Source organism: Flavobacterium sp. UBA5153 (assembly GCA_002413745.1).
Classification (GTDB): Bacteria; Bacteroidota; Bacteroidia; order Flavobacteriales; family Flavobacteriaceae; genus Flavobacterium.
In genome coordinates this window covers 8240-65910 of the sequence record DHXP01000060.1, presented here as the reverse complement: position 1 = coordinate 65910, position 57671 = coordinate 8240, and the positions used below count along the sequence as shown (strand labels likewise).

54 protein-coding genes and 4 pseudogenes (1 of these 58 cut by a window edge) are annotated in these 57671 nt (G+C 35.0%); 14 read left to right on the top strand and 44 right to left on the bottom strand.

The genetic code is table 11. The annotated features are described in order from the left end of the window. The 30 genes and pseudogenes from B2145_RS12020 to ald all read right to left on the bottom strand — a co-directional run. Positions 1 to 1049 carry the 5' portion of an MBOAT family O-acyltransferase gene (locus B2145_RS12020; RefSeq protein WP_291102554.1) on the bottom strand. Its footprint begins 388 nt before the window's first position, so the window shows 1049 of its 1437 coding nt (coding positions 1-1049); its start codon is at positions 1047 to 1049; the stop codon falls past the left edge of the window. Continuing rightward, positions 1049 to 2170, bottom strand: coding sequence for a UDP-N-acetylglucosamine 2-epimerase (gene neuC, locus B2145_RS12015; RefSeq protein ID WP_291102551.1), 1122 nt, complete (start codon positions 2168 to 2170; stop codon positions 1049 to 1051). Before neuC ends, B2145_RS12020 begins: the two co-directional genes overlap by 1 nt. A gap of 303 nt (positions 2171 to 2473) precedes the next feature. Next, the gene (locus tag B2145_RS12010) at positions 2474 to 2803 is read right to left on the bottom strand and encodes a GIY-YIG nuclease family protein (protein WP_291102549.1); all 330 of its coding nucleotides are present in this window, start codon (positions 2801 to 2803) and stop codon (positions 2474 to 2476) included. A 616-nt stretch (positions 2804 to 3419) separates the two neighbouring features. Further along, entirely contained in the window at positions 3420 to 4466 is a 1047-nt protein-coding gene (locus tag B2145_RS12005; RefSeq protein ID WP_291102547.1) for an N-acetylneuraminate synthase family protein, read from the bottom strand. A gap of 308 nt (positions 4467 to 4774) precedes the next feature. Continuing rightward, the gene (locus B2145_RS12000; RefSeq protein WP_291102545.1) at positions 4775 to 5182 is read right to left on the bottom strand and encodes an endonuclease domain-containing protein; all 408 of its coding nucleotides are present in this window, start codon (positions 5180 to 5182) and stop codon (positions 4775 to 4777) included. 162 nt (positions 5183 to 5344) lie between these two features. Further along, positions 5345 to 6067, bottom strand: coding sequence for a cytidylyltransferase domain-containing protein (locus B2145_RS11995; RefSeq protein ID WP_291102542.1), 723 nt, complete (start codon positions 6065 to 6067; stop codon positions 5345 to 5347). Positions 6068 to 6222: 155 nt separating this feature from the next. Further along, the gene (locus tag B2145_RS11990) at positions 6223 to 6948 is read right to left on the bottom strand and encodes an FkbM family methyltransferase (protein WP_291102539.1); all 726 of its coding nucleotides are present in this window, start codon (positions 6946 to 6948) and stop codon (positions 6223 to 6225) included. A 71-nt stretch (positions 6949 to 7019) separates the two neighbouring features. Continuing rightward, complete coding sequence (locus B2145_RS11985; protein WP_291102538.1) at positions 7020 to 7931, bottom strand: glycosyltransferase; 912 nt, start codon at positions 7929 to 7931, stop codon at positions 7020 to 7022. 6 nt (positions 7932 to 7937) lie between these two features. Beyond that, complete coding sequence (locus tag B2145_RS11980; protein ID WP_291102535.1) at positions 7938 to 8936, bottom strand: glycosyltransferase family A protein; 999 nt, start codon at positions 8934 to 8936, stop codon at positions 7938 to 7940. Positions 8937 to 8946: 10 nt separating this feature from the next. Beyond that, the gene (locus B2145_RS11975; protein ID WP_291102533.1) at positions 8947 to 9648 is read right to left on the bottom strand and encodes an FkbM family methyltransferase; all 702 of its coding nucleotides are present in this window, start codon (positions 9646 to 9648) and stop codon (positions 8947 to 8949) included. Position 9649: 1 nt separating this feature from the next. Further along, entirely contained in the window at positions 9650 to 10894 is a 1245-nt protein-coding gene (locus tag B2145_RS11970) for a hypothetical protein (protein ID WP_291102530.1), read from the bottom strand. Positions 10895 to 10954: 60 nt separating this feature from the next. Then, on the bottom strand, positions 10955 to 11890 hold the full coding sequence (locus tag B2145_RS11965; protein WP_291102528.1) for a glycosyltransferase family 2 protein: 936 nt from the start codon (positions 11888 to 11890) through the stop codon (positions 10955 to 10957). 82 nt (positions 11891 to 11972) lie between these two features. Beyond that, positions 11973 to 12857: a glycosyltransferase family 2 protein gene (locus tag B2145_RS11960; RefSeq protein WP_291102526.1), complete on the bottom strand. Its 885-nt coding sequence runs from the start codon at positions 12855 to 12857 to the stop codon at positions 11973 to 11975. 18 nt (positions 12858 to 12875) lie between these two features. Continuing rightward, the gene (locus tag B2145_RS11955; protein ID WP_291102523.1) at positions 12876 to 13805 is read right to left on the bottom strand and encodes a glycosyltransferase family 2 protein; all 930 of its coding nucleotides are present in this window, start codon (positions 13803 to 13805) and stop codon (positions 12876 to 12878) included. Beyond that, entirely contained in the window at positions 13802 to 14593 is a 792-nt protein-coding gene (locus tag B2145_RS11950; protein WP_291102520.1) for a glycosyltransferase, read from the bottom strand. The genes B2145_RS11955 and B2145_RS11950 overlap by 4 nt, the downstream gene beginning before the upstream one ends. Next, positions 14593 to 15324 (bottom strand): FkbM family methyltransferase, encoded by a 732-nt coding sequence (locus tag B2145_RS11945; protein ID WP_291102518.1) that lies wholly within the window; start codon positions 15322 to 15324, stop codon positions 14593 to 14595. Before B2145_RS11945 ends, B2145_RS11950 begins: the two co-directional genes overlap by 1 nt. Next, positions 15321 to 16610, bottom strand: coding sequence for an ABC transporter ATP-binding protein (locus tag B2145_RS11940; RefSeq protein WP_291102516.1), 1290 nt, complete (start codon positions 16608 to 16610; stop codon positions 15321 to 15323). The genes B2145_RS11945 and B2145_RS11940 overlap by 4 nt, the downstream gene beginning before the upstream one ends. 198 nt (positions 16611 to 16808) lie before the next feature. Next, positions 16809 to 17660 (bottom strand): glycosyltransferase family 2 protein, encoded by an 852-nt coding sequence (locus tag B2145_RS11935; RefSeq protein WP_291102514.1) that lies wholly within the window; start codon positions 17658 to 17660, stop codon positions 16809 to 16811. Between the two features lie 20 nt (positions 17661 to 17680). Further along, on the bottom strand, positions 17681 to 18565 hold the full coding sequence (locus tag B2145_RS11930; RefSeq protein WP_291102512.1) for an FkbM family methyltransferase: 885 nt from the start codon (positions 18563 to 18565) through the stop codon (positions 17681 to 17683). Between the two features lie 52 nt (positions 18566 to 18617). Next, positions 18618 to 18882 (bottom strand): annotated as a pseudogene (locus B2145_RS11925) (ABC transporter ATP-binding protein); the annotation flags it as partial. 178 nt (positions 18883 to 19060) lie between these two features. After that, positions 19061 to 19342 carry a DUF2442 domain-containing protein gene (locus tag B2145_RS11920; protein ID WP_291102510.1) on the bottom strand — a complete coding sequence of 94 codons (282 nt, stop codon included), beginning with the start codon at positions 19340 to 19342 and terminating at the stop codon, positions 19061 to 19063. 118 nt (positions 19343 to 19460) lie between these two features. Then, positions 19461 to 19649 carry a DUF4160 domain-containing protein gene (locus B2145_RS11915; protein ID WP_291102508.1) on the bottom strand — a complete coding sequence of 63 codons (189 nt, stop codon included), beginning with the start codon at positions 19647 to 19649 and terminating at the stop codon, positions 19461 to 19463. Between the two features lie 293 nt (positions 19650 to 19942). Beyond that, positions 19943 to 20095: pseudogene (locus tag B2145_RS11910) on the bottom strand (ABC transporter ATP-binding protein); the annotation flags it as partial. 533 nt (positions 20096 to 20628) lie between these two features. After that, positions 20629 to 20775 carry a hypothetical protein gene (locus B2145_RS11905; protein WP_291102506.1) on the bottom strand — a complete coding sequence of 49 codons (147 nt, stop codon included), beginning with the start codon at positions 20773 to 20775 and terminating at the stop codon, positions 20629 to 20631. Positions 20776 to 20840: 65 nt separating this feature from the next. Further along, positions 20841 to 21143, bottom strand: coding sequence for a helix-turn-helix domain-containing protein (locus B2145_RS11900; protein WP_291102503.1), 303 nt, complete (start codon positions 21141 to 21143; stop codon positions 20841 to 20843). 2 nt (positions 21144 to 21145) lie between these two features. Beyond that, on the bottom strand, positions 21146 to 21487 hold the full coding sequence (locus B2145_RS11895; RefSeq protein WP_291102501.1) for a type II toxin-antitoxin system RelE/ParE family toxin: 342 nt from the start codon (positions 21485 to 21487) through the stop codon (positions 21146 to 21148). Between the two features lie 564 nt (positions 21488 to 22051). Next, positions 22052 to 22228 carry a hypothetical protein gene (locus tag B2145_RS11890; protein ID WP_291102499.1) on the bottom strand — a complete coding sequence of 59 codons (177 nt, stop codon included), beginning with the start codon at positions 22226 to 22228 and terminating at the stop codon, positions 22052 to 22054. A gap of 47 nt (positions 22229 to 22275) precedes the next feature. Continuing rightward, complete coding sequence (locus tag B2145_RS11885) at positions 22276 to 22806, bottom strand: hypothetical protein (RefSeq protein ID WP_291102497.1); 531 nt, start codon at positions 22804 to 22806, stop codon at positions 22276 to 22278. Positions 22807 to 22861: 55 nt separating this feature from the next. Beyond that, a pseudogene (locus tag B2145_RS11880) lies at positions 22862 to 23014 on the bottom strand (ATP-binding cassette domain-containing protein); the annotation flags it as partial. A gap of 208 nt (positions 23015 to 23222) precedes the next feature. Further along, positions 23223 to 24350, bottom strand: coding sequence for an alanine dehydrogenase (ald, locus tag B2145_RS11875; RefSeq protein ID WP_291102495.1), 1128 nt, complete (start codon positions 24348 to 24350; stop codon positions 23223 to 23225). 211 nt (positions 24351 to 24561) lie between these two features. Between ald and B2145_RS11870 the strand changes: the two genes are divergently transcribed. Beyond that, positions 24562 to 25020: an Lrp/AsnC family transcriptional regulator gene (locus B2145_RS11870; RefSeq protein WP_291102493.1), complete on the top strand. Its 459-nt coding sequence runs from the start codon at positions 24562 to 24564 to the stop codon at positions 25018 to 25020. Between the two features lie 87 nt (positions 25021 to 25107). On the opposite strand, the gene B2145_RS11865 is transcribed toward B2145_RS11870, so the two are convergent. After that, complete coding sequence (locus B2145_RS11865) at positions 25108 to 26508, bottom strand: trypsin-like peptidase domain-containing protein (protein WP_291102491.1); 1401 nt, start codon at positions 26506 to 26508, stop codon at positions 25108 to 25110. Positions 26509 to 26531: 23 nt separating this feature from the next. Here B2145_RS11865 and B2145_RS11860 point away from each other — a divergent pair, with 23 nt between their 5' ends. The 8 genes from B2145_RS11860 to B2145_RS11825 all read left to right on the top strand — a co-directional run bounded on the left by B2145_RS11860 (position 26532) and on the right by B2145_RS11825 (position 33216). Continuing rightward, entirely contained in the window at positions 26532 to 26777 is a 246-nt protein-coding gene (locus B2145_RS11860) for a hypothetical protein (protein ID WP_291102489.1), read from the top strand. 206 nt (positions 26778 to 26983) lie between these two features. Further along, positions 26984 to 27802 carry a diaminopimelate epimerase gene (gene dapF / locus B2145_RS11855; RefSeq protein ID WP_291102486.1) on the top strand — a complete coding sequence of 273 codons (819 nt, stop codon included), beginning with the start codon at positions 26984 to 26986 and terminating at the stop codon, positions 27800 to 27802. A gap of 9 nt (positions 27803 to 27811) precedes the next feature. After that, positions 27812 to 28174 carry a hypothetical protein gene (locus B2145_RS11850; RefSeq protein WP_291102483.1) on the top strand — a complete coding sequence of 121 codons (363 nt, stop codon included), beginning with the start codon at positions 27812 to 27814 and terminating at the stop codon, positions 28172 to 28174. Positions 28175 to 28378: 204 nt separating this feature from the next. Then, positions 28379 to 29824 carry an ATP-binding protein gene (locus B2145_RS11845; RefSeq protein ID WP_291102481.1) on the top strand — a complete coding sequence of 482 codons (1446 nt, stop codon included), beginning with the start codon at positions 28379 to 28381 and terminating at the stop codon, positions 29822 to 29824. A gap of 129 nt (positions 29825 to 29953) precedes the next feature. Further along, positions 29954 to 30505 carry a GNAT family N-acetyltransferase gene (locus B2145_RS11840; protein ID WP_291102479.1) on the top strand — a complete coding sequence of 184 codons (552 nt, stop codon included), beginning with the start codon at positions 29954 to 29956 and terminating at the stop codon, positions 30503 to 30505. A gap of 20 nt (positions 30506 to 30525) precedes the next feature. Next, positions 30526 to 31566, top strand: a complete 1041-nt coding sequence (gene mltG, locus B2145_RS11835; protein ID WP_291102477.1) for an endolytic transglycosylase MltG — start codon at positions 30526 to 30528, stop codon at positions 31564 to 31566. Positions 31567 to 31568: 2 nt separating this feature from the next. After that, positions 31569 to 32483: a DUF2279 domain-containing protein gene (locus B2145_RS11830; protein ID WP_291102476.1), complete on the top strand. Its 915-nt coding sequence runs from the start codon at positions 31569 to 31571 to the stop codon at positions 32481 to 32483. Positions 32484 to 32580: 97 nt separating this feature from the next. Continuing rightward, complete coding sequence (locus B2145_RS11825; RefSeq protein WP_291102474.1) at positions 32581 to 33216, top strand: peptidoglycan-binding protein LysM; 636 nt, start codon at positions 32581 to 32583, stop codon at positions 33214 to 33216. Between the two features lie 126 nt (positions 33217 to 33342). Here B2145_RS11825 and B2145_RS11820 read toward each other — a convergent pair whose 3' ends face one another. The 4 genes from B2145_RS11820 to dnaA form a co-directional block, all read right to left on the bottom strand. Then, positions 33343 to 33879, bottom strand: coding sequence for a hypothetical protein (locus tag B2145_RS11820; RefSeq protein ID WP_291102473.1), 537 nt, complete (start codon positions 33877 to 33879; stop codon positions 33343 to 33345). A 440-nt stretch (positions 33880 to 34319) separates the two neighbouring features. Further along, positions 34320 to 35045, bottom strand: a complete 726-nt coding sequence (locus tag B2145_RS11815) for an SAM-dependent methyltransferase (RefSeq protein WP_291102472.1) — start codon at positions 35043 to 35045, stop codon at positions 34320 to 34322. An 80-nt stretch (positions 35046 to 35125) separates the two neighbouring features. After that, complete coding sequence (locus B2145_RS11810) at positions 35126 to 35593, bottom strand: low molecular weight protein-tyrosine-phosphatase (protein ID WP_291102470.1); 468 nt, start codon at positions 35591 to 35593, stop codon at positions 35126 to 35128. 7 nt (positions 35594 to 35600) lie between these two features. Further along, the gene (gene dnaA, locus B2145_RS11805; RefSeq protein ID WP_291102469.1) at positions 35601 to 37028 is read right to left on the bottom strand and encodes a chromosomal replication initiator protein DnaA; all 1428 of its coding nucleotides are present in this window, start codon (positions 37026 to 37028) and stop codon (positions 35601 to 35603) included. A gap of 185 nt (positions 37029 to 37213) precedes the next feature. On the opposite strand from dnaA, the gene B2145_RS11800 reads away from it, so the two are divergent. Beyond that, positions 37214 to 37618 carry an acyl-CoA thioesterase gene (locus B2145_RS11800; RefSeq protein ID WP_291102467.1) on the top strand — a complete coding sequence of 135 codons (405 nt, stop codon included), beginning with the start codon at positions 37214 to 37216 and terminating at the stop codon, positions 37616 to 37618. Positions 37619 to 37667: 49 nt separating this feature from the next. On the opposite strand, the gene B2145_RS11795 is transcribed toward B2145_RS11800, so the two are convergent. Genes B2145_RS11795 through ribD form a run of 3 tightly spaced genes read right to left on the bottom strand, consistent with a single transcriptional unit; the run spans position 37668 to position 39982 of the window. Continuing rightward, positions 37668 to 38279 carry an IMPACT family protein gene (locus B2145_RS11795; RefSeq protein WP_291102608.1) on the bottom strand — a complete coding sequence of 204 codons (612 nt, stop codon included), beginning with the start codon at positions 38277 to 38279 and terminating at the stop codon, positions 37668 to 37670. Between the two features lie 40 nt (positions 38280 to 38319). After that, complete coding sequence (locus B2145_RS11790; RefSeq protein WP_291102465.1) at positions 38320 to 38928, bottom strand: HAD family hydrolase; 609 nt, start codon at positions 38926 to 38928, stop codon at positions 38320 to 38322. Beyond that, positions 38921 to 39982 carry a bifunctional diaminohydroxyphosphoribosylaminopyrimidine deaminase/5-amino-6-(5-phosphoribosylamino)uracil reductase RibD gene (ribD, locus tag B2145_RS11785; protein ID WP_291102463.1) on the bottom strand — a complete coding sequence of 354 codons (1062 nt, stop codon included), beginning with the start codon at positions 39980 to 39982 and terminating at the stop codon, positions 38921 to 38923. Before ribD ends, B2145_RS11790 begins: the two co-directional genes overlap by 8 nt. 105 nt (positions 39983 to 40087) lie before the next feature. On the opposite strand from ribD, the gene B2145_RS11780 reads away from it, so the two are divergent. Then, complete coding sequence (locus tag B2145_RS11780) at positions 40088 to 40603, top strand: GNAT family N-acetyltransferase (protein WP_291102461.1); 516 nt, start codon at positions 40088 to 40090, stop codon at positions 40601 to 40603. Between the two features lie 245 nt (positions 40604 to 40848). Next, complete coding sequence (prmC, locus tag B2145_RS11775; protein WP_291102606.1) at positions 40849 to 41739, top strand: peptide chain release factor N(5)-glutamine methyltransferase; 891 nt, start codon at positions 40849 to 40851, stop codon at positions 41737 to 41739. 107 nt (positions 41740 to 41846) lie between these two features. On the opposite strand, the gene B2145_RS11770 is transcribed toward prmC, so the two are convergent. Continuing rightward, positions 41847 to 42206, bottom strand: coding sequence for a four helix bundle protein (locus B2145_RS11770; protein WP_291102458.1), 360 nt, complete (start codon positions 42204 to 42206; stop codon positions 41847 to 41849). Between the two features lie 88 nt (positions 42207 to 42294). Next, a complete protein-coding gene (locus B2145_RS11765) occupies positions 42295 to 43536 on the bottom strand; it encodes an ABC transporter permease (RefSeq protein ID WP_291102455.1) in 1242 nt (413 codons plus the stop codon). 230 nt (positions 43537 to 43766) lie between these two features. On the opposite strand from B2145_RS11765, the gene hisS reads away from it, so the two are divergent. Further along, positions 43767 to 45137 (top strand): histidine--tRNA ligase, encoded by a 1371-nt coding sequence (hisS, locus tag B2145_RS11760; RefSeq protein WP_291102452.1) that lies wholly within the window; start codon positions 43767 to 43769, stop codon positions 45135 to 45137. Positions 45138 to 45218: 81 nt separating this feature from the next. Here the strand turns inward: hisS and B2145_RS11755 are convergent, their stop codons facing one another. The 4 genes from B2145_RS11755 to B2145_RS11740 all read right to left on the bottom strand — a co-directional run bounded on the left by B2145_RS11755 (position 45219) and on the right by B2145_RS11740 (position 57201). Continuing rightward, a complete protein-coding gene (locus tag B2145_RS11755; protein ID WP_291102449.1) occupies positions 45219 to 48845 on the bottom strand; it encodes a LamG-like jellyroll fold domain-containing protein in 3627 nt (1208 codons plus the stop codon). A gap of 39 nt (positions 48846 to 48884) precedes the next feature. Then, on the bottom strand, positions 48885 to 50300 hold the full coding sequence (locus tag B2145_RS11750) for a choice-of-anchor D domain-containing protein (protein ID WP_291102446.1): 1416 nt from the start codon (positions 50298 to 50300) through the stop codon (positions 48885 to 48887). Between the two features lie 521 nt (positions 50301 to 50821). After that, on the bottom strand, positions 50822 to 55771 hold the full coding sequence (locus tag B2145_RS11745) for a LamG-like jellyroll fold domain-containing protein (RefSeq protein WP_291102441.1): 4950 nt from the start codon (positions 55769 to 55771) through the stop codon (positions 50822 to 50824). A gap of 1157 nt (positions 55772 to 56928) precedes the next feature. Next, on the bottom strand, positions 56929 to 57201 hold the full coding sequence (locus B2145_RS11740) for a hypothetical protein (protein WP_291102438.1): 273 nt from the start codon (positions 57199 to 57201) through the stop codon (positions 56929 to 56931). A gap of 279 nt (positions 57202 to 57480) precedes the next feature. Between B2145_RS11740 and B2145_RS17770 the strand changes: the two are divergent. Continuing rightward, positions 57481 to 57627: pseudogene (locus B2145_RS17770) on the top strand (IS982 family transposase); the annotation flags it as partial. Between the last annotated feature and the right edge of the window lie 44 nt (positions 57628 to 57671).

Sequence of the window (57671 nt, the reverse complement as noted above, 5' to 3'; positions counted from 1 at the left end):
TGGGTTATCAAAAGCGGTAGAAAATACGCCGCATGCAATGCGCCCCAGACAATAAAGGTCCAGTTGGCTCCATGCCAAAACCCGCTTACCAAGAAAATAATAAAGGTATTTCGAATTTTCATCCACATTCCACCTTTACTTCCTCCCAACGGAATGTATAAATAATCCCGAAACCATGATGACAACGAAATGTGCCAACGTCTCCAAAACTCGGCTATATCCCTCGAAAAACAAGGATAGTTAAAATTCCGCAACAAATCAATTCCAAATAATTTTGAAGTTCCTACGGCGATATCCGAGTAACCACTAAAATCTCCGTAAATCTGGAAGGAAAAATAGATAGCTCCCAAAAACAGGGACAATGAATTCATGGACTGATAATTATCAAATATGTCATTGACATATAAGGCACAATTATCGGCAATGACCACTTTTTTAAACAACCCCCAAATAATTTGATGCACACCATCAATTGCCGTATTATAATCAAAAAACCGTCTCTTCCTTATTTGCGGCAATAAATGGGTGGCTCTTTCGATAGGTCCTGCTACCAATAATGGAAAATAGGCCACAAAAAGGGAGTAGGTAATTATATTTTTTTCGGGTTGTATTCTCCCTTTATAAATATCAATGACATAGGATAATCCATGAAACGTGTAAAAAGAAATTCCTACTGGCAATATCACTTTCAATGTCCAAAAATTGGTCTGAATTCCTAGTCCAGACAGTGCTTCCGCAAAAGAATCGGCAAAGAAATTATAATATTTAAGCACCCCCAGAAAACCCAAATTCACTATAATACTCAACCAAAACCAAAAAATTTTATTGCCCTTATTTTTAGCTTCCACCATTTTTATTGCCGTAAAATAATCCAAGGCTGTAGAAAACAACAAGAGGAAGAGAAAACGCCAATCCCAACACCCATAAAAGAAATAACTCGCCACAAGCAACAAAAGGTTTTGGAGCTGCAAACTTTTTTTGTTCACCCACCAATAAACCATAAAAACAATCGGTAAAAACAAAAGGAATTGAAGGGCGTTAAATAACATTATCTGTCTCTAAATTGTTTCTGGTGATTGATGGTCCAAATATCTTGATTTCCTATCGATTCCAAAAACAATTGGGCACTGTTTCCCTGACCAAAATCAGGATTCGTTTTTTTGACTTGATGACTATCTATATTTTTTAAAGCCACATTGATACTTTCAATAGTATAATCCACATTGATACAATCTGCATCAATTGCCCTGTTTTGTTGCCGCGTCCCAATATTAATAATTGGAATTCCATAATAAGGCGCCTCCCGAATTCCGGCACTACTATTCCCAATAATAAACTGGCTATTTTTCAACAAAGTCAGGAAATATTCGAAGCGCAGTGACGGAAAAACCCTGAATCGAGGATTGTCTTTTAATTTTTTATAACCATCAATGATACATTGACTCCCCAAATCATTGTTGGGATAAATAACAACATAATTATGCGAGTCATTCAATAAAGCCTCCATAAAATTATCGGCATACTGCTGCATCTCTTTTGCCTCGGTGGTTACCGGATGAAACATGACAATGGCATAGCTATCGAAAGGAATCTGGTAATAGTCCTTGACTTTCTCCAAACCGGGCAATTCCTCCGAGAACATAATGTCGATATCGGGAGAACCAATGGTAAAAATGGAGGATTTTATTTCTCCCATTTGTTTCAATCGCTTGGCCGCCTGATCATTGGAAACAAAATGAATGTGGCTTAATTTACTCACACTGTGCCGAATCAATTCATCGACAGTACCCGAAATTTCTCCTCCTTCGATGTGAGCTACTAAAATATTATTCAACGACCCCACGATGGCACCCGCCAATGTTTCCACTCTGTCCCCATGAACGACTATCATGTCTGGACTTATCGTCTTTACGTAAGCTGAAAGTCCTTCGATGGTTTTGGCCAAAGTCAAATCCATGGTGGTTTCGTGGGTGTGATTTTCAAAAGTGTGCACGTTTTTAAAATTACATCTTTCGATTTCAATAAGGGTGTAACCGTATTCTTCCTGCAAGTGCATACCCGTCACGAACACAAAAACTTCAAATCCTGTTTGCTTTTCAAGAATTTGAATCAATGATTTTATTTTGCCGAAATCGGCGCGTGTTCCGGTTAGGAATAGTATTTTTTTCATTTAAGTATAAAACTAATTTTTTCTTATTGTCATGTCGAGCGCAGTCGAGACACTTTTTATATATTAATCCCTCTCGACTTTAGCCTGTCTTGAGCGAAGTCGAAAGGCTCAAGATGAAAAACTTGAGGCGACAACTGAATATTACGTCATGTCGAGTTCTTCGTCTGGTTAAACTCAAAATGTTTTGTTTTTTTAGTGACATCTCGACTATAGCCTGTCCTGAGCCTGACGAAGGGCTCGATGTGACAGTACGATCCTCTTTGTCAAGTCGAGCGCAGTCGAGACTCTTCTTCAAGAAACTCTCTATAAATCAATCTCATTATCTGGATTGTATTTATGATGTGTCGCATTTCTACATTCGGATAAGTCTTGCAATTTATCGAAATTTTCGTCTATTAAGCACTGTTTTTTCTCCCTGCTCCATTTTTTTATTTTCTTTTCAAACTCAATTGCCTGATTAGGCTCCGTAAAATCTTGATAAAAAGCTAATGTCACAGGTCTTCGAGAATGGGTATAAGCTTCTGGATATTTGCCTGCATTGTGTTCTATCAAACGTCTATCAATATCCGATGTAATTCCGACATATAGCGAATTATCATTGCATTTGAGAATATAAACATAATAGAATTTCATAAAACATTTATTTGAATCTTGACTTTACTTTCTCTCGACTGTACTTCGACTTCGCTCAGTATAAACTGTTCGAGGTGACAATGCGTGCATCTCATCACGTTTAGTGCAGTCGAGATATGTTATATTAGTCATCATAAATCTCAAATTTTAGCCTGTCCTGAGCCTGACGAAGAGCTCGATGTGTCAACTGTGTTTTTTGTCACGTCGAGCGCAGTCGAGACGCTTTAATATTGAAATTTGAATACAAAAATCAACTTTTAGCTTGTCCTAGGCTTGACGAAGGGCTCGAGGTGACAACTGTGATTTTTGTCACGTCAAGCAAGGTCTAAACAATTATTTCTTTTATAATGAATCTCGACTGTACTTCGACTTCGCTCAGTATAAACTTCTCAATTTGACAACCTTGCTACTTATCTAATACTATTTGTCAGGTCGAGCGCAGTCGAGACCATTTCTTTTACATCATCAAAAATCTCGACTGTACTTCGACTTCGCTCAGTATAAACTTCTCGATTTGACAAATTATTTATCTTAAGACATCTATAGGTTTGTCACGTCGAGCCTTTCGACTTCACTCAAGACAGGCTAAAGTCGAGACGCTTCTATCAGAGATACTTTATTTTTCAATATCCTCCCACCTTAATTGCTCATCATTTTCAACATTTCGACTAGCTTTCTTCCCTATCAATTCACTAAAATGCTCCGCCAGAATTTCCCCTGTTCCGGGGCGTTTCACCCAGATATTGTCTTTTGTAAATGTTTCCCCTTGTTTGATAGCGGCAATAGTACAGACCGTGGCAAAAGCAAAATCGATGGTAACTTGCTCTTCTTTGGCAGGTTCTTTTGTTCCGCCACGCATTTGCCAAATCTCATTGGAGTTTATAATTAATTCTTTTGCGGCATGCTCATCCATACTGCACACAATATCGGGTCCTGTTCGCAGCATAGTGTCCGTGAAATGTCTTTCCAGAATACTGGCACCCAAAGCCACCGCACCCAAACAGGCATTGTTATTCATGGTATGATCCGACAAACCAAAAACTTTATCTGGGAAGTCATCGTGCATTTCCATCATTGCGCCAAAACGCACTAGAGGAATGGGGGTTGGATATAAATTAGTGGTATGCAACAGTGCCACAGGAACGTTATGTTTATCAAAAATGGCCACGGCTTTGCGAATGCTTTCAATGGTGTTCATTCCCGTACTCAAAATAACGGGTTTACCAAAGGAAGCAATGTGTTCCAGCAAGGGATAATTATTGCATTCGCCAGAACCAATCTTGTAAGCCGGAACATCAAATTTTTGCAATCGTTCTGCGGCAGCACGAGAAAAAGGGGTAGAAATGAAAATCATCCCTTTGCTCTCCACATATTTTTTGAGTTCCAGTTCATCGGTTTCATTAAGTGCACAACGTTCCATTATTTCATAGATGGAAACATCGGAGTTGCCGGGAATTACTTTTTTGGCGGCACCACTCATTTCGTCTTCCACGATATGGGTTTGGTGTTTCACGACCTCAACTCCTGCCCGATGGGCAGCGTCTACCATTTCTTTGGCTACAGCCAAAGAGCCTTCGTGATTAATGCCGATTTCGGCAATGACCAAGGGAGGGAAATCGGGGCCAACAAAACGATTTCCTATTTTTATAAAAGGGTTATTCATGTTATTTTTTCTTAATTCGATTTAAAAGGACACACCCCTAGCCCCTATAACTCCATCCTATATTTAATTTTGGAGTCGTTGAACCCAAAAGGGTTTCAAGAGGGGAATATGACCCTGCTACTATTATCCTTTTAGGATTAACTTGTATAATCCAGCTATAGACGTATAATTATTTGCATTTCTAACTCCCCTCTTGATTGCTTCATTCTTCGCAATGACAGGGGAATCTACCCTGCAAATCATTTATATTTTGTTTCGAAAACGGGTTAAAAAACTAAAAAAATCTTAAATCTACGAAATTCCACTTCTCAACTCCCTTCTTGAGAGGGGTTAGGGGTGTGTTTTTCATATTCATAAACATAAAATTCAATAGCTCGCAACACATTCTCCATATCTTTCAAAACTTGTTCATCACTAAATCGTAAAACGGTAATCCCTAATTCATTCATTCGCTTTTCTTTCACTCCATCTTTATTATACACTTCTAAAAACTGATGCGAATAACCATCCACTTCTATCCCTAACATCAATTCATAACAGAAGAAATCTAAAATATAGTTATCAATAGGTTTTTGACGGTGAAAATCATAACCATACATTTGTTTGCCTTTTAACTTTAACCAAAGGAAAATCTCGGTTCTTGTAGAATCATTGCGAAGTTGTCTCGCAAATTCTTTAAGCTTGGGATTGTAGGGAATGATTTTTCTTCTAGCCATGATTTAAATTGTCTATTTTAAACTTAAATAACATACCCCTAGCCCCTAATAACTCCATCCTATATTTAATTTTGGAGTCGTTGAACCCAAAAGGGTTTCAAGAGAGGAATTAGACCCTACTATCCGATTAATTTTGGTTTTTACAGCCCATTGCGTCACCTTTCATAATGACGGAAAAGAACTGTGCTTACCGATTAAATACTCCGCATAATCTAAATCTTCTTGGGTATCGATGTCTACATTGGTAAAAACAGAATCTACTTCATAAGGATAGGCATTTTCCGAAATAATTTTACTGTCACCTCGAGCCCTTCGGCTTCGCTCAGGACAGGCTAAGTCGAGAGGCAGAATCAATTTTGCTTTGCTAATATACAATAATCCATTCTCAAAATACAACGGGTGTAAATCTTGGCTGCGTTGCCCAATTTCGTAATTAAAAGGGATAAATTTATTATGTTCTATTTTCCCCAATTTTTGATGATTTTTTGAAACGGTAAACAAGCTATCGTAATTTCCTTTTTGATAAATTTCAAATGCTTCTTTCAATAAATTTTGGGGTCGAAGCGGATTGGTGGGTTGCAATAAAATTACATTTACAACCTCAAAATCCAATGATTCCACAACATGTTGGAGTGCCGAAACAGTGGGTTCAAAATCACCGGACAAACTTTCGGGTCTGTCAACCACTTTGGCTCCATATTGCAGGGCAATATTTTTGATAGCTTCATCATCGGTCGAAACATAGATTTCATCAATAATGGCACTGTTTTTCTTCGCATATAAAATACTATGGGCAATCAAGGGAATCCCCCCCAACAAAAGAATGTTCTTGTTGGGCAACCGTTTTGAACCTCCGCGAGCGGGAATGATGGCTATTGTTTTCATCCTTATAATTATACAAAAGGTAAAAATACTTATTTTTCTATATTCCAACGTACTTTTATAAAATTAAGAATACAAGGCATACTCTAATTAACTAATTGGGCATAAATAATAATAAATTTACAATTATTCAATTTGAACATAAAAACAACTTGCAATTACTTATACTCATAACTATCAAAACTGCGATTAATGAATAATGCATCCGTTTTTGAAGCCAAACCTTCATCCGTATAAAGAACATCATAAAACCGAACTAATTCAAATCTGTTTTCCAACAGGAAATTATAGATATCCCCAAAGGAGGATTGCCCAACATAATTTTCATTAAAAAATATTTCAACATATACAAACTGTATTCTATTTTGTTCCATCATCGAAGAAGCTCCTTTCAAGACGTTAAGTTCATAGCCCTCAGTATCCGTTTTCAATAAATTGATATATGAAATAGCGTTATTTTTACAAAATACATCAATTGTTAAAACTTCAACTAAATAGGTTTCCAGAATTTTTGCACTACCATAAACTCTCTTCAAAAAAGAATTTAACGCACTCCAAGAATATTCATTAAATTCAAAATCCCCACAATTTGAACCCATAGCCAAATTATGAAGACTGACATTAGTAGTTTCAAAATTCGTTCTTAAAGATTCAAAACATTTTTTGCTTGGCTCAAAAGCATAAATTTTTGCATCAGAATAATTATTACACATCTTTTTAATAGTTTGACCCAAATTTGCGCCTACGTCAAAAAAAACAATATCATTCTCCACTAATTTATTTTTGATTGCAAGAAATGGATCTTCATCAAGCAACAAAATTTTACTTTTTTTCGCAATTTTATACCCAATAGATTCAAACATTTTTTTTAAAAAATTTTTCATTTGTTTATTGCTTTGACATAATTATTAATGTTTAAGGGCAGAAGAATTTCTATAATTTTTCGTTTCATGTTTTAACTATTTTTTGGCTGCCAATAGATCCTTGTGGCTTCTAATTTTTGATAGACATCGTATTCCTTGCGTGACAATCGATTACTGTTTTTTATTGTTTTGGAAAAAGCAAAAACTAAATCTAACAGCGCTAATACAGTTGCGTACAACGCCTTGAAATCTCCCTTAAAAACCTTTAATTTGAATTGTATCCAAATAGAATAGGCCATTTTTCTTGGAATGGTACGAATGGGATAAAACAAGAAAAACAAATACCAACCCGCACGCAAGGATCTGCGCAATCGAATGACATAATCGGCATTATTTTTTCTCGATTTAACATCTACCCTATGATGAACCAAGACTTCGGGTAAGTAATGAACTTCCCAGTTCTTTTTGAACAATTGACAGGAAGCAAAATCTTCCTCACCATAAAAAACAAACCATTCTGGATAATTGGGGATGTCTTGCCAGGCCCTCATTCTCCATGCGTGAGCACAACCCACAAATCCTTGTACCCGATGCGATTTTTCGATAGAAACTATTGAACTTGGTTCTTGTAATCCCCAAAAAATGCGCAAGGCAATCAAACCGCAATTGGTGTTTTCCTCGAAATATTTTCTTATGGATTCCAATGGATTCTCGGTAACAAAATGAGCATCGTCATCTAGGGAAATAGCATAAGTTGCTTTGGTTTCATTAAGCATTTTGTTCCTGCAAAATAGATAACCTTTTGAAAATGAGTTTCTTTGAAGTTTTATATTTGGGAAGTTTTGCTTTACATACTCAAAAGTACCATCTGTAGAACCGTCATCAAAAACCACGCATTCTACATTATTATCTTTTAAGAGATAATTGATTTTATTCAAGGTAAAAGCCAAATCATTTTTACGATTTTTGGTGGTGATGAGGATGGAAAAAGAGGCTTCAGTCATGGCTAATTAATTCTTGACCATAAAAAAAGAAAACATTTTCTTTAAGATCATTTTCTTTAAACCATACCATTTATCCTTTATTTTTGAATTAAATAAATCCGGAGATGGGTACACTATTTCACCAAAATTCTCCTTGTTGTCCATAGTTTTAATATTAATTTCTTGTGCCTCCACCATCCAACTTTCCAGTTTATTCCCCATATGAAAAGCATAATTATTGTAAGTGGACAATCTCAGTTTCCCTGCTTTATCAATAGGTACATCAACATAATTATGCTCTGAAAGATTTCCAACCAATGTAAATGAAGGGTTTGAAGGTGTCGTTTTAAACAAAATGTCCCTATCAATAGTCAGTACTTGGTGTCCACTGCCAATCACCGCCCTAATCCCGTTTTTTTCAACAACAGACCATTCATTATTATCCTTGTCTTCAAAACCCCAATTGATACTTTCTAAATATCTATTGTACCCCACGAAGTTTTCTGGGATGGGAATAAACATGCACTTGATTTTACCAAGTAATATATGCTTCAATACAGAGCTTGTTCCTGCATACAACCCTCTGCGAACCGGGATGGGTGATACGGAACCCACGTTAGGAAAAACAGCAAAAACTTCTTCTACTTTTTCCTGCCAACCCTTGACAAAAAGAATATCCGAGTCCGCAAGCGTGATGTATTTTTCTCTTGCCCCCCTTGCTGCACCAATTAAGGCATCAATTTTCCCAATGTTAGTATTATGCGAAACTAAGGTGTCTATTTTCTTTTCTTCTAGATATAAATTTAAAAAATCAGACACCTTTTTATAGGAACCATTATTAACAATAGTCAAAGCCGCTTTAGAATTTAGTGTTGACACCAATGAGTCGATACACATTTTAAAAACATCGATAGAGTCTTTGTAAAATCCTTCCTCATTAGGTATATAAACTACAACCACTACTCGGTGATGTGTAGTAATTGTTATTTTTTTTTCCTGCTTTTCTGGGTTGGAACCTAGTCTCATTTGCGATTAATTATTTTTGATTATCAATTAAGAATAGATTACCCAGATCACCATTTATTATGGATTTAGCAATTAATCTATAATCAACTGATTTTAAATATTGCACAATTTCAGAATTTATATCATTTTGAATCGATAAGTCAGTTTCAATTAGTATAACTTTCGGCCTGTATTTGTTCCATTCATTTGACTTTAAGACTTCTAAATCAAAACCTTCAACATCAATATCAAAAAAATCTAACCTTTCTCCTTCTAAAATAGTCTTATCTAAAATATCTTTTAAATTATATATGGGAACATTTATAGTACTCTTAATTTGATTTTCTAAATTATGTTTTTTTATAAAATCATAATTCAAGGTATTCATGGTGCTATAATTATCATTCAATTGATAATACGTTAAATTTTTATTTTCTGGACCAATCGCACAATTGATAAAATTATCTTTTGGCCTATATTTATCATATAATGATTTTAATTCTGGGTTGGGGTCGATACAAATTCCTTTCCATCCTCTTAAATAAAAATAATAAGTATTGGAAGCCTTAACAGGATGCCAACATCCAATATCTACGTAAACCCCTTGGTTTTCAGCTTTAATAAGTTTATTGAGTTGAATATCATCCCCACCTCCTTGAGAGAAACTAATATTGTACCTTTTATAAATAAATTCTCTAATTCTATTTTTCGCTTTATCTATTGTATATTTCATCCTATATGACGATTGTAGTTTCATCTAATATATTATTATCTGATTCAAACAAAACTTTATCCAACATAGCTTTAAATTTTTCATCACCAAAATAATCCCCAAATGGATAGACCACTTCGTCGGAATTCATCCTGTTGACAATCAGGTTTTCCAGTTTTTGTTTGATTTCCTCTTTGTCTAAGCAGCTGGCAATGTATTGAGGATCTGTTATTATCTTTCGCATTTCACTTCGTTCAGGTGAAATGGAAAGTATCGGTTTTCGTATTGCTGCTAGAAATGGTGCTTTACCCACCAGAATATTACAATAAAGCGGTCCATTTTCCAAGATGATATTAATGTCGGCTTCATTCATTTGTTCGTTACAGGAATTGGAAAAGCTTGAAGTATTCAAGATTATAATATTTGGAGTTTTTGAATATCTCTCTGCCAAATTCTTTAAATTGATTCCTTTTAATCGTAAAACAAACTCTGTATTTTCTTTATATACTATATTATTTTCTACCAATTCTTGATACCCATCTAAAACTATTTCTACATTTCTGCCAAACATAATCGCACCATGATAGGAAATCATTATTTTTTTATTCTTTTTTAAAACAGTACTAACGTCCGTCAAATCAAAAACACTTTCGACATATTGATGAGGCAAGTTATAGAATTTTTTCCGGCAACCGTATAAGGATTGCATATCTTCTGACATTAAGCTAGCAGAGCTCATACAAGTTTTAGCCTGAGACACTACTTGGTACATTTCCTTTAATTTAAAAAGCTCTAAATTAGTCAATGCTGTTGTTGAACCCGCATACCAAAATAAAGGATAGGGATCATGAAAATTAACGATGGCTTTTTTGAGAATGGGTAAATCCTTGGTTCCCAGTATCGTTTCGTGATCGATTCCCGCGCTTCGAATAAAAACATGATCATATTTGTTGTAGTCAACCTTTGCTATATAAGTCCCATATACTTTATGAATATGGCGTTTAGTCAATGAAATATGGAACAATCTCCAATACAATTTATTGATATATTTGGTAAAAAAAGGAATTTTTAAATCGAGGATGTATTCTTTTATGGAATCAACAGGGAGTAAATCCAATCTATCTTCACTGGCGGTTTGCTTAAAATACACTACATCAATAATGGAATGGGGATAGGCTATTCTTAATTTCGCTAAAAAAGAGCGTGAAATAATCCCTTGACTGGTTCCTGACATTCTTAGATCTTGTTCTATGACTAAAAACTTCATTAATTTTTATTCTATTATATTAGTAAAATTGCAACTTTTCAATGATTATTCTAAAATTCACTATTGACTCCTCTTTTTTATCCCTTTCTTCACTCGATATATTTTCAATCGTAAAGGCAGTATGACATAGAAAATTTGCCATTGTGTTTTTTCAAAAGTAGGCAATTCTAAAATATTTAATATCCTTTTGAATAAATTATATTCCTCGAAGTCTAAGGCTGTGGCTATGAAATAACGTTTTAAAGAATAGGTAAGCAACTGTTTTTCTTTCAGGTTTTGTACCACCAACAATATTGCTTCGGCATAGGATGCTCTCCTCATTGCATTCTTTCTATCATATTCTCCTGTATTCGAGTTAGGGTGTTTTCGTCCATAAAACAAACATTTTTCTATTGAAACCCCTCTATAACCTGAAGATACTATTCTGGAGTACAATTCCCAATCCTCCGCATACATCAAGTTTTCAGCAAATCGATTATTTTCAAAACATGCTGCCTTCCACATTATGGAACAAGAATTAAACTGAAGCACATTTTTCAACATTCTTTCTATATCGTTTTTATCAATATAAAAAGAAGTATGTTTTTTTGAATAATCGAAGGCATAATCAAAATCCTCTGAGAAAACACTTCGAATGTACCTACAAAAAGAGATTTCATTGTCAATTAATTCTAACACACACAACTCCAGGTTTTGCGGATGTGCTATATCATCATCGTCAAAGAAAATAATATAATCCCCTTTTGCCAAATCCAATCCGTAATTCCTGCAACCCGGCAATCCTTTTATATAGCTATCAGGACGTTTGCTATATTGAAATCTATTATCTTGTTCTAGAATTGAATTGATAGTATCTCTAGTGCTGTCAGTCCCGCCATCATCGACAATCAAACATTCCCAATCTACAAAGGTTTGATTTTGAATAGACAGGAGTGTCTCTACTATAAAATGCGCTCTATTATAGGTCGCCATAATGATACTTACTTTTGGCTTCATTTTTTTTAATTAATAATTCTATATGGTTTTAATAAAATGACAGAATATTCACAATAGTCTGGAAATTGAGTCAATTATCAAATTAAAAATATTTTTTCAGAAATCCCTTAATTACCGGAATATTTATGTTCGATACATAATTCTTGATTAAAAATCCCCAATCCTTATTATCTAGTGACTTACTATTTTTTAATTCATAGTGGTATTTCCTGATTATCTTTATCCTTTCGTATTTATTGAAATATTTAATTTTTTGTTGAATCAAATATTTATAAAAGGCTACCGAAGAGGCATTTTTTAATTCAAAATTATCCTTCTTTCCAGTAATATTAAGATTTGACAGTCTAACGCAAACTAAACCCTCATTTATGGAATAAATAGGTTTGTCTTCTGAAAAGTCTAACCAAGCTCTGTCGTCACTATTCCATGCCAAGGGATAATCATAAAAGCCATGTTTTTTATAAACGCCTTTTAAAAATACATATTCGGAAAGAGAACTCCTGGTTATCATTTTAAATTTTCTATAAAAAGAATCCGTGGCACTTTCCCAAACCGGATTTTCACAAATACGGGCTTTAAATTTTTCCGGTTCAACTATTGTTCGTGATGCAAAACGCACCACATTGGTCTTAGAGAGGAACTCTGGTAAATGGATGTAAAATTGTTCCACCACAGTATCACTCAAATAATCATCGTCTCCCAAAATCATAATCCATTCTTCGTTAGCTGAAAGCGAAATACAACGCTCCCATTGTTGAGTTAATGAAATCCCTCCCAAATTACTATCAAATCGATGGTACACAAAATCAAATTTTCCTCGATATTTTTCCAATAAATCCGTTGGGTCTTCAGGACTGGCATCATCGCCTATATAGACTTTGAATCTCTTATCCGTTTGATTGGATAACGACAACAAGGTTTCTTCAAAGAAAGTGTGTTTGTAGTATGGGATTACTATCGCTAGCATATTATCTTTTGATTGGGTTTAAAAGTATTTAGAGACACCATTCGATTTTAACATTTTTTTTAATACCCATTTAGATGGTTTTAAAATTCCCAGTTTTCTTAGAAATTTCTTTATAAAATTTCCAACTTTATGGGTGTTGGACAGTTTAACATCACTCATTTTTGTTTTGAAATAAATTGTAGCCCCATAATATCTTGAAATTAAAACTAGTGATAGTTTATTAAACTCCTCATCAGAAAGTATCCGTTTAAAATACTCATAGGCTCTTATAAAATCAGAAAGCATGTCTTTTGTCGCTGTTATACTATCCGGATTTCTTCTATAAAGAGCCAAAGGTTCATCTATAAAAATCGCTTTGCAATCCTTCTGAAATATACTTACCCACATAACCCAATCTTCCTTGGCTTTTAAGTTTTCAGGGAATCTAAAACTCTCAAATAATGATGATGCAAAAAGACCACAATGAATTGGGATGGTAAACGTTTCTTCCCATTGATAAAGTAAACTCTCAAAATTAAACCATTGATTGCTCAAATTACAGTAAGGAACGGATGTGTTAGCAGGATCATTAATAAACATCCTAAAATTAGAAATGGCAACTTTTACACCTTTGTTTTTAGCCGAAATCAATTGCTGCAATGACAGTTCTAATTTCCTTTTATCTATGAAATCATCTGAATCCAAAAACTGGATATAACCTCCCTTTGCCTTTTCCAATCCCAGATTTCTCGCACTGCTCAATCCTCTGTTTTCCTGAAATAAATAGATAAACCGGCTGTCTTTTTCTATCCAAGTATTTGCAATTTCGGCAGTATTATCAGGAGAACCGTCATTCACTATAATACATTCCCAATTTGTATGAATTTGATCCAATACCGATTGTAATGCTTCATCCAAGTATTGGGCTTGATTGTAGCAGGGAACTATTATGGAGACTAAACTTTTCAACCTTTTTTAATTAATGATTCTTTAACGCAAGATGCTATTTTCCTTAAATATGAAATATCTATTTTTTTTTGTGTCAAAATATTTTTTAAAGTTATCTTTAAACCTAACACATATTGACCATTTCTTAAATAATGAAATTCACTATATTCAATCCACGAACTATTCCATAAGTGAACAGCAAAACTATCAATAGTTATATATTTTTTATAATTGTTTACATCTTCTTTGTTCCCATAGGGTAATGGATAGAAATAACTAAATGGATAAATTACAATTCTATCCTGTTCTATTTTTTTGTCAAAAGGCATTAAGAAATTATAGTTTTTCCTGAAAGTATCTGTAATAATTCTAGGGATTGTTATTTGACCCCAGTTTATTTCATTGTATACATTTATTGTCTCATATTTTGATAGACATTCCTTTATAAATACATCATTTTTTTTTGACCCAATTATTCCACAACTTATAAATTCCCTGTCTTCTGCTCCAAAAAAGCATTCATTACTCAACAACTCATCAAATGATTTTACTACCATCATATCTGTATCAAGATATATTCCTCCATTTTCATACAACACTTTCAGCCTAATAAAATCTGCAACAAAAGCCCATTTTTTTAATTTATAAGCTTCTTTTACAAATGACGGAGTTAAATCCGAATTTTTTTCATTCCACTCTATAATTTCATACTCTGGCAAATGAAATTCCCAAGATTTAATACAATCCCTAGTCAGTTTTGGTTTTTTTTTGCCACCATACCAACAATAATGAATGACTTTTGGAATCATTAATATAATTTTATTTTTTTTAAATCAACACCAACACCATCTCCCGATTCTTTAAAGATAAAATAACTTTGTTTTTTTAATAACAATTCCAAGGCATTTTGATCCTCATCACTCAAATTAACAGATTCATATTTTATAACGTTAGGTCTAATAATATTAAAATCAATCATTTTTATAACTTCGTAATCAAATCCCTCCGAATCAACCTGAAAATAATCTAGCTTCTTATTTAATAAATTTTGATTAATAATATTTGTAAGAGTATCAGCCGTCACTTCCTCTTTAATAATATCGCTACTATCAATACCTGTTTTTTTATGATGTTCAGCATCTAATGAGGCGATACCTTTTACCCAATCGGGATATTTTTTAACTGCATTTGGAGAAATCCTACTAATTACAACACTCTTTTGTGAAGAATGTACCGCTTTATTTATCTTAATAATTTTAGGAAAATCTTTATAGTTTTGCGTCAATTCATCAAAATATTCTTTGACGGGTTCTAAAACAATTCCCTCTGAATTTCTTTGAATTATAAAATCATACAAAAAATCAAAACTAATTCCATCATTAGCCCCAACTTGAATAAAATTAAAACTTTTCATTTTTGGAAAATTTTTTTCTAAAACACTTTGACTTGAAAAAATCCTCTTTTTTAGAAAAAATCCTCTACCAAATTTATTTGAAATTTTTATTAAAATTAATAACGACCAGTTTTTTAAATAGATCATATTGTTTCTATAGTTATTTTTTTATGAACGATTTTATTCCAAGCAATGTCTAATTTTCTACCTGAACCAAAAACATCTTCGCCAATTATTTTAAATTTAATAACATTTTCTAATGATTCATAATTAGGCCCTTGGTCACCAAAATAAAGGTTTATCCAATAATCCCCTAATGCAAATAAAGGAAAATCATCAATGACAATTTCCGCTTTTCCTTTTCCTTCTTTCACAACAATACTATTGCCAATATGTTTATTATTAATTCCAATGTAAGATATTTGATCTGAATCTTTGATTACTATTCCAATTTCTCCTTCAAAAAAATCTCTAGATGATTCAAAATATAATTTTAATACAAATTTAGAACCCGTATAAATGGTATCGCTCAATTTCCCATCACAAAACAATTCCGCTTTGAGTAAGCCATATCTAGACTTTTTATCTCTATGATTTTGCAATTCATAAACCCCAAGAATCCCATTATCAAAACTATCATAGCTCGACATATAATATCTTGAAATATTCTCATCAATTCCTCCTACAAAAGCCACTTTCCCGTTTTCCAGCAAAATCCCTCTTGTACACAATTGCTTCACCGCCGCCATATTATGGCTCACAAACAAAACCGTTTTTCCTCCTTGACGCGAAATATCCTGCATCTTGCCAATGGCTTTTTTCTGAAACTCGGCATCACCCACGGCCAGCACCTCGTCAATTACCAAGATTTCCGGTTCGAGGAAGGCTGCCACGGCAAAGGCAAGTCGCACCGTCATTCCGCTGCTGTAGCGTTTTACTGGCGTGTCTATATAGCGCACACAGCCTGAGAAATCAATGATTTCGTCAATCTTGCTAGTTATTTCTTTTTTTGTCATTCCCAGGATGGCGCCGTTCAGGTAAATATTTTCCTTGCCGGTCAACTCGGGGTTGAATCCCGTACCCACTTCAAGCAAGGAAGCGATGCGCCCTCGAGATTTTATACTCCCAGTTGTTGGTGCGGTAACCTTGGAAAGTATCTTCAATAAAGTAGATTTTCCTGCTCCGTTTTTGCCTATAATACCTAAAACTTCGCCACGTTCTACCTCAAAATTAATGTCCTGCAATGCCCAAACATAATCGCTTTCGCCTTTTGTAGCACGGTCATTGGTATCGCCTATTTTCAAGTAAGGGTTTTCCTTACCTCGCACTTGATGCCACCAGCGATTCAAGTCGTGTTGCAACGTACCAGTACCTACCTGCCCGAGGCGGTATTGCTTGGAGATGTTTTCGGCTTTGAGGATGATGTCTTTCAATTGGAGTGTTTTTTTTGCCGCGAAGACGTGGAGGCACAAAGTTATTTTATTTTTTTCTTATATGAACTTATATATCTTATATGGTAACCTTTATCTTCTACTTTTTTAAACCATATAAGGCATTATAAGGTTTGGTAATGGATTATAAGGTTATTGGCTTTTTAAATTGTCATTGACATTGATAGCTGGTTTTCTTTATTATTTAAAAAGTTTTAAAAAAAACCATTTTATGCTCCTTAAGGGTTTTAATAGTGCTGCGCCTAATTTATAGTCAATCGTGTTTTTAAATTTATTGATCTCTTTTTTCTCTAAATCAGAAGCCGTTAAGAACTGGTCTATCAACTCTTCATAATGGGCACAATAAATTTCCTTGTTCTTGATGTAAATATATTTTTGTGTCTCATTATGTTTCAGATTCATCCCCGCGCTTCTGGAACCGATGTTTTGTCTGTATAAAAACAATACTTCTTCGATTATATATACTTTCCATCCTAATGCACATACTCGCAAATAAAACTCCCAATCTTCATAACCATTGGCTGGATTTTCATCATATCCGCCCACTTGCTGCCAACATTCTTTCCGGAACAATGATGTTCCAATTGCTGCATTATAAAACAAAAAATCAGCAACTGATTTACCTATAGATTTATATATTTGCAATTGTTTGTCGTTAGTAAAATACCTACCCCAACTACTCACGATACCCACTTTGTCATTATTGAGTAGCACTGTTAATGCCTTTTCAATAAAAGTGGCTTCGTATTGGTCATCTGCATCCAAGGTTAGGATGAATTCTCCTTTAGCTTTTTCTATCCCCAAATTTCTGGCACTGCTGACTCCTCCATTTTCCTTGTAAATATAGATAAAACGAGGGTCTTTAGCCTCCCATTTTCGTGCAATTTCTTCGGTATGATCGGGACTGCCGTCATTGACAACGAAACATTCCCAATCAGTATACGTTTGGTCGTATAGCGATTGCAAGGCTTCGTCCAAGTATTGGGCTTGGTTGTAGCAGGGAACGATGATGGAGACTTTAGGTATTTGCATAAGCGAAAAACTTATCTTTTTTATTTTTTAAACGCATAAATCATCCCCGTGATTGGAGTCAAATGCCTCGAGATTATTCTGAAATTATTGGCTGTCAATATCCCTTCCAGTATTGCGGCTCCTTTATCATGCCATTCGATTAACAATGCATCGATGTCAACCAATAAATTAGCATCATTTAATTTTTGGATGATCTCATATTCTGCCCCTTCACAATCTATTTTTAAGACCTTTTTTTGGCCAGAATGTTTGGCCAGCAAATCAGGAAGCACTTCGCTCACATTTTTTATGTTTATTTCAATTTCTTCTGCATTATATCTATCTATAACCAGACTTAAATCCAGCCTTATACCACAATTGCCTTTTGCTTGTGAATTGTAAAGTACTTTCTCTATTCGGGTGAAACCGCCCAACCCGAAATTGAAGGCTTCAATTTTATTAGAATAGGTTTTATTTAATTCCAAATTATAAAGCGCCTGATTATATGTTGGCAACACAGGTTCAAAAGAATATATTTTTTCTACATTTTTTTTTAATCCAAAAAACAAGGAACTAATGCCAATGTTCATCCCTATATCAAAAACAACGAAGCTTTCATTAGACAATAAATTATAATCCTTTTCAATAAATACTTCCTTAAGTATGAAAAATTCTTCTGAAGTTTCTACATATAATTGTAATCCGTTAAAACTGGCCAAAACACCTTCTTTATGACTTTCCAGAACTAATTCCGGGAAATGTTTCTTGATTTCAAATAAGTAAGCAGCTGAACTAATAACTAAATTATGCGTGTCGTTTGTAACCGCAAAACTTCGCACTAGATCTTTAATGGATTTCTCCTTTTTGGATATATTTGAAATTTTGTAACCCAGTTTTTTTAATACTTTATGGATTTGATTTTTCATTGAATTTATTATTAAACCTTTCCCTTATTAATTAATATTACATTTTAAACTTTACTTTTAGTGTCTGGATACTTTCCACCTCAAAATTAATGTCTTGGAGTACCCAAACGTAATCGCTCGTGCCTTTAGTGCTTCGGTCATTGGTATGCTTCGCCAGTTCGCAAGCTCGGGTCGCCTATTTTGAGATAGGGGTTTTCCTTACCCCGCACTTGATGCCACCAGCGGTTCAGGTCGTGTTGCAACGTACCCGTGCCTACCTGCCCGAGGCGGTATTGCTTGGAGATGTTTTCGGCTTTAAGGATGATGTCTTTACTCATTATTAGTCATTGCGAGCGCAACGCAGTGAAGCGCGGCAATCTGTTGTAGATTATTGAGTTGTTAACTTTTGATTAGGAAATGTCATTCGGGGTTTAATAAAACAATATCATCTAGCAAATTAGTTTTGCTTAGTGATAAGTAATGTGTCTTTTTTTTTACCATTTCAAGATAGGAAAATTAAATTTTCCCGTTGTATAAATCGGCTATTGGAAAAATCATATCATAATCATTCCAGTTTAGATTGCCATCTATAATTTTAAACGAACCAAAAAGTGTTTCGTCTAAATATTTTTTTATAGATTGATGTTGTGATTTTGATAAAAAATCGGAAAAATCAACAAATTTTTCTACACCATCATTAAATTCAATTAAAATGTGATAATTGCCAAGTTTTTTAGCACTAATTATTGTTAATGGTTTATCTAAATAAGTGTCTGTATTAATAACTGTAATTTTCATCTGATTATAGTTTTTTCGTTATTTTTTCAAATTCAATTTCCTTATGATATACAAAATAGGCAATCCATTTTTCGACTATTTTTTCTGAATAGACTTCTAAAAATGCTTCAAAGTCTTTTTATTCTTTGTTTACTAATGGTTTTCTACCTTTAACGTTTACTATTTTGATTTCTGTTATTACTCCATTTTCTATACAAAATGTTGCTTTACTTTCAAATTCTCCTTTTTTAGCGTGAACGTGAATAGGTTCGTGTTCGTTGGAATAAAAAAACAAAATTATTCCTAAATATTCGTATAGTTTTGGCATATCTAAGTAATTGAAACGATTTGTTGTCGTATTATTAAAACAACTTAATTGTTTGTTTTTCAAATAATTATCGAAATTTATTTAAAAGTAAAACACGACATTATATCGTTTTTACTACTTAAATAATTTATCAAACAAAGATAATCACTATTATTTTAATTCTTTGCTGTAAGTAATACCAATAGTTAATATATTTTAGTCCAATAGTTCTAGTATAATGCCGCTGTATATTTCATTTAGTTCAATTTTTATTGGACTAATTTGAAATAACTAGCGGTATAATGTGTTTTTTTGATGCCCAAGACTTCGCCACGCTCCACTTCAAAATTAATTCCGATAGCTATCGGAACTTGGAGTACCCAAACATAGTCGCTCGTGCCTTTGGTGCTTCGGTCGTTCGTGTCGCCTATTTTTAGATAGGGGTTTTCCTTGCCCCGCACTTGGTGCTCCCGATCCCGATCCCGATAGCTATCGGGACTATCGGGACTATCGGGACTATCAGGACAGAACGGTTGAGGTCGTGGCTGAGCCTTTCGACTTCGCTCAAGACAGGCTACCGTTCCTACCTGTCCGAGGCAGTATGGCACCGGAGATGTTTTCGGCTTTGAGGATGATGTCTTTCAAATTGGTTTTTGAGTGTTAAGTGTTTTTAATTTTTTTTAAACACATAGAATCATAGTTTTTGTTTTTTTCTTCAAGACGCTTTGCTTTTATATAGATTACATTAGCTTAGCAGCTTCGAGTTATGTTGCCCCTGATTAAACTGATTTTTAAAGATTCATTGTTTTCGGCTTTAAGGATGATGTCTTTATTCATAGTGGTCATTGCGAGGGACGAAGCAATCTGTTGTTCTTTATGAGTTATGAGTTATGGGTTATGAGTTATGAGTTATGGGTTATAGGTTTTGAAATTGCCATTGAATTTGTCATTGCTATTGAAATTGACCTATAAACCACACATTTAATGGATTAAACAGATATTAAGGTTTTATTCTAACTATTTTATTGTCTTTTAGAATCACTAATTCGCTATTCATTTTCTTTTTGAATTCGATCAGCTTTTCATAAACTTTATCCATTCCTTCAATTATTTTAGTTTGATTGGGTGTTCTTTTATACGTTTTCATTATACTTTTTTTATACAAATTATAACGACCTTTAGTTTTAACAAAACTCAAGATTTTCCTTTATTTTATTCAATTGAAAATGCTATTTTTTTCCCCAGACCAATTTCTAAAAGACGGTATAAAGTGGAGAGTTGAATATCACTATGTCCGTTTTCTATTCTGGAAATAAAACTTTTTTTGGTGCCTGTTTTTTCAGCAAGTTGTTCTTGTGTTAAATGCGCTAAAAGTCTTTCCTCTTTTATTATTTCACCAATTGCAAAAGCTTTTGCTTTAATTTCAAATTCAGCACGTTGAATGGAACCCACTTCGCCATAGCGTTTGTCAAGATGTTGTTCAAAAGTGGTTGTTTTTTTATTATCTGTTTTCATTTTCATTTTTTTTGATTAAAATATTCCGCTTTTAATTTTTCTGCTTTTTCAAGTTCCGCTTTTGGCGTCTTTTGAGTTTTTTTCTGAAATCCATTGAATAACACTATCAAACGCCCTTCATCAAAACAGCAAAAAACACGAAAAATATTACTGCCAAGAGCTACTCTAACTTCATATAATCCTTCACTTCCTTCCAGATGCTGCAAGAATTTTTTTGGAACTCTTTCAATTATTGTTATTAGAAAAAGAACTTCATCAATTTTACTTTTCACTTTCTCGGTTTGTTCATTAAAGAAATTTTCAAAGTGGTTTTCGTAAAAAATGATTTCTCTTATTTTTTTCATAAAGCAAAGTTAACTAATAATGGAACAAGATGGAAATTTATTTTGAATTATTTGACGAAAATAAAAACCGTATTGACGAAGTTTATGAGGGGACCATAACCCAACGTTCCCGCCCACTTGCCTGAGGGGGTATGGCTCTGGAAATGTTTTCGGCTTTGAGGATGATGTCTTTCAAGGGAGGTTATGAGTTATGGGTTATGGGTTATGAGTTATGGGTTATGAAATTGTTATTGAAATTGCCATTGTTATTGTTTGTTCGTTGTACAACATTTAAATAATTTGTTGTCGGTTTTTGGTTATCGGTTTTTTTAAACACATAGAATCATAGTTTTTGTTTTTTTCTTAAAGACGCTTTGCTTTTATATAGATTACATTAGTTTAGCAGCTTCGAGTTATGTTGATAGCCCCTGATTAAACTGATTTTTAAAAATTTATTGTTTTCGGCTTTGAGGATAATGTCTTTGTTCATGGCTGTCATTGCGAGCGCAACGCAGTGAAGCGCGGCAATCTGTTGTAGATTATGGGTTATCTGTTATCTGTTAGGCGTTTGAAATCTGAACACTGTTATTTAGCCGTGTTTTTCTGTTTCGTTTTTCGCACCACTTTTTTTATTTCTGGATTAGACAAAATCAATTTTCGTTGTTTAAAAAAGGCACTTAAGGCTTTCTCTTCTTCTATTGTCAATGAAACTTCTCCTCCGATGAAATCTACTTCTAATTCTATTTTTTTTATCTTACGCATCATTTCTATTTTTAAATTGACAATTATTATGTGGTTGGCAATCCCTCTTATTGATTTTTAAAATACTTATTAATTAGTTTCAGTGCTGATTGGGTTTCAATAATCATAATACGTCCCCCAAAATGAAATGCTCCAAGTGTTTTTTCGTAATGTTCGACGAGTTGGGTTTTTGATATAAAAGATACATTTCCTTCGTGTCCACGTTGAAAGGAAAGTTTATAAGCATAAGCCACTAAATTTCCAGGAACTCCAGAATAAACTTTCTCATTTCCTTTATTAAACGGCGAACTTTCTACCAAATGCATATAAACGTGGTCTATTTTCACTTCTAAACTTACCAATCCTTGAATAATTGTAGCATTATTTACAATCGTAAGTTTATAAACATCTCTTTCAGGTCTTGCAAATTCTGCTTTCCAGTCAAAAAGCCATTTATTCCTTTTGGTAATTGCTTTTAAATCGTTAAAGATCAATAGAGAAATATCAGTTGCAAAACTGTCTCCAGTAACCACATTTTCAATTGAATTGGTTAGTTTATCAATAACAAAATCAAGCCCTTTATCTAAAGTGTCTTTCATAATACAAATTTACAAAAAAAGGTTTTAATTAATTCAGATATATCAATTTGTCACAAACTTCGAGCAAGGAAGCAATGCGTCCTCGTGATTTTATGCTGCCCGTGGTGGGTGCGGTCACCTTGGATACTATTTTTAAGAACGTCGATTTTCCTGCACCATTTTTGCCAATAATGCCCAAAACTTCGCCACGCTCCACTTCAAAATTAATTCCGATAGATATCGGGATTATTGGACTAATTTGAAATAACTAGCGGTATAATTATAGAAAATGTCTACGTGCAAAGTAATAACATTGGCTGGATCCTTCAAATAATATGGTTTGGACTGTACGTATAGCAGGATTAGCTCCAAATAAAAAAATCCGTCTCGATTTATCGGGACGGATTTTCTGTTATAAATTAAAATAATTCTTTCTTCTAGTTAACTAGCTCTTGCAACACGGTTTCTACCTCATTGAAAGGCAATCCCCAGGCATCAGCAACTCCTTTATAGACAATTTTGCCATTGGCAATATTCAATCCTTTTTTCAAGTCTTCATTTTCATTACACGCTTTTTTCCATCCTTTGTTGGCCAATTGCAGGGCATAAGGCAAAGTAGCATTGGTCAAGGCAAGTGTAGAAGTATAAGGAACGGCACCGGGCATATTGGCTACGCAATAATGTACAATATCATCAATAATAAAGGTTGGGTTTTCGTGGGTTGTAGGGGTACAAGTTTCGATGCAACCTCCTTGGTCAACCGCCACATCCACAACAACAGTTCCCGGACCCATCAATTTCAACATATCACGTGTGATTAAGTGTGGCGCTTTGGCACCAGGAATCAAAACAGCTCCAATAACCAAATCAGCTTGAGCAATTGCTTCGCGAACATTATAATGGTTAGACATAAGAGTAGTTACATTTGCTGGCATCATATCTGACAAATAACGCAAACGAGGCAAACTTACATCCATAATTGTTACTTGAGCACCAAAACCAGCGGCCATTTTTGCGGCTTGGGTTCCTACGATTCCACCACCTAAAACGACTACTTTTGCTGGAGGAACTCCCGGAACACCTCCCAAAAGAATACCTTTTCCTTTTAGCGGTTTCTCTAAATACTTTGCGCCTTCCTGAATCGCCATACGACCAGCCACTTCTGACATTGGTACTAATAATGGCAAACTGCGGTCTGATTTCTCAACGGTTTCATACGCCAAACAAACGGCTTCACGTTCCATCATGGCGTGAGTCAATTCTTCCCCAGAAGCAAAGTGGAAATAAGTAAATAATAATTGGTCTTTTTTGATAAGCGGATATTCTGAAGCGATAGGCTCTTTTACCTTGATAATCATTTCGGCAATTTCATAAACTGCTTCAATTGTTGGCAATAGTTCGGCTCCGGCTTCTTTGTAAGCTTCATCACTGAAACCACTATTTTCTCCAGCGCTTTTTTGCACATATACGATATGTCCATGCTTTTTGAATTCGGCTACACCGGCAGGCGTAAGCGCTACACGATTTTCGTTATTTTTGATTTCTTTAGGAACTCCAATTATCATAATAGTAAGTTTAATTGTTAGTGGGTAAATTACACACAAATGTAATACATAAAGAAATTATTGTGTTGTATGGTATTAAACTAAGAAAATATTCATTTTATTTGGTATTTTTACATAAAATTTTTCCAAAAAGAATCTTTTTTTTAATTCTAAAACGAAAAAAAATCTGATTTTTAATCTTGGAAAATACTCATTTAATCCTATTTGAACCATGATTTTAGACGAAACCGACAAAAAAATTCTGCGTCTTCTTCAAGTAGATGCTCACATGACATTGAAGAATATTGCCGATAAAATAAACCTTTCGCTTACGCCGGTGCATGACCGCGTGAAACGTTTGGAAAAAGAGGGCATTATCGAGAAATATGTTTCGATTTTGAATAAAAAGAAATTAGGCAAGAACCTTATGGTTTATTGCCAAGTTACGCTTGTTAAACAAACCTATGAAGTTTCGGAAGGATTCAATCAATCGATTTTGAATATGCCGGAAGTGGTCGAATGTAATTTTATTTCGGGAAGTTTTGATTATATGCTCAAAATCGTGTTGCCCGATATGGAAAGTTACCATCATTTTCACCAAAAAAAATTATCAGTTTTACCCGGAGTTTCTTTAATCAGTAGCTTTTTTATCATTTCTGAAGTAAAAAGCACCACTGTTTTGCCTATTTAAACAGAATAAATATTTACCGCAAATTCGCAAATTATTGTTGCAGATTTGATGCATTTAATTTGCGAATTTGCGGTTAGTTTTTTTATTTTAAATTATTATTTGAATGATTTGCCCTTTTTTGTTGATCATTTCCATTCGAATGCTTTGATTTTCCTCTTTATTATTGAAGATTTTAGAAACCGTATCAAGATCTTTCGCTTTCATGTTATCGATACTTACGATAATATTTCCCATAAGTTCTTTCTGATATTGCTTCAGATTTTCATTGGTAATAGATTTGATTTTCACGCCATAATCCAGGCGAAATTTCTTCTTGTCGGCAGCATCGATATTCTCCAATTCCAGTCCTTTAAATTCAGTGCTGAAGAACTCGTTTTTGCTCAAAATTACGGGAACAACCTCGTTTTTTCCGTCTCTAATAAAGGTGACTTGCACCTTATCCTTAGGTCTCTTGGTGTTGATATAACCGGAAAGATCAGCAAAAGTGGCAATGTTTTGGTCGTCCAGTTTGGTAATGATATCTCCCTTTTCTAAGCCTGATTTTTCGGCTCCAGAATTTTTAGACACTTTTTGAATATAAAAACCTTCCGTTTCAGGAACACCCAATTCTTTTGAAGCTGAATCATTCAATTCACCTCCCTCAACACCTAAAACTCCTCTTTGTACATTCCCGAATTCCATTAAATCCTCAATTATTTTGCGGGCAATGTTCGAAGGAACCGCGAAAGAATAGCCCACATAAGAACCCGTCATTGACGAAATCATGGTGTTGATTCCAATTAATTCGCCACGGGTGTTTACCAATGCACCACCGCTATTTCCGGGATTCACGGCGGCGTCGGTTTGTATGAAGGATTGAATTCCGCTGGTGTCCAGGTTTCTGGCTTTCGCCGAAATTATTCCCGCTGTCACGGTCGACGTTAGGTTGTATGGATTTCCAACCGCCAGCACCCATTCGCCAATTTTCACCGAATCAGAATTGGCAAAAGCCGTATAAGGCAATTTTTCATCCGCATCAATTTTTAACAAGGCAATGTCCATTTTTGAATCGGTTCCAATGAGTTTTGCCGTATAGGATTTTTTGTTGTTTAATGTGATTTCGATTTCCGAAGCGTCTTTTATCACGTGATTATTGGTTACGATATAACCATCTTCAGAAATGATAACACCTGAACCGGTTCCGATTTGTTCTTGTTGTTGTTCTCCTTTATAGCCATAAAAATATTCCAAAATTGGATTTGAAATGGTTTTGCGGGAAACATTTTTTACGTGAACCACCGTATGGATTGTTTTTTCGGCGGCTTCGGTAAAATCGACGGGCGCCGCAGATAATCCCACTTGCCTTCCATACGAATTGGAAGCTACAGTTACGACTGGGTTTTTGTTGTTTGAAAAATAGCCGTTATTGTCAAATAATAACTTGTAGGCGCCAAGTGTAATGACACCGCTTAACAATGACACCAAAAAAAGGTTTGAAAATCGTTTCATACGTATATAATATTTGTTTTTTAATGGAATATGGAATTGCTTCGCCTGTTCGTCCCGATAATTATCGGGACTCGGGTCGCATATTGGCTTGGGTGTTGGGACAACATTTCCGTTATGCTCATTTCATAATTGTTTCGTTATTTAAGAAGTTACAACGTAAAGTTATTAATTTTGATATTTCAAAGAAGGAGTTTAACGCTCGTTTAACAATCTTTAACGTATCATTAATATTTGGTGATTCAGGTGATTTACCCCTAAAAAACAAATGAAATTGCCACGAAGTCACAAAGTCGCAAAGAAAAAACAAATTACAAAAGAGACAAAGTAATCATTCTGATAAATTTGTGACTAAATAGAAGGCTCTTTTAATTAGAACTTTGCGCCTTTGCGCCTTTGTGGCAAAAATTAATTGAATGTTTATGGAGTCGAGTAGTTGCAATATTTGTATTTTTGTAACTCTTAATACGATACTATAATGCAATTAGAATTCTATAAATACCAAGGAACAGGAAACGATTTTGTAATGATTGACAATCGTTCGGCTTTTTTTCCAAAGGAAAATGTTCAACTCATAGCGCATTTATGCGACAGACGTTTCGGAATAGGTGGAGACGGACTTATTTTATTGGAAAATGATGAGGTTGCTTCGTCCCGAATGCTTTCGGGACTCGCAATGACAACCGATTTTAAAATGGTCTATTATAATTCCGATGGAAACCAAAGCTCTATGTGTGGCAATGGCGGCAGGTGTTTAGTGGCTTTCGCCAAAAAGCTGAACGTCATCAACAACAGCTGTACTTTTATCGCCACAGATGGTTTACATCACGCCACAATTGACGAAAACGGATTGGTTTCCTTGCAAATGATTGATGTTTCCACGGTAAAAACCAATCCTGATTATGTGTTTCTAAACACGGGTTCGCCACATCATGTGCAATTGGTAGAAGACTTGGAAAATTATAATATAAAAGAAAACGGAGCTAAAATCAGATACGGCCAATTATACGGAAAAGAAGGAAGCAATATCAATTTTGTGAAACAAATTGACGCGGATACTTTTTCCCTTCGCACCTATGAACGAGGCGTGGAAGACGAAACGCTTTCCTGCGGAACCGGCGCAACTGCCGTTGCCATTGCGATGAATGCAACCGGAAAAACCAATGCCGTCTCAATCCATTTGAACGTGGAAGGCGGAAAATTAGAAGTTTCTTTTGACAAAAAGGAAGGGAAGTTTACCAATGTTTTCTTGAAAGGTCCAGCAGAGTTTGTGTTTAAAGGAGAAATTCAAATTTAATTGCGAATTATGAAAATATTTTTAAAAAAATACTGGCCTTTAATTTTTTTCGTATTAGTTGTTTTATATTCATTTGGAAATCTTTTTTTTAAATCAAGAGAAGAAAGTGTGATTTCTTATAATTTTGTTATTTCTAAAATAAATGTAAGTCCAACAAAATCATTGATATTATATAAGAATGAAAATGAAGTTGATATTTGGAATTATGATATAAGGGAGAATGAAGGTGTTGAGGCTGGAGATTCAATTGCTAAGAAAAAATGTGCTAAATATTTGTATGTCTATAAAAAAGATAAGCATACTAATAAATACAAACTATTTCTTAAAGTTGAACCTACAGGCATATTTCCTTGTGAATGGTTTTGTAATTAAAAAATAGAACTTTGCAACTTGAGGAGCCAATTTGGCACCTCAAATCTAAATCAACAAATGATAACACTAAAAGGCGACAATATCTACCTCCGAGCATTAGAACCCAATGATTTGGAGTTATAGATTTAAAAAATTAAGTCAATACAATTAATTGTAAAGAAATAATTATAGATTTGGTTAAATGGTCTTGAAAAAGCAATAATTATGGAAACTTGGAAAGAAAAGGCTTTAAAAATATTGAAAGATAGTTTGTTTCCAGTTCCAATTGAATTAAATGAACTGGACTGGAAAAGTGGATTGTCTTCAAAAACCGATAGATTAGCACAACACATTTGTGCCTTTGCCAATTTACAAGGAGGAGGGCTTTTGGTTTATGGTGTGAATAATGATGGAAGTTTATTTTCAATTTCACAAGAAGAAGCTGATAAAACTGTTACTTTATTAGGTAATATTGCAAAAAATAATTTAAGCACAGCTATTGTCTTAGAACATAGTATAATGGAGTTTAGTGGATTTCATTTGCTTTTTATACATATACCAGAACAGTTTGAGAAACCTGCTCATTTGCGTGGAAATGATTTGTATAATTGTTATACACGTTCTGCAGGTCAAACAGTAAAAATGACAAAAAAGCAAGTTCAAATTTTAATCTCACAATCAAGAGGCATACCATTTGAAGAAATAAGTGCACTCGAAAATTTATCTGAATCAGAAGTTTTAAAAAAATTAAATTTTCAAAAGCTTTTTGAGCTTTTAGATAAAAATACTCCCAAAAATACAGATGCAATATTGAATACTCTTGTTGAATATAAATTTATAAATAAAAAAAATGTTTCTTGGAGCATAACAAATTTAGGGGCCATCTTATTTGCTAATGACATCAATGATTATCCAGAATTAACTGGAAGAAATGTAATTGTTCGTCATTATGTAGGTAGCAATAACAGAGAATTAGAGAATGAGAAAAATGGAGTTTTTGGATATGCTGCAGGTTTTGAAGGATTGATAAATTATATTTTAAAGCAATTACCAAAAACTGAAATTATAGAAGGAATTAGAAAAGATGTACCTATTTATCCCAAAGTTGCTATTAGAGAGTTTATTGCAAACGCGTTAATACATCAAGATTTTGCTATTGACGGGATGCCAATAACAATCGAGATTTTTTCGAACAGATTTGTTATTACAAATCCTGGAGCACCATTAAATGATGTAAATCGATTATTGGATATGCCACCAAGATCCAGAAATGAAATTCTTGCTCAAACAATGCTTTTGTTGGGAATATGTGAAAGAAGGGGAAGCGGAATTGACAGAGCAATTGAAGCAATTGAGGAAAGAAAATTGCCAGCAGTTAAATTCGAAAAAAGTGAATCACACACAAAGGTAATTTTGTTTCCACCCAAAGAATTAAAAGAAATGTCAAAAACTGAAAAAATAAGTGCTTGTTATCAACACGCTTGTTTGGTTTTTGAAGACAGAAAAGAATTAAACAATCAATCTGTTCGAGAACGGTTTGGTATTGATAAGAATAGTTCATCTGTTGCTTCAAGAATTATATCTGATACTTTTGAAGCAGGATTGATTAAACTTTCAGACCCTGAAATAACATCAAGGAAATACGCAACATATATTCCATATTATGCATAAATATTTTGATTTCTTATTTGCAAAGTAAATCCAAAAGCAGTGTAAGTTATTGATTTTCAATGTTTTTTTATTTGCAAAGTAAATCCAAAACAAGTTTAAGTATAGATTTCAAATTCGTAATTAAATAAAATGATAACACTAAAAGGCGAAAATATTTACCTCCGAGCACTCGAACCCAATGATTTGGAGTTTGTTTATGCTATGGAAAACGACCAAAGCATTTGGGAAGTCAGCAATACGCAAACGCCTTACAGTCGTTTTTTGGTAAAGCAATATCTCGAAAATGCCCATCAGGATATTTATGAAGCCAAGCAATTGCGATTGGCGATTTGCCAAGACCGGGATTTTCCGGCAATAGGATTAATCGACTTGTTTGATTTTGATCCAAAGAATAATAGGGCAGGAGTCGGTATTGTGATTCAAGGAAACGAAAATAGAAACCAGAATATTGGTTCCGAAGCTTTGCAGCTTTTGATTCAGTATGCTTTTCATCATTTAAATTTGCATCAATTGTATGCAAATATTGGAACGGAAAATGTGGCAAGTAAAGTTCTTTTTACTAAATTTGGATTTCAAATTATTGGAACAAAAAAGGACTGGAATCTGGTGAACGGAGTTTATAAAGACGAAGCCATTTTTCAATTAATTATCAATCACACGAGCGTCAGCGAACTGGCGTAGCAATTTTAAAAATTCATATTTTGAACTTAAAAAAAATCATAACAATAGCATCTGTCGTTTTAATATCTGGTTTAATCATTTACGGATTTATTTTGGCACGACAAATTTTTGCTGATAACACAAAATTCGAGCAAAATGAAGTCTTTGTTTACGTTCCAACAGGAACTAATTATGAAGAAGTCAAAAAAATCATTGAGCCTTTTGTTAAAAATAGGGATCGTTTTGAAATGGTCGCCAACAAAAGAAGTTATCCTGAAAACGTAAAACCAGGACGGTTTTTATTCACCAAAGGGATGAACAGTTACGATTTGGTAAAAGCCTTAAGAATGAATATTCCCGTGAATTTGGCCTTCAACAATCAAGAGCGGTTAGAAAATTTTGCTGGGCGAGTTGGATCTCAAATTGAAGCGGATAGCCTATCATTATTGGCATCTTTCAAAGACTCTATTTTCCTGAAAGAAAACGGTTTTACCGAAGAAAATGTCTTGGTGATGTTTATTCCCAATACCTATGAAATTTATTGGAATACTTCGGCCGAAAAATTTCGGGATAAAATGATTAAGGAATATCGCAATTTTTGGAACAAAGAACGTACCGAAAAAGCAGCAGAACAAGGATTGACACCAATCGAGGCTACCATTTTGGCTTCGATAGTGCACAAAGAATCGGTAAAAAAAGACGAACGTCCTCGCATAGCAGGAGCGTATTTAAACCGTTTAAGATTGCAAATGCCTCTCCAGGCAGATCCAACGGTGATTTATGCGATTAAAAAGAATTCAAATGATTTTGACCAGGTAATCAAAAGGGTTTTTTATAAAGATTTGCTCATAAAATCGCCTTATAATACGTATGTTAATTTGGGTCTTCCGCCAGGTCCAATAGCCATGCCCGACATTACGGCACTTGATGCCGTACTGAATCCTGAAAAAAATAATTTTATCTATTTTTGTGCAAGTGTAGATCGTTTTGGCTATCATGAGTTTGCCGCTACTTTGGCAGAGCATAATAAAAATGCCAAGAAATATTCCGATTGGATAAACAGTCAAGGCGTAAAAAGATAACTTTGAAATATAAAAAGCTAATCTATTTTTTATTTCTGGTAGTTTTCCATTCTGTTTTTGCTCAAAACCCAATTGATAATTTCTTAAAACCTTCGGATTCCTTAAATAAAAAAAGACAAAATACAGTAATCATTTCCGAAACTATATTGGTTTCGGGAACGTTGATAGGCTTAAACCAACTTTGGTATGCCGATTATCCCAGATCCAGTTTTCATTTTATAAATGACAATTCCGAATGGTTGCAAATGGATAAAGCGGGACATCTTTTTTCGTCCTATCATATCGGCAGAGCCGGAAGCGAAATGTTGCGATGGAGTGGAGCCAGTAAGCAAAAACAGTTAATTTATGGTGCTGGTTTAGGATTTGCATTTCTAACTGCCGTGGAAGTTTTGGATGGATTTTCTTCACAATGGGGAGCGTCAATGGGGGACGTGGTTGCCAATGCTTCAGGGACGGCTTTGTATGTTTCGCAGGAATTAATTTGGAACGAACAACGCATCACGCCTAAATTCTCTTTTCATACGACGCAATATGCAAGCTACAGACCGGATGTATTAGGAAATACAATAACCGAACAGATCCTAAAAGATTATAATGGACAAACCTATTGGTTATCTGTTAATTTATATTCTTTTTCAAAAGGTTCAAAAATTCCAAAATGGTTGAATCTCGCATTGGGTTATGGCGCCGAAGGAATGATTACCGGAAATAAGCAAAATGAGACTCTATTTTTGACTCCAAATACACAAAGATTCAGACAATTCTACTTAAGTTTTGATATCGATTTGACAAAAATTAAGACTAAATCCCATTTATTGAAAACCATATTTTCTGTTTTGAATACGGTAAAAATTCCAGCGCCAACGGTTGAATACTCGCCTCACAGCGGATTTCAATTTTACGCATTGTATTTTTAGTAAAGTTTAACTGCTTGATTTTCAGCGCTATTATTTTTATTGTATATTTGCACGTAGAAATTTCTTAACGGGACAGCGTTTTGAAGAAAAACAATTTATGATAAAGAAATGGTCTTTTTATTCAAGTTTGACTATTATTATAGCTTTTTTAAGCTCGGGTTTTAAACCCTCCAATTTAGATTCCAACCAATGGTTTCTTACCAATGAAACCGATGGAACAGACTACTTATTTCCATCTCAAAAACAAAATGATTATATAGATTTAAATGTTCCTTTTACGGGGAAGTTCTTTGTTGGTTACAAAGAAGCAATTGCCTTGATGGAATCTGAAGGGGAATACAAAAAAATCAATTCGCTGGGTTATATGGGTAAATACCAGTTTGGTATGGAGACACTGAAATCTGTTGGCGTTCACGATAGTACCTTGTTTTTGAATAGTCCTAAAATACAAGAAAAAGCATTTATTGCACTTTTGGCAAAAAATAAATGGGAGCTAAAAGAGGTGATCGAGAAATATGATGGCACCATAATGAACGGCATCAAGGTTACTGAATCTGGTATCTTGGCCGCTGCACATTTGGGGGGAGTAGGTTCAGTAAAAAGATATTTTAAAAGTAACGGAAAAAGATATTTCAGAGATGCTTATGGGACTTCAATAAGGAGTTATATGAAGTCATTTGGAGGTTTCGACACTTCGTTTATAGTTGCTGATATTAACGCAAATGTGCATTAGGAATTTATTTCTAATGGCATCAAATAAAAAGGCTGCCTAAAAAGTGATTTTAGACAGCCTTTTTAATTAAATTAGCTCGTTGGGTTGCAAATTATCATCAAAAACTAATTACACCCAAGGGTTCAATTAAAGTCCTTTCACTATTTCGCCATCCGGATGAACCACTAATTTACGAACTTCTTTGCCTTTTTTGATTTTAATATTATATTGTTTTTTAACAATATCACCTTCTTCTTGAGAGTAAAGGAATTTATCGTTTACGATCGTCCATTCCGGAAATGATTTATAAACAGAAAAAATCACTCTGCCGGGGAGTATTACATTTTTGTAATTTTCGACAACACGAATTAATTTTCCTTTTTCATCATAAGTTGCTGCCAGAGTTCCTTTTTTTACTTGCATGGTCAACAAATAGGTTTCGGATCCTTCGTAATCTTTTCCTAGGTCATAAGCAATAAATTTTTCCTCAATTCTTCTTACACTTTTGTCGGGGTTTTGGTCTGGTATATAAACAGAAAAATCTGCTCCGGCTTTCTTAATTACAATTTCGGGTAAATTGATCATTTCCATATTTCCCTCCTCTTTCTCTTTCTGGGTTTTCTTTTGAGAATAAGACGAAGAGACAAAACCTAAAAATAACAAAACAATAATAAATGATTTCATAGTATTTGATTTTTAAATTAATATTGAGTACGAGTAATTTCAATTAACAAATATATCCGGGGCCTACTGTTTTTTGCGTTTTATTTTTAATGTATTATATGTCAATGTGTTAAATGGCAAACTATTTGTACTGACGTTGAAAAATTTGATTTATCTTTCGTAAAGTTAGGTTATTTATTTAGCCTTTTCAGTTAAATTTTATCTAAATTATGTTAAAAACACTGGTTTTCTAAACTTTTTTTTAACAGGAATTGCCGGCCTGTTTTTGATAAAAAAACCGTTACAATAGATAACTCGAGCCTATTGGTTGATGGAGGTTTTAAAATGGGTCGCCAAATATATTGATAGGATTTTTTGGTAAAAAAAATAAAGTTAAGAAAGGTGTAGAATGGTTTTTGGACAACTATAAGTGGATGATTTTATCGATATATAATCAACTTTTACATTTTATGGATAATAAAAATAGTGGGACGGTTGTGTAAATCGACCTTTGTTTTTTTCCAATCAGAAGCCCTCATCGTTTTGATGTATTCTGTTGGCAATGTAATGTCCGTGGCAACACAAAGATAGGTGGCGGGGTTTAAAGCCTGTAAAATATCTTCCAGCATTTTGTTGTTTCTGAAAGGAGTTTCAATGAAAATTTGGGATTGGTTCTTGTCTTGGGATAATTTCTCCAAATTTTTTATGGCCGTTCTTTTTTCAGATTTTTCGATGGGAATATATCCGTTAAAGGCAAAACTTTGTCCGTTCATTCCAGAGGCCATAATAGCCAATAAAATAGAAGATGGGCCAACTAACGGCACCACTTGAATCCCTTTTTCGTGGGCTAATTTAACAATCACGGCGCCAGGATCGGCCACTCCGGGGCAACCTGCTTCGCTCATTAGTCCAATATTTTTTCCTTCTAGACAAGGTTTTATCATTTTGGCATATTCAGAAACTTCGGTGTATTTATTTAAGGCACTTAATCGCAGTGTGGCTTGAATCTTCTCAGGATGAATGCTTTTTATGAATTTTCGCGCCGTTTTTTCATTCTCCACAATATAATCATCAATGAAGTCAACAGCTCTTTTTACGGTTTGAGGCAAAACATCCATAGGATGATCGCCTTCTCCCAAAGTTGTTGGAATTAAATACAGTTTTCCCAGAAAAGAGGTTGGTTTCATTAGTGCTTTTTTTATTCTTAATAAGTCAAATGGGATACCTTTAAAAATTGATGTGATTTGAATGTTGAAAAACAAATAATTTAAGGGTGCTTTTCAATTAGTTTTTTGGCGATAATATCACAAGCTTCATCGAGCATTTTATAAACGGAAGCAAATCCGTTAGGCAAGCCAAAATAAGGGTCGGGAACATCCACATTTTCATTTGGAAATAGTTCATTCAAAATGAGTTGTACTTTTTCCGTTTGTTCCTGATTTTCGGCAAGCTGTCTAACATCATCATAATTAGAATTATCCATGACATAGATGTAATCAAAAGTTTCAAAATCACTTGCTGTGAATTGTCTTCCTTTTTGTTGCGAAATATCCAGTTTGTTTTTTTTTGCAGTGGCAATGGAGCGCACGTCAGGTGGATGGCCGATGTGCCAAGAGCCCGTTCCGGCAGAATCTACCGTAAACTTATCTTTTGGGAGTTTTGAGGCCAATATTCCTTCGGCTAGTGGTGACCGACAAATATTGCCTAAACAAACCATTAAAATCTTTATGGGCATAATGCGTTTACAGCGTTAATTTTTTATTGATGTCTTCAACAAATTTTTTGAATTGTTTGTCGGTAGCAACTAGGTTGTCAACGGTTTTACAAGCATGTAATACGGTAGCGTGATCACGGTCACCTATTTGGGAACCAATATTTGCCAAGGAAGCTTTGGTAAATTTCTTGGCAAAAAACATAGCCAATTGTCGTGCTTGCACTATATGTCTTTTTCTGGTTTTTGATTGAAGCGTTTCTAGGTCCAGTTGAAAATAATCGGAAACGATTTTTTGGATGTAATCGATGGAAATTTCTCGTTTCACATTTTTCACAAATTTTTCAACAACACTTTTGGCAAGCTCCAAGGTAACTTCTTTTTTATTGAAAGAAGATTGTGCAATCAAGGAAATGATGGCGCCTTCGAGTTCTCGGACATTCGATTTGATATTCCGGGCCACATATTCTATTATTTCTTCAGGAATCTCTACGCCATCGCGATACAATATGTTTTTCAGGATAGAAATTCTGGTTTCATAATCAGGTTGATGTAATTCTGCCGACAATCCCCATTTGAAACGCGACAATAACCTTTGTTCTATATCTTGCATATCAACCGGTGCCTTGTCTGATGTCAAGATTACCTGTTTGCCGTTTTGGTGTAAATAATTGAAAATATGGAAAAATACGTCTTGAGTTCCTGATTTTCCTGAAAGGAATTGGACATCGTCAATGATTAATACATCGATAAGTTGGTAAAAATGGATAAAATCATTTCGATTATTTTTCTTTACCGAATCGATATATTGTTGTGTGAAAATTTCTGCCGAAATATATAAAACGGTTTTTTCTGGATATTTGTCTTTAATTTCAACTCCAATTGCGTGAGCCAAATGTGTTTTACCCAGACCAACACCTCCAAAAATTAATAATGGATTAAACGAAGTGCCACCTGGCTTATTGGCCACGGCCATACCTGCCGAACGGGCTAATCTATTTGAGTCACCTTCCAGAAAATTGTCAAAGCTATAATTTGCATTAAGTTGTGACTCAATTTTTAAATTTCGAATCCCTGGAATTACAAATGGATTTCTTAATTCCGGATTAAGGTTTTTAAACGGGGCATCAACATCTTGTGGTTTCATGGGGACACGATTTGCACTTGGTAATTGTTCCATAAAGGGTTGTTTATTACCATAAGTGTTTTCCATTTTGATTTTATAGAGTAACTTTGCGTTTTTTCCGAGTTCTTTGGTTAGCGCCACTTTTAATAATTTCACATAATGTTCCTCTAGCCATTCGTAGAAAAATTTGCTGGGAACTTGAATATATAATGCGTTATCGGTAAGCTCAACTGATTTGATCGGTTCAAACCAAGTTTTGTAGGCTTGATCTTGAATGTTGTCTTTAATAAAAGACAAGCAGTTTTCCCATACTGATTGAGCAGTTTTGTTCATAAATTTGGTTAAATTATTTTATTCGGTAAATGTTATCTTATAAAAAACGATTGGATTTTCGTTGTTTTTTCGGGATAACAAATATGTGAATAAAATTGTCTAAAAAAAAATATTTTGCATTTAATTTTTATAAAATATTATTGTATGGAGCTTTTTATAATTTTAATTTTTCAATAAATAATTTAATGGAATATCATCAAATTCAAATCCGTGTACGTTATTCAGAAACGGACCAAATGCGAGTCGTTTATCACGGTAATTATGCCCAATATTTTGAAGTGGGAAGGGTTGAATGGCTTAGAAACAAAGGAATTTCTTATAAATGGATGGAAGAAAACGGAATTATGCTTCCCGTAGTTTCGTTATCCATTAACTACAAGAAACCGGCTCATTATGATGAGCTTCTAACCTTAAAAACTATTCTGAAAAACAAGACGTCAGTCAAGATAGAATTTGACTATGAACTCTATAGTGAAGAGGGTGAGTTATTAACAACGGGCAATTCCATTTTGGTATTTGTGGACATGAAAACGGGAAGGCCTGTTGCTCCGCCACAATATATTTTAGATGTTTTGGATAAAGTGGAATAATGACATTATTTTTTTGTCAAAAGGAAAATTAGGAGTGCTTTTTTTGATTTTATTCAAGTAGCTTTATTTCTATTTCAAACATCGAATTAAAGATGTCGAAAATCATTTCGGCATTTTTTTTTCGGGTAACAATTTCGATTTCGCAACTCATTTCCATTTTCTGGGCAATAATTTCCACATTTTTTTCCTTGATGGCGCGCATCACTTTATTGATGTTCTTATAATCGAATGAAACAAGATAATGAATGTCTATTGTTTTTTCGATTATTTCGGAGGCTTCGAGTGTTAATTGAGCGGCAGTTTTGTAAGCCGAAATCAATCCGCCAACGCCCAATTTTGTGCCGCCAAAAATTCTAACGACTACGATCAATACATTGGTAACGGCAAAAGACTGGATTTGGCCATAAATAGGCATTCCGGCACTGTTGCTTGGTTCGCCATCATCATTGGCCCTGTAAATTAGTCTATCAGTACCCATTTGATAGGCATAACAATAATGCCCTGCGTTGGGATGTTGTTTTCGCAAACTATCGATTATGGGTTTTACCTCTACTTCTGATTGAATGGGAAATGCATAGCCAAAGAATTTGCTGTTTTTTTCCTTAAAAAGAATTTCTGATGAAGGAAAAGAAATGGTTTTGTAAGTGTCTTTCAAATTTATTTTTAGATTTTATTAAAATTTGAAATTGCTATTGAAATTTTCATAGCTGTAAATCTTTTCTGGAAAATAAATCAATCATATCTTCCTCGCCAACCTGTAAATTCCATACCTGTAATCCGAGCGAAAGTGCCGCATCGGTATTTTCTTTTTTATCATCAACGAATAAAGTTCGTTTTTCTGACAAATCGTATTTTTTTATTAGATAATTAAAAATTTCGGCATCGGGTTTTCTCATTCCCATTTCAAATGAAAAATAGACTTTTTCGAAACATTGGTAAAAATCACTGTAAAATGAAATTCCATTTTCCTGTTCGAAAGTTTCTATATGAATGGAATCCGTATTACTCAATAAAAACAAGCGGTATTTTTTAGATAGTTTTTGTAAAAATTCCAATCGATACAAAGGAAAATCCAGAAGAATGGCATTCCAAGCGTTTAAAATTTCCTCGATGGAAGCATTCGGGACGTGTTTTTGAATGCCAAGCAGAAAATTTTCGCGTGAGATTTGTCCTTTTTCAAAATGTAAATTCAATTGGTGTAGGTCTTCGTTCCATTGTGATAATCCTAATTTTTTCAAGGAATTAATGGAGGCTTGTTTATCTAAATTGATAAAAATATCTCCAAAATCGAAAATGATGGTATTAATCATGGTTTCTGGATATTAAAAGCACATCGTTGCCAATAGAATGTTTTTCAATGTTTTTTAAAGCTATTATTGGTGCTTTGGTTCCTTTTTCGAGGCAGCTGTTTCCAATAAATATTCGTGCTTCATCCCAAAGGTTTTCGTCAATAAAGGTCTGCAAAGTTTGTCTGCCGCCTTCAATAATCACTGATTGAATTTGGTGTTTGTATAATCCTTTCAGGATTTGTCGTGCTGGATTTTGTTCAAAATCTATTCCTTCAAAGATAGTGTTTTCTTCATTAGTTGCAGTAATTGATTTGCAAATAATGATGGTTTTTCCTTGATTGTCAAATATATGACTGTCTTTTGGAATGCGGTTGTTCTGGTCTAAAACTATTCTGACGGGGTTGTTTCCCGTCCAATCTCTGACGTCTAATCTTGGATTATCGTCAATGACAGTGTTGGTTCCCACAAGAATAGCCTGTTCTTCGCTTCGCCATTTATGCACTAATTGACGCGAAAATTCATTAGTTATCCAAATGGGTTCTCTTTTCTTTATGTCATCCTCTGCTTGTTGAAGGATTGGCGCAATAAATCCATCTTGACTTTCGGCCCATTTCAAAATAATGTAAGGTCTTTTCTTTTCGTGGAAAGTAAAAAAGCGTTTGTTCAACTCTTTGCATTCGGCTTCAAGAATGCTAACAGTGACGTTTTTACCGGCTTCAATTAATTTATTGATGCCGTTTCCGGCCACTTTTATGTTGGGGTCAATAGTTCCAATAACCACATTTGGGATCTCATTTTCGATAATCAAATCGCAACATGGAGGTGTTTTTCCATAATGGCTGCAAGGTTCCAAACTTACATAAATGGTGGATTTCTTCAACAGTGATTTGTCTTTTACCGAATTGACTGCGTTGACTTCGGCATGTGGCCCACCCGATTTTTTATGCCAGCCTTCACCGATAATTTTGCCATCATAGACAATTACGCTGCCAACTAACGGATTGGGATACGTTGTTCCCAAACCATTTTTTGCCAATTCGATGCAACGGCGTATATATTTTTCATGTATTTTCACAATTACAAAAGTAGTAATTTTTGAGTTTAGGATTTAGTTTTGATTCTTTTGAAAATTGCACTAAACAATTTCTATTTTTGCATAATAAATTAGTATTTCAAAAAAATGGAAAATAGGGTCATTAGAAAAATTGAAAAGAAAGATAATCAATCGGTTGCGCAATTAATAAGGGCAGTTTTTGACGAATTGAATATTCCGAAAGTAGGTACAGCCTATGAAGATCCGTATTTGGATTTAATGTTTGAGGAATACAATAAACCAAAATCGGCTTATTTTGTGGTTGAAAAAGACGGCAAAATCATTGGAGGAGCAGGAGTGGCACCACTCGAAAACGAAGCCGAAACTATTTGTGAATTGCAAAAAATGTATTTTCTGCCCGAAACCCGTGGTTTGGGAATTGGAAGTCAAATGATGGAAACGTGTTTGCAAAGCGCGAGAGATTTTGGTTTCGAAAAATGTTATCTCGAAACGATGCCTTTCATGCATGATGCCCAGAAACTCTATAAAAAAGCGGGTTTCGAATATATTTGTTCGCCAATGGGAAGTACGGGTCACGTTTCTTGTCCGGTTTGGATGTTGAATGATTTAGCTCACCCAGCCCCCCCAAAGGGAGGGCTTTAAGAAAGGGAATAAAAAAAATCGGTTTTACTGGCTATTTTGTGAACATACTGTTTTTATGGTTTAAGAAAAAGAACGCCGATGAAACGGATTTACCAAGGGAAAGCGCTGAAAAAACACAGATTAAAAAAATCCTTTTAAATCTGTGTTTTCGCAAAGCGAATCGGTTTTATCTGTGTGCTAAAAAGAACATTTTAATGGTTTTATTTTCCACACAAAAACCAGTAGAATCAAAGAATCAAATAAGCATGAAAATAAAGGATTATAGAACTCATTTCATTCAAGAACTTTCGCCAATTTATGATTCTGCCGAAGCGGAGAGTTTTTTCTATTTGATTTTGGAAGAGAAACATCAATTGAAAAGGATTGATTTGGCTTTGGATCCCGATTTAACTTTTTCTATGGATGAAATTCAAAATTGGGATTCTATTGTAGAACAGTTAAAAAAAGAAATTCCCATACAATACTTATTGGGGAAAACCAGTTTTTATGGCTTGGATTTCGAGGTAAATGCTGATGTTTTGATTCCAAGACCGGAAACCGAAGAATTGGTGGAATGGATTATTGGAGATTGCTTCGTCCCGATGGCTATCGGGACTCGCAATGACAAGAAATTAAAGATTCTGGACATAGGAACAGGAAGCGGTTGCATCGCGATTGCATTGGCAAAAAACATTTCGAATGCACAAGTTTTTGCGATTGACATTTCTGAAAAGGCTTTGGCCACAGCCCAAAAAAATGCAGAAATCAACGGTGTGAATGTTACTTTTATTCAAAAAAATATTCTCGAAGTTGTCTCCCTGAGCGCAGTCGAAGGGTTAAATCATAAATTTGACATTATTGTCTCCAATCCGCCTTACGTTCGGGAGTTGGAAAAACAGGAAATCAAGAAAAATGTTTTGGACAATGAACCTCATTTGGCTCTTTTTGTCGAAGACAGTGATGCCCTTATTTTTTATAGAAAAATCGCCCAATTGGCACAGAAAAACCTATTTCAAAATGGGCAATTATTCTTCGAAATCAATCAATATTTAGGAAAAGAAACCGTTGATTTACTCGAAAAAATGAATTTCAAAAACATTGAACTTCGTAAAGATATTTACGGGAATGACAGGATGATGAAGGCAGAAGGCAGATAGCAGAAGGCAGATTTCAGTTATCAGAATGAGATAGTAGAAAACAGAATTCAGTTTTCAGATGACAGAATGTATGTAACAAATTTTTAGAAGGCTTAGGTTTAAAAAGTTTAAGTAAACTTATCGGGATTAGTCATCATATAATTCAATAATTTTCCAACTTCTAGACTTTTTGAGGTTAAACTATCAAAAGTTTCTTGATTTATATATTCACACGCAAGTGCATATTCCAGCCAAGATTGGGTTTCAGAGTTTTCGGCATCACTATCTGTAAGTTTGGAAATAAAATGATTAACATATCTTCTTTTTCTCGTAGCTTCGGCAATGTTTACTGAAACACTTCTTGAAGAACGCCTAATTTGATCAGTTAATGAATATTTTTCTTCGATTGGAAAAGTTTTTGAAATACGAAAAATAGACATTGCCAATTCAAATGATTTTTTATACGCTAATAAATCTTGAAATCTCATCTTTGTATTTGAAAAGTTAAGTTATTTTAGTTATTCTGCCTTCTGCCTTCTGCCTTCTGCCTTCTGCAATCTGAAACCTGCTACCTGACTACTCGTAACGAAGCGCTTCAATAGGATCAAGCAATGCCGCTTTTATGGCAGGATATAGACCAGAAACGATTGCAACGATAAAACTTGTGATGAAGGCAGCCATAATTGCCCCCCATGGAATTACAAACACAAAACTCATGGCTGATGCTATGGCAAAGCCGATTCCAATTCCAAAAATAATTCCCACAAAACCTCCTAATTGCCCAATAAGCAAAGTCTCTATAAAAAATTGAAAAGCAATAGTGGTTCTTTTGGCTCCCAATGCTTTTCGAACGCCAATTTCGCGCGTGCGTTCTGTAACCGAAACAATCATAATGTTCATCAAAGCAATAGAAGATCCAAGAACCGTGATGATGCCTATGAGCCAGGAAGCGAATCCAAGATATTTTGTAATACTGAGTATTCTGTTGATGAGGTCGTCGCTTCGGACCACGGCAAAATTATTGTCTTTTACGGGACTCAATTTCCGTATTCTACGCATGGTGCTATTGGCATTGTCAATGGCCTGATCCATCATTTCTTTTTGGGCGACCATAACGCTTATGGTATAATTTATTTTGGGTGCGGTAAACAAGGAGCGAGCCACTTGAATAGGGATTAAAATCCTTAAATCCTGGCTGTTGCCAAAGGTGGATCCCTTTTCTTTTAGAACACCAATAACCTTAAATTTAGCTCCCCGAATGGAGATTATTTTGTCGATTGGGTTTACATCTTTGAGTAGTCCTTTTTCAAAATCCGAGCCTACAATACAATTATAGGTATTGTTTTGAATGTCAAAAGGGGTAAAATTTCGTCCCGAACTTGTTTCCAAACCCGAGTTGGTGATAAATGGCTCATCGACACCTAGTATGGTAATTTCAGGGTCAGTTTTGGTGGCTTCATATTTTACTTCGGCTATAGAAGTTGCCGTAAAGGAAAGTGATGTTTCGGTAAGCGGATATTTATATTTGTTTTTGAATGCCACGGCTTCAGGATAGGAAATGATGGGATTTATGATTTCTCTTTCTTCGCCTCCGTGTCTTCGAATGGTGTTTCCATATTGATTGACGTTGAAAGTATTGGCTCCCATTGATGCAAATTTTGTTGAAATGGTGTTTTCCAAGGCTGAAACGACTGTCAGAATCCCGACCAATGCCGTAATTCCAATGGCGATAATCAACACGGTAAGGATAGTGCGCAACAATTGCGTCCTAATAGAACCCAGTGCAATTCGGACGTTTTCTCGGAATAATTTAAACATAGTGGCTATTTGACACGAAATTACAATTTTTGTTACAAGTTTGTTTTAGAAGAGTGGATATTTATTTTAAAAACAAGATATTTGCAAGAGGAAATTTGAGATTTAAGTCCCGATATCGGGATAGAATTTATATTTCCTGAACGAAATAAGATTTTGGATATACAAATCTAAAATCTGCACCCGAGCCAAAAGGGCGAACGGGCGAAGCAATCTAAAATCTGCAATTAATAATGGCTCAAAAACCAAGCATTCCAAAAGGAACAAGAGATTTTTCACCGGCTGAGGTGGCAAAACGTCAATATATTATATCGATTATCAAAAGTAATTTTGAGAAATTTGGTTTCCAACCTATAGAAACCCCTTCGTTCGAAAACTCCGAAACCTTGATGGGAAAATACGGCGAAGAAGGTGATCGTTTGATTTTTAAGATATTGAATTCGGGAGATTATTTGGCGAAAGCCGATGCTTCATTATTGCAAAATAAAGAAAGCAATAAGCTGACTTCAAGCATCTCCGAGAAAGCCTTGCGCTATGATCTTACCGTTCCTTTTGCCCGTTATGTAGTGCAACATCAAAGCGAAATTGAGTTTCCATTCAAGAGATACCAAATCCAACCCGTTTGGCGCGCCGACCGTCCGCAAAAAGGGCGTTTCAGAGAATTTTTCCAATGCGATGCCGATGTGGTGGGTTCGAAATCCTTGTGGCAAGAAGTGGAATTGGTTCAATTATACGATTCGGTTTTCAGTGAATTGGGATTGGAAGGCGTGACGATTAAAATCAATAACCGAAAAATCCTTTCGGGAATTGCCGAAGTTATTGGTGCCAAAGATAAATTGATCGATTTTACGGTTGCCTTGGACAAGCTCGACAAAATAGGCGAGGACGGAGTGAAAAAGGAAATGATTGAAAAAGGAATTTCGGAATCTGCCATTGAAAAAGTGCAGCCTTTATTCAATTTCACCGGGACAATTTCGGAGAAAATACGTCAACTTTCCGCATTATTGGCCGCTTCCGAAGAAGGAATGAAAGGCGTTGAAGAGTTGCGATTTATTTGTGACAACGTGGTAAACCTTGGCTTGAATAAAGCAATTTTAGATTTAGATGTAACTCTGGCTCGTGGATTAAATTATTATACAGGAGCTATTTTTGAAGTGGCTCCACCAAAAATGGTTGCAATGGGTTCTATCGGTGGTGGCGGACGATATGATGATTTGACCGGAATTTTTGGTCTTACAGCTATGAGTGGAGTGGGGATTTCCTTCGGGTTGGACAGGATTTATCTGGTTATCGAAGAATTGAATTTATTCCCTGAAACCGTGACTTCTACTTCAAAGGCGTTGTTCATCAATTATGGAGAAAAGGAAGCCTTTTATTCGATGAAAGCCATAACAAAACTGAGAAGTTTTGGAATAAAAGTGGAACTATATCCTGATAATGTTAAAGTGGGAAAACAGTTTCAACACGCCGATAAACGCGGGATTCCTTTTGCCGTTATCGTAGGGGAAACCGAAATGAACGAGGGGAAGTTTGCCTTGAAAAACTTGATTTCCGGAGAACAGGTTTTGATAGATTTTGAAGGTTTAAAAGCGGCGTTGCTTTAGTTTATTGACGGCATTCAACTGGTTTTCTTAAACAAAAAAGCTTCCCAATATCAGGAAGCTTTTTTGTGAAATGGGATTTTATTAATTAACGATAATTTTTTTGCTAATATCTCCTTTTGAAGTTTTTACTTTTGCAATATATACGCCGGAACTAATACTTTTGATTGGTATTTGAATATTTTGTTGTTCTTGATTTTCAATTTTCCAAGCTGCTATAGGTTGACCACTAATGTTAAATAAAATTACTTTTTGAACAGTTACATCCAATAGTTTATTGTTGATTATAAGTATGTTTCCGTTTTGAATATGGGTAATTTTAATATCATCGATTGAATTTTTCCCGGTTAATGTTTTATCTTTAAATCGAAGTGAAAAACGGGCATTATTCACTCCAATAGGCATGTCAACTTCAAATGCTTTATTTCGAATGTTATGGTAGGTATTGGCAATAGTGTCATAAATAAAAATGGCTTGTTTTGGGTCAAAGTTTTCCAGGTCATCAATCATAAATTTTACGGTTCCCGCAACATCCGTTTTCACGCCAATAGGGTAGGAGACATTTGCATCAAAAAATCCTTCGCCTTCAATTACCAATTGGTTTTCTCCATTCAATAAATACATATCATTGGGGAAATCATCCATATTCAGTCCATCATAACCATAATCCATGGCGCTGGTTGCTTTTTCATTCATAAATCCAAGCAATACTTGTCTATGGTACAAATTATTGGAATCGAAACCCAAACGTATTTTCATTATAGTGTCTTTTGCAATAGGGTCATTGTTGTTATTGGTTGTGATTTTTTGTGTTTTATTGCCGGCTGTAGTTTTATACATAATATTGGAAAAGACGGCATCATCTTCTTTATAAAAGCCCCTTTGACTATTTTTGAAAGTAACGGTTCCACCCGAACCAACTTTACCGTTCACAAAAAAACCTTGACCAACCGGTATATATCGGTTAGGAATACCTCTTGAAGGAGTTCCTGATTGGCTAATGAAATCAACTCCTGCTGCAGAAGGGGCTAATCCACCAGTTAAATTTCTTACAGCATATCCCCCTTGATAATCACGTAAAACATGGGTGTTGTTAGTAGCGTAATGTTCCCAAAAATATAAAGTGCCATCAGTAGAAGGACTTGTGAAAGTTTCTAAAGAACTTATATTATCAGTTATAAAAGCATCAGCATCTAATGAAGATGGATACGGATTACCGGTTAATAATAATTGATCATCGCCAACGGTATTTGTTGTTATTGTACCATTGTTTGGTTTTCCCGTAAAGGTATAGTTTTGGGTTCCTGAGGCAGCTCCACTTCCTTTTAATGTAAAACCTTGACCCACACGGATTGGAGTGGTTTCCAGTATTTGAACCCAATTGGCATAGGCATTGACATAATTATCAAATGTATAAAGCCAGTATCGGGCTAAACTTATGGGTGATGTAGCTGATCCATCATATCCTGCAACCCAATTTATGTTTTGTGGAGTTGACGTGGTTCCATCTTTTAACATGTCAGCAACGGTGTAATTGGTGTTATTGGCGGTGATGTTAATTGGACTTACAGGCGAACACCAATAGTTATAATTATATTTGTTTGATTGCCCTTGCTGGTCTCTTTCTATCGAACCGGCACTTGTAACGTCTAAATCACTTTCTGTTGTTTGAACCAATTGTGATTTTCCAACTAAGTCTATTTTTCCGTCTAGTTTTAGATACCAATCATTTTGTATTTTGGTATCATTATTCATCACGATGTTTTTTCCTGGATCCACCAGCATACCCAAATCAATGTTGTTTGAGGTTTCCGTGATGTCGTGTTGCACTTTTACAATAGACCAGTCCTGATCCATTATATCCATTCCCCTAATTTCTTTGGTAGGACTGTTTGCCGCCGTGGCAAAATCTCCAGTTCGTTCCGTTAAGAAAGGCATTGGTGCTTGTTGCACATAAATATTTTTATGGTTATAGATTTTGGTTCCAGTAAGATCAGTTGCTGGAGTTGTCAAGTCATCAATAATATCGTCTTTATAGACATCCATTCTGTAATAACGCAATAAATTAGCAAAAGACAATGATGCAGGCGATGTGGCAATGTTTTTAGGAACAATTGCACCTCTTATTTGTGAACCCGTATCTTGAATTTCCTGATAGACCATTCTCTGTAAATGCGAATCGCTTAAGGCCACGTTAAAAACGCGTACTTCATCAATTTTTCCTTTAAAGTATTTTGTATTTGTACTTGGATCTTTTCCTATGGTAAGAAGTGATGCATCGGCAGCAATAGCTCCGGTTTTAGCTTGTGTCATTACTAGGGCACCATTCAGGTATAATTTTAAATTGGTTCCATCATAAGTAGCTGCGACATTGTACCATTGAGAAACATTTAAAACCGTGTTATAAGTATATGCAGTTCCGTTTATAACCGCTTCCAGTTTCTTGGCACTCGTAATTCGTATTTGAAAATTATTTTGTCCCACAATAACTCCATCGGTTGAGAAAGCAGAATTCAAATCAATCCAAGCCATTAGTGAAGCACTTGATAGCCCACCGAGAAGTGCCGTGCTTTGACCATAATCGTTTCGACCGTCAAAGTCAAGGAATAATTTGGTATGTAAATCTCTTGGAGAACCGAAGTAAGCAGTATTCGTGTCAAAAGTATCTAGAATTCCGTCTTTATCAATATCTGTTGCGCCATCAATAATGCCATCATTATTGGCGTCTATAGTTTTATAGTCATAGATAAGTTTATTATTTGCAATATCAAAAGTGGAACCATTCGATGTTATGTCCAAATAATCAGGAATCCCATCACCATCGGTATCTTTTAGATAGGTGGTTGCAGGATTTGCATTTGCAGTTCCTTGGCTTAAATTTCCGTAAGCTCCATTATTGTAATCATAAATGTCCAATATTCCGTCACCATAAAGTTCATTAATACCATTGCCGTCTGTGTCTTTGCTTCTAAAAGTTTCTGATTCCGGTCCATCTCCTCTTCCGTCACCCGTGATATCGCCATCGCCATTAACATATCCGACTGCTGCATTGCTATTGCCGGTTCCAGATTCATCCACATCAAAAAGGCTGTCATTGTCGCTATCTAAATCTATATAATTAGGTTGGCCATCTCCGTCAGAATCTAAAGCTGGTAATGCTGCTGTGGCTTCGGCGTCATCGTGAAGTCCATTTCCATTTGCATCAACCCAAGTCACGTCTATTTTTCCTTTTCCATTGCTTAAGTTTCCCATACCAGCCTCAACTACATCTTCAATACCATCATTATCTGAATCCAAATCAAATACATCGGCAATACCATCTCCGTCTCTATCGCATAAGGTTTGAGTAATCACGATGTCGTCAATCGCCAAGTCATTCCCTAAACCACCAGTTTCATTGTTTATAAAAATCACCTTGAAAGCGTTCACATTTAAGTTCAAATTAGCCGTAAATTGATACCAGTCCCCAGCTAGATTTCCATTTGTAGTTGGTGCAATGGCTCCAGTATTTATTGTAGCCAATACGACGTCATTAATATCCCTGAATTCCACTTTAATATTGGGTCGTAACCTGGTGGCGATACCCGGGGCGTCAGTTCTGTCCAAATTAAGAACCCAAAAACTATAGGTAATTGGAATGTTGGGCAAGGCACCTGTTATCAAGGCGGTATAGAAAATCCCTGGGGAGTAGGAGGCGTTGAACATAGCCATTCTTCCATTTGCATCGCCAGTATGATCTACACCATTATATCAATAACTAGCTGCCCAAGTTGCAATTTGTGCGCTTGACCCAACGGTGTATTCCCCGTCATTTAAGCTGTAATCACTTAGCGTTGGGCAATCTGCGGTATTTGTGCCGGCAGTTCCATCTGCATAACAATAAGTGGTAGTTGCTGCATAAGTTGTGTTGATTGTTGTTCTAGTTCCTGCTCCAAAGGTTTCGTTCAAAAATTTATAATTTACTTTATATCCATTTGAATTATTGCAATTTGTTTCCTCGGAGGCATCCAAAATACCGTCGTTGTCATCATCAATATCGATATTGTCATAGATTCCATCCCCATCACTGTCAAAAAAAGTTTGTGTTCCCGTTCCTTGGAGAGCGAAATCATACGGGTTTTCGTCGCTGTCATTATTTACAACTGATATTGCAGCGGTTCTTGTTCCTGCAGCACTCGGATTAAAGGTTACCACAAAGGTTGTGCTTGATCCAGCAGCAACAGAGGCACTTGGTGCTGTTGTGACTGTAAAATCACTGGTATTGGTGCCGGAAAAAGAAATTGCACCTATAGTTAATGTAGTTCCACCTGTATTTTGTATTGTGAAAATCTTCGTTATTGGTGTAGACAGAATTTGTGTAGAACCAAAATCAGTCCAATCTGTTATAGTGGGAGTGATATCGCCATCTACAATAGTGGTCGCGTTTCCTTGGATGTTTATTTCTTGAGGCAAAACCCATGTAATTTTTACCTGACCATTTGCGCCAATCCCACCTGTTGGATTGGCACTAGTTCTTAGTGCACCACCGCCACCACCACCTGGTGAAATACCATCTGTTCCATTTCCATTAGTACCGGATCTGCCATTGCCGCCGTTACCTCCACCGGCTGGTGCTGTGGCTCCAGTTGCATTGGTTGCATTTGTTCCAATTGAGGATGTTCCTGCGGATGACCCGCCACCGCCACCATAGGACGACCCTGATGATCCATTGGCTCCATTTCCTCCTGAATAGGTAGTATCTCCAATGCATGATCCAGCTGCGCCTCCATTCGCTCCGGTTGATGAATCGTTTGCACCACTAGATCCACCTTTTGCCAAGATTGTAGTAATATTAATAAACCACGAGTCCCCACCGGCAGCGGTAGTAGTACTGCCTGTTCCAACGGTAACAGTATAGGCTGTACCTGGGACAACGGTTACTGCTGTTTTTTTTGCATAAGCACCACCGCCACCGCCGCCACTATAAACGAAAGTTCCCATGGTTCTTGTTCCTCCTTTTCCCCCGCCTCCCCAAACTTCAACTGTTACACTAGTAACGCCGGCAGGAACGGTAAATGTGCCATTTGAGGTAAAAGTTTGTGTTTGAGCAATACCCACAAAGGCAATAAATAGCAACCCTAAAGTAAGGGAAGTCTTTTTTTTTAGTATAAGTAATTTTTTAACCATGGCGAAATATTTTAATAGTAACTTAAAATTTCCGAATCAGTTTTAAATGCTTCTGGTTTATATTATGAGTATAAATTTTTTTCATAAATTTTATACTTTAAAATCGAACAATTGAGATTTCAACTAAATTGTATATCGAATAACCATGCAGTTTTTTAAGAAAAATAATGTTTATTGTAGTGGTATTATTTTTAATGAAAAAATAATCAACCCGTTATCATTTTATGGTATAATTCTTTTTTTAAATTTACACAATAAAAAATAACTAGATTAACTCTTGCAAAGCCAAATAGGTTTCTTTAAATAATTATGGTTTTGTAGTATTATCTATTTCAAAGTTAGGTATTTATAAAACTATTTCATTAAATAGAATCTTTTTTTCGATGAAAGGATTTCATCTACCGATAAACTACATGTTTAAAAAAAATTAAATTTTTTTAATGGTTTTTCTTTTTTGGTTCATTTATTTACAAAAAAAAACTGTCTGAAAAGACAGTTTTTTAAGTTCATTATTTCTTTATCTAAGGAATGATAATTTTTTTGCTAATTTCTCCTTTTGAGGTTTTAAGTTTAGCAATATATATTCCTGAACTTATTTTTTTAATAGGAATTTGAATATTTTGTTGTTCTTGATTTTCAATATTCCAGGTGGCGATAGATTGACCTTCAATGTTAAATAAAATTACTTTTTGAACAGTTACATCCAATAGTTTATTGTTGATTATAAGTATGTTTCCATTTTGAATATGTATGATTTTAATATCATCGATTGAATTTTTCCCGATTAATGTTTTATCCTTAAATCGAAGTGAAAAACGGGCATTATTCACTCCAATAGGCATGTCAACTTCAAATGATTTATTTCGAATGTTATGGTAGGTATTGGCAATACTGTCATAAATGAAAATGGCTTGTTTTGGGTCAAAGTTTTCCAGGTCATCAACCATAAATTTTACGGTTCCCGCAACATCCGTTTTTACGCCAATAGGGTAGGAGGTATTTGCATCAAAAAAGCCTTCGCCTTCAATTACCAATTGGTTTTCTCCATTCAATAAATACATATCGTTAGGGAAATCATCCATATTCAGTCCATCATAACCATAATCCATGGCACTGGTTGCTTTTTCATTCATAAATCCAAGCAATACTTGTCTATGGTACAAATTATTGGACTCGAAACCCAAGCGTATTTTCATTATAGTGTCTTTTGCTATAGGGTCACTGTAGTTAAAGTTCTTGATTTTTTGTGTTTTATTGCCGGCTGTAGTTTTATACATAATATTGGAGCCACCAACCCCAATTCCAATCTCAGGTTCATCTTCTTTGTGAAAACTCCTTTGACTATTTTTGAAAGTAACAGTTCCGCCTGCCCCAGTTTTTCCATTTACAAAAAAACCTTGTCCCACAGGAATATATTGGTTTGGAGCTCCTTTTGTGCTGAGACCTAAACCGCTTATAAAATCTACTCCCGAAGAAGTTGGTGCTACTCCCCCAGTTAAATTTCTTTCGGCATAACCACCTTGATAGTCCCGTAGAATATGGGTGTCGTTTGTTGTATACTGTTCCCAGAAATACAAAGTACCATCCATAGAAGTTAAATTATCATTTATAAATGCATTGGCATCCATTGCAGAAGGATATGGATTTCCGGTTAAAAGCAACTGATCAGCGCTAACACTATTTGAAGCAATTGTTCCATTATTTGGTTTCCCTACAAAGGTATAGTTTTGAGTTCCTGATAACGCCCCACTTCCTTTTAGTGTAAACCCTTGTCCAACCCGGAGTGCACCTGTTTCACCTATTTGTGACCAGTTAGCATAAGCATTTGCAGAATTATCAAATTTATAGATCCAGTATCGCGCTAAGCTAATAGGGGAGCTAGGCGATCCATCATAACCACTAACCCAGTTTATGTTTTGCGGTGTTGATGTAGTTCCGTCTTTCATTATACCGGCAACAGTGTAATCAATGTTGTTAGCAGTTCCATTTATAGGACTAACTGGAGAACTCCAATAATTATAATTGTATTTGTTGGATTGTCCTTGTTGGTCTCTTTCTATTGATCCGGTACTTGAAACATCTAAATCGCTCTCAATAGTTTGTAATAATTGTGATTTGCCCACTAAATCAATTTTACCGTCTAATTTTAGATAACTGGAAATTTCAATTTTTGAATCATTTATAGCATTTAATGTGTTGCTATTTACTAACAATCCCAAAACAATCTTGTTGAAATTAGAAGTAATATTGTGAGTTGTTTTTACAATATTCCAATCTATTTTTGTTGTTCCATCTACACCAATACTATTAGGCACATCCCAAACAGGATAATTAGTCCAACTGTTATCTTGTTCCCAATCGCCATCAACTCTGGAGGTATAAGGCAAAGGAGCTGTATCCGGTTCTTGAACATAAATACCTTTCAATTTACCATTTTTGGAGTTGCCAGATTTGTCTATTAAATAGCCATTGCTGATGTCGCTTGTTCGATTCATTTGATAATAACCAGACAAATTAGTCCAACTTAATCCACTGATGTTTTTGGGTACAATTACTCCTTTTACATTGCCACTGCCATCATTTGTGATTTCCTGATTCATCATTTGACGAACTTGATCAACTGTCAAAGAAGTATTCCAAATTCGTAATTCATCAGCATAACCATTATAATAATTATAGGGAGTTGTATTGTTTTGAGCCATAGCACCCAAAATACAATCAACACTGTTCAATGCTGGGTTTACACCTGTAGCAGTCTTCTCTAATATTCCGTCAATGTATAATTTATAGTTGGTTCCGTCGAAAGTAACTGCAATATGATACCATCTGTTGGTATCAATTGCATGAGTGGCGATGATGGAATTATTGTTCCAATTGAATGAAATGAAATTGTTTACCAACCTTAAATCATAGCCATCAGTTGAACTAGGACTACTGTGTTTTGAAAGTATAGTTTGTGTATTTCCATTATTAGCATTCGATTTTATCCAAGTTTCGATACTGAAATTACCACTGTTTAAATTATGGTTATTTTGAAAGTTGATGTTGTCATCAATTCCATCAAAATTGACCACATTACACAGTATAAAAGTTACTACTACATCGTCCGTAGTGGAGCAACTTGTAGTCCATCTTAAAGTATATGTACCAAGATTAGGGCTGTAAAAAGTTGAAGTTGGACTTGTTGTATCAGAAAAAATTTCTCTACCATCGGTAGGACCGCTTACGATAGACCAAACTCCTGTTTTAGCTGTTGATGCTCCTAAAGTAACATATTCTCCTCCACATGAGGCTATTTGATCTGAGCCTGCCATACTTGTCAAGCATGAACTAGCATCTATGGCCACTTTAATTGAACCGGTAATTGGTAAATTACAAGTGCCACCATCGTAACCTTGAAAAAAATACTTTGTAAATGCTGATCCTGACGTGGCTCCCGTACCTGTTATCGTACCTGTTTCCAAAGATACTTCGGGGCTGCAACCAGCACTTAATATTATGGCACAATCTGTCGTTACCTTTAGGGTAAAGCCTAAAGTGGCATATACATATTCTGGATGGTTAGCTGTTATTGGTAAAGTGCCTAAATTCCAAGTAATTGTATTTGATACTGAATTATAAACTGGAGGACTAACTTGTGTAGCGCCATTTTGGAGATTTGAGGTTAGTGTTCCTGTTTGAAAAATGGCAGTTGCTGGAACAGGTATGGTAACTATGGTGTTATTAGTAGCTTCGGTACCTTCGTTAGTAATATTGAGTGAGTAATTAATAGATTGCCCAGGTAATGCGTTTACCGTTAGGGGGTAGGTGACAGAATTACCATTTATTGAATTTACAGTTGTCAATCCCGCGGGTTCAGGAATATAGGCATCTACTGACATTGCAAAACCAAATATGGTAAATACGTCAGAAGAGGAGCCAAATCTAAAAGTTGTAGATGTTTGATTGTTTCCTATGACCAAATTACCAGTATTAGGAATTGTAAACATACTAAAATCAACCCCTGTATTGTTTACTAAATTAGGACTGCTTGTACCCGCGGCTGGGACTGGGTAAATGGAAGAACTGAAGAAGTTATCGGTTGCATTATTACTTGGATTAGTTAACGTTAAATAGTTAGTAGTGTTATAAGTTGTTGGATCATTATTTAATTTTTGTACCGCTAAATAATCTCCTAGTAATGCTACATCTCCTTCAGCTGCCATTACGCCCAGTTTCATGTTTACTTGTCCTGAACCAACTGTCGTGAATCCTGAAATGGGAATATTTCCATATTCGCCCTGAGCAGTATAAGGAGAAGCAGCAGCAAGTTGTCCGTTTACATAAGCATAACCATCAAAAAGAGTTACGGCACGGCTTTTCATTACAGGATTTGAATAAATAACAACCATTCCCCAACCTCCCGATAAACCTGGATTGGAATTCGTTCCTTCTTTCAAAGCTAAATCGGCAACCGTGTAAGCTCCCGGACCATGCGTTTTTACATAATCGGTAATCTCTTGATAGCCAACAAAAATTCCACTTTGGGAAGCTCCGGAAAAACGGATATCAGAACTGGCGCCGTTAGGTTTTGCCGTGATGGAGGTATAAGTCGTAGCTCCGGGACCTTTTAACGATACTATTTTTTTGTCGTAATTTTTTGTTAGGATTCCAAATACCTGAACATTTGCTACAGAATTCGAAGGATCCTGATATTGAACTTCAGTTAATGTTTTTGACGTGTTTCTTGTTAAGCTGTTGATTTTTAAAATTGTTCCGTCAGTAGTTGTTGCATAAGGAGTGTCAAATGTAGCTGTTGAGTTGGTTCCAGAGGTGCTATAACTGCATGGTATATTATTTGCAGCACCTCCATTTATAGAAAGAGAAACCTTATTAGCTCCATTTACGTTGGTGTAACTAAAAGCATATTTTAATGTTGGATTTGAAGAATTTGTAAAAGTATAAATAGGAAAATAATTACCGGAACTTCCTCCTAGAGTTACGGTTAATTTATAATTGGTGTTTGTAATATTGGTAGTGGTATTATGGGTAACATTTTTTGAGGCTTCCATCGGCGATTCTTTCGTAGCAGTAAAGCTATCAGCGTCGTCTGATTTTCCAGTCCAGTATAACCCTGCAAAAAGAATAGTGGAGCAATTTTGGGTGGCACCATTTTCACCTCCATTGGAGAGTTCAAGAGTGGCCGTGGAGGAATTCAAAGTAGTGGGGTCGCCATCAATATCGACATATTTCATTGCACTATTTTCATTATCAGTTGTTGCACCATAAGTAGAAAGAGTCAAGTTGGTATTGCCCAACATTGTAAAATCGCCCTTGACGTTATATATTTTTTGGGCAGGAGTGGCCGCCGAGGTCCTTTGTAAAAAAGGAACCTGAGGGGAAGTAGGTGCTTGTTGTGCTTCTATTTGTATAGAAAAAATAAAAACCAACAGTAAAATCAGTCTGATATTTAGTGGGGTAGTTTTTTTCATGTTTTTCTTCGGTTTAATAGCAATCGAGAATAGTTGAGTTGTATTCAGAAAATTCTAGATTGGATGTTTTATAATTAATAGAATAATTGTCCTAATTTAGATTGCTAACAAATTGATTTTCAATAATCAGATAATTTACTAATCAAATATAATCTAATAATCAGTTTTAAACGATTAAAAGCTTTTTTTATCGATAAAATACACAAATTTAGTATTCTTTATAAGAAAATACCATAGTCTTTTATTTGTAGGAGGAAGGATTGCCCGAAAGGGCTAAATGCATAATAAAAAAGAAGTTTTTAACTTGAAATAGAGAGTTTTAAATGCACTTCTGTTTGTGATTTTTGTTTGTATAGTTGTAATAGCCCTTATTTGCCATTTATATGTTTATCGTTGTTGTTTTTGTCAACAGATTCAATAATTGGAAAGTAATACCATTGGTTAGTATATTTTAGTCCAATCGTTCTAGTATAATGCCGCTGTATATTTCATTTAGTTCAATTTTTATTGGACTAATTTGAAATAACTAGCGGTATAATAAATAGGGCTTTCGCCAAAAGTTCAAAATAATCATTTTGTGGTGACATTTAAAATTTTGGCTAGAGCCTAACCGGATTATATTCAAAAAAAAGTCCTAAGCATTTTTTTGATTAGGACTTTGGTGTCGGACGGGTATTTTAAACGCTGTACTTCAGGGTCATAAATTAATTTTTTTATCAATTTTAACCCGTTTTTATCTTATAAAGGCATGTTTATTAAAAAAGGGCATGGTTTGGTGTACAATTTTTGAAATCGTTTTCAGATTCAAATTGCTGCTTTTTTTAATTTATTCACTAAGCTATTTTTAGTATTATACACCAAGTCAAAAGTTGGTTTTTAGCTTAATTTATTTGAAGTAATTTTAGTTGTATTGAGTTGTGATTTGTTGGTATTTAAAGTAAAAGGTATTGTTAATTCTGTTTTGTGATTTTACGGTTGCACGCTTATGAAAAATCAAAAATGAAAAGCCTAAATATTTATGGGATTAAATATAAATTAACACTACTAACCGGTAAAAGTATAAAAATAAGGTAGCCTGGATGGACTACCCGTAAAAAGAGGTGTTTTTATTTTGTGGAATAAATGACACAATAGGGGGCAGAGACATTTCAAAAAATTTAGTCAGTCAGCCCATAATATTTATATAACCAATCTAAACCCTCATTGGCCACTTCCGCATCTTGTTCTCCACTACCTCCTGAAAAAACGGCAAGGATATACCCTGAATTTACTTTTTTAACCACTCCGCCTTGGTATCCGAATTCCCCCAACATGGGTTTCCTTGGGCTGCTACCGCTATCTTTATAAGTATCGGCCATTTCTGCGGCTTTGGAGTTTGCTATGGCAAGAAAGTTTGCCGTGCCATCGGTTAAAGCACCAACTACTTTCATTTTTGAAATCCATGACTTTGTAGCATTACCCGGAATAAAAGCAACAACAGCCACTCCTTTAATTGATTTCCTTTGAGCTGCCTGTTATTAAATCTAAACATTTGTCTGCATGCTCGATAAATATTTTCTCTCCAATTTTTATTTCTTCTTTCATTGTTTTAATTTCATTAGTGATAAGCTGAACCCGATTAATAATATTTGATAAAAAATTCACAAAAAAGACAAAAGTAGTTACATTTAAAGTGTTGAATTTCAAGAAATTAACTAAACTTTTGTCTTATGCTTTGCATTGATAAAAATAAGGATATTTTTTGTATTACTGATGAATTTCATACAAATTTTGATAAAACTATCCACCCTTTTCTTTTGGGTAAACCATCGAAACGACTTCCAACAATGTCGAAATCCGAAGTAATTACCATTTATACCGCTAGTTATTTCAAATTAGTTCAATTTTTATTGGACTAATT

Coding starts and splice junctions, on each gene's coding strand:
- B2145_RS12005 (WP_291102547.1), bottom strand. CDS start 4,466: ATGAATAACCCTTTTATAAAAATAGGAAATCGTTTTGTTGGCCCCGAT.
- B2145_RS11755 (WP_291102449.1), bottom strand. CDS start 48,845: ATGGCTATGTTCAACGCCTCCTACTCCCCAGGGATTTTCTATACCGCC.
- B2145_RS11950 (WP_291102520.1), bottom strand. CDS start 14,593: ATGATTCCAAAAGTCATTCATTATTGTTGGTATGGTGGCAAAAAAAAA.
- B2145_RS11820 (WP_291102473.1), bottom strand. CDS start 33,879: ATGAAATCATTTATTATTGTTTTGTTATTTTTAGGTTTTGTCTCTTCG.
- B2145_RS11985 (WP_291102538.1), bottom strand. CDS start 7,931: ATGACTGAAGCCTCTTTTTCCATCCTCATCACCACCAAAAATCGTAAA.
- B2145_RS11995 (WP_291102542.1), bottom strand. CDS start 6,067: ATGAAAACAATAGCCATCATTCCCGCTCGCGGAGGTTCAAAACGGTTG.
- B2145_RS11990 (WP_291102539.1), bottom strand. CDS start 6,948: ATGAAAAATTTTTTAAAAAAAATGTTTGAATCTATTGGGTATAAAATT.
- ald (WP_291102495.1), bottom strand. CDS start 24,350: ATGATAATTGGAGTTCCTAAAGAAATCAAAAATAACGAAAATCGTGTA.
- B2145_RS11945 (WP_291102518.1), bottom strand. CDS start 15,324: ATGATCTATTTAAAAAACTGGTCGTTATTAATTTTAATAAAAATTTCA.
- B2145_RS11750 (WP_291102446.1), bottom strand. CDS start 50,300: ATGGTTAAAAAATTACTTATACTAAAAAAAAAGACTTCCCTTACTTTA.
- B2145_RS11790 (WP_291102465.1), bottom strand. CDS start 38,928: ATGATTAATACCATCATTTTCGATTTTGGAGATATTTTTATCAATTTA.
- B2145_RS11770 (WP_291102458.1), bottom strand. CDS start 42,206: ATGAGATTTCAAGATTTATTAGCGTATAAAAAATCATTTGAATTGGCA.
- B2145_RS11865 (WP_291102491.1), bottom strand. CDS start 26,508: ATGAAACGATTTTCAAACCTTTTTTTGGTGTCATTGTTAAGCGGTGTC.
- dnaA (WP_291102469.1), bottom strand. CDS start 37,028: ATGAACAAAACTGCTCAATCAGTATGGGAAAACTGCTTGTCTTTTATT.
- B2145_RS11870 (WP_291102493.1), top strand. CDS start 24,562: ATGATTTTAGACGAAACCGACAAAAAAATTCTGCGTCTTCTTCAAGTA.
- B2145_RS11915 (WP_291102508.1), bottom strand. CDS start 19,649: ATGCCAAAACTATACGAATATTTAGGAATAATTTTGTTTTTTTATTCC.
- B2145_RS11815 (WP_291102472.1), bottom strand. CDS start 35,045: ATGAAACCAACCTCTTTTCTGGGAAAACTGTATTTAATTCCAACAACT.
- B2145_RS11920 (WP_291102510.1), bottom strand. CDS start 19,342: ATGAAAATTACAGTTATTAATACAGACACTTATTTAGATAAACCATTA.
- hisS (WP_291102452.1), top strand. CDS start 43,767: ATGGCTCAAAAACCAAGCATTCCAAAAGGAACAAGAGATTTTTCACCG.
- B2145_RS11885 (WP_291102497.1), bottom strand. CDS start 22,806: ATGAAAGACACTTTAGATAAAGGGCTTGATTTTGTTATTGATAAACTA.
- B2145_RS11905 (WP_291102506.1), bottom strand. CDS start 20,775: ATGAAAACGTATAAAAGAACACCCAATCAAACTAAAATAATTGAAGGA.
- B2145_RS11900 (WP_291102503.1), bottom strand. CDS start 21,143: ATGAAAACAGATAATAAAAAAACAACCACTTTTGAACAACATCTTGAC.
- B2145_RS11860 (WP_291102489.1), top strand. CDS start 26,532: ATGGAATATGGAATTGCTTCGCCTGTTCGTCCCGATAATTATCGGGAC.
- B2145_RS11895 (WP_291102501.1), bottom strand. CDS start 21,487: ATGAAAAAAATAAGAGAAATCATTTTTTACGAAAACCACTTTGAAAAT.
- B2145_RS11810 (WP_291102470.1), bottom strand. CDS start 35,593: ATGCCCATAAAGATTTTAATGGTTTGTTTAGGCAATATTTGTCGGTCA.
- B2145_RS11745 (WP_291102441.1), bottom strand. CDS start 55,771: ATGAAAAAAACTACCCCACTAAATATCAGACTGATTTTACTGTTGGTT.
- B2145_RS11765 (WP_291102455.1), bottom strand. CDS start 43,536: ATGTTTAAATTATTCCGAGAAAACGTCCGAATTGCACTGGGTTCTATT.
- B2145_RS11845 (WP_291102481.1), top strand. CDS start 28,379: ATGGAAACTTGGAAAGAAAAGGCTTTAAAAATATTGAAAGATAGTTTG.
- B2145_RS11935 (WP_291102514.1), bottom strand. CDS start 17,660: ATGCAAATACCTAAAGTCTCCATCATCGTTCCCTGCTACAACCAAGCC.
- dapF (WP_291102486.1), top strand. CDS start 26,984: ATGCAATTAGAATTCTATAAATACCAAGGAACAGGAAACGATTTTGTA.
- B2145_RS11800 (WP_291102467.1), top strand. CDS start 37,214: ATGGAATATCATCAAATTCAAATCCGTGTACGTTATTCAGAAACGGAC.
- B2145_RS11965 (WP_291102528.1), bottom strand. CDS start 11,890: ATGAAGCCAAAAGTAAGTATCATTATGGCGACCTATAATAGAGCGCAT.
- neuC (WP_291102551.1), bottom strand. CDS start 2,170: ATGAAAAAAATACTATTCCTAACCGGAACACGCGCCGATTTCGGCAAA.
- B2145_RS11960 (WP_291102526.1), bottom strand. CDS start 12,857: ATGCTAGCGATAGTAATCCCATACTACAAACACACTTTCTTTGAAGAA.
- B2145_RS11780 (WP_291102461.1), top strand. CDS start 40,088: ATGGAAAATAGGGTCATTAGAAAAATTGAAAAGAAAGATAATCAATCG.
- B2145_RS11740 (WP_291102438.1), bottom strand. CDS start 57,201: ATGAAAGTAGTTGGTGCTTTAACCGATGGCACGGCAAACTTTCTTGCC.
- B2145_RS11970 (WP_291102530.1), bottom strand. CDS start 10,894: ATGAAGTTTTTAGTCATAGAACAAGATCTAAGAATGTCAGGAACCAGT.
- B2145_RS11975 (WP_291102533.1), bottom strand. CDS start 9,648: ATGAAATATACAATAGATAAAGCGAAAAATAGAATTAGAGAATTTATT.
- B2145_RS11825 (WP_291102474.1), top strand. CDS start 32,581: ATGATAAAGAAATGGTCTTTTTATTCAAGTTTGACTATTATTATAGCT.
- prmC (WP_291102606.1), top strand. CDS start 40,849: ATGAAAATAAAGGATTATAGAACTCATTTCATTCAAGAACTTTCGCCA.
- B2145_RS11930 (WP_291102512.1), bottom strand. CDS start 18,565: ATGAAAAATCAAATCCATAAAGTATTAAAAAAACTGGGTTACAAAATT.
- B2145_RS12010 (WP_291102549.1), bottom strand. CDS start 2,803: ATGAAATTCTATTATGTTTATATTCTCAAATGCAATGATAATTCGCTA.
- B2145_RS11840 (WP_291102479.1), top strand. CDS start 29,954: ATGATAACACTAAAAGGCGAAAATATTTACCTCCGAGCACTCGAACCC.
- B2145_RS11890 (WP_291102499.1), bottom strand. CDS start 22,228: ATGCGTAAGATAAAAAAAATAGAATTAGAAGTAGATTTCATCGGAGGA.
- B2145_RS12000 (WP_291102545.1), bottom strand. CDS start 5,182: ATGGCTAGAAGAAAAATCATTCCCTACAATCCCAAGCTTAAAGAATTT.
- B2145_RS11980 (WP_291102535.1), bottom strand. CDS start 8,936: ATGAGACTAGGTTCCAACCCAGAAAAGCAGGAAAAAAAAATAACAATT.
- B2145_RS11850 (WP_291102483.1), top strand. CDS start 27,812: ATGAAAATATTTTTAAAAAAATACTGGCCTTTAATTTTTTTCGTATTA.